This window comes from Streptomyces sp. NPDC001832 (assembly GCF_040297265.1).
Classification (GTDB): domain Bacteria; phylum Actinomycetota; class Actinomycetes; order Streptomycetales; family Streptomycetaceae; genus Streptomyces.
The window spans coordinates 55511-105207 of sequence record NZ_JBEOYU010000021.1 but is presented as its reverse complement, the minus strand read 5'-3'; the positions used below and the strand labels follow the sequence as shown (position 1 = coordinate 105207).

Annotated in this window: 45 protein-coding genes and 1 pseudogene (1 of these 46 cut by a window edge); 21 read left to right on the top strand and 25 right to left on the bottom strand. The window is 70.5% G+C overall.

Annotation, left to right across the window (positions count from 1 at the left end):
• Positions 1-200 precede the first annotated feature (200 nt).
• Together ABT115_RS18525 and ABT115_RS18520 are read right to left on the bottom strand one after the other, a co-directional pair.
• Complete coding sequence (locus tag ABT115_RS18525; protein WP_351790616.1) at positions 201-695, bottom strand: nitroreductase family deazaflavin-dependent oxidoreductase; 495 nt, start codon at positions 693-695, stop codon at positions 201-203.
• Positions 695-1933: an acyl-CoA dehydrogenase family protein gene (locus ABT115_RS18520; protein ID WP_351790613.1), complete on the bottom strand. Its 1239-nt coding sequence runs from the start codon at positions 1931-1933 to the stop codon at positions 695-697. Before ABT115_RS18520 ends, ABT115_RS18525 begins: the two co-directional genes overlap by 1 nt.
• A 163-nt stretch (positions 1934-2096) precedes the next feature.
• Between ABT115_RS18520 and ABT115_RS18515 the strand changes: the two genes are divergently transcribed.
• The 5 genes from ABT115_RS18515 to ABT115_RS18495 all read left to right on the top strand — a co-directional run bounded on the left by ABT115_RS18515 (position 2097) and on the right by ABT115_RS18495 (position 6245).
• Positions 2097-3266 carry a thiolase C-terminal domain-containing protein gene (locus ABT115_RS18515; RefSeq protein WP_351790610.1) on the top strand — a complete coding sequence of 390 codons (1170 nt, stop codon included), beginning with the start codon at positions 2097-2099 and terminating at the stop codon, positions 3264-3266.
• 55 nt (positions 3267-3321) lie between these two features.
• The gene (locus ABT115_RS18510; RefSeq protein WP_351790607.1) at positions 3322-3987 is read left to right on the top strand and encodes a pyridoxine/pyridoxamine 5'-phosphate oxidase; all 666 of its coding nucleotides are present in this window, start codon (positions 3322-3324) and stop codon (positions 3985-3987) included.
• 109 nt (positions 3988-4096) lie between these two features.
• The gene (htpX, locus tag ABT115_RS18505) at positions 4097-5008 is read left to right on the top strand and encodes a zinc metalloprotease HtpX (RefSeq protein ID WP_351790604.1); all 912 of its coding nucleotides are present in this window, start codon (positions 4097-4099) and stop codon (positions 5006-5008) included.
• 9 nt (positions 5009-5017) lie between these two features.
• Entirely contained in the window at positions 5018-5602 is a 585-nt protein-coding gene (gene pspAB, locus ABT115_RS18500) for a PspA-associated protein PspAB (RefSeq protein WP_351790601.1), read from the top strand.
• A 58-nt stretch (positions 5603-5660) separates the two neighbouring features.
• Complete coding sequence (locus ABT115_RS18495; RefSeq protein ID WP_351790598.1) at positions 5661-6245, top strand: DUF1707 SHOCT-like domain-containing protein; 585 nt, start codon at positions 5661-5663, stop codon at positions 6243-6245.
• A gap of 71 nt (positions 6246-6316) precedes the next feature.
• Here the strand turns inward: ABT115_RS18495 and ABT115_RS18490 are convergent, their stop codons facing one another.
• Both ABT115_RS18490 and ABT115_RS18485 read right to left on the bottom strand, forming a co-directional pair.
• Positions 6317-6736 carry a Zn-ribbon domain-containing OB-fold protein gene (locus tag ABT115_RS18490; protein ID WP_351790595.1) on the bottom strand — a complete coding sequence of 140 codons (420 nt, stop codon included), beginning with the start codon at positions 6734-6736 and terminating at the stop codon, positions 6317-6319.
• Positions 6733-7185 carry a DoxX family membrane protein gene (locus ABT115_RS18485; RefSeq protein ID WP_351790593.1) on the bottom strand — a complete coding sequence of 151 codons (453 nt, stop codon included), beginning with the start codon at positions 7183-7185 and terminating at the stop codon, positions 6733-6735. The genes ABT115_RS18490 and ABT115_RS18485 overlap by 4 nt, the downstream gene beginning before the upstream one ends.
• A gap of 179 nt (positions 7186-7364) precedes the next feature.
• Between ABT115_RS18485 and ABT115_RS18480 the strand changes: the two genes are divergently transcribed.
• The 3 genes from ABT115_RS18480 to ABT115_RS18470 all read left to right on the top strand — a co-directional run bounded on the left by ABT115_RS18480 (position 7365) and on the right by ABT115_RS18470 (position 12125).
• Positions 7365-8552 (top strand): flavin-containing monooxygenase, encoded by a 1188-nt coding sequence (locus ABT115_RS18480; protein WP_351790590.1) that lies wholly within the window; start codon positions 7365-7367, stop codon positions 8550-8552.
• Positions 8553-8980: 428 nt separating this feature from the next.
• A complete protein-coding gene (locus tag ABT115_RS18475) occupies positions 8981-11209 on the top strand; it encodes an acetate--CoA ligase family protein (protein ID WP_351790587.1) in 2229 nt (742 codons plus the stop codon).
• Positions 11210-11276: 67 nt separating this feature from the next.
• Positions 11277-12125, top strand: a complete 849-nt coding sequence (locus ABT115_RS18470; RefSeq protein WP_351790584.1) for an enoyl-CoA hydratase/isomerase family protein — start codon at positions 11277-11279, stop codon at positions 12123-12125.
• Between the two features lie 112 nt (positions 12126-12237).
• On the opposite strand, the gene ABT115_RS18465 is transcribed toward ABT115_RS18470, so the two are convergent.
• Both ABT115_RS18465 and ABT115_RS18455 read right to left on the bottom strand, forming a co-directional pair.
• Positions 12238-13110 (bottom strand): hypothetical protein, encoded by an 873-nt coding sequence (locus ABT115_RS18465; protein ID WP_351790581.1) that lies wholly within the window; start codon positions 13108-13110, stop codon positions 12238-12240.
• A 685-nt stretch (positions 13111-13795) separates the two neighbouring features.
• Positions 13796-14248 (bottom strand): ATP-binding protein, encoded by a 453-nt coding sequence (locus ABT115_RS18455; protein WP_351790578.1) that lies wholly within the window; start codon positions 14246-14248, stop codon positions 13796-13798.
• 155 nt (positions 14249-14403) lie between these two features.
• On the opposite strand from ABT115_RS18455, the gene ABT115_RS18450 reads away from it, so the two are divergent.
• The 5 genes and pseudogenes from ABT115_RS18450 (at position 14404) to ABT115_RS18430 (ending at position 20204) form a co-directional block, all read left to right on the top strand.
• A complete protein-coding gene (locus tag ABT115_RS18450) occupies positions 14404-15276 on the top strand; it encodes a helix-turn-helix domain-containing protein (RefSeq protein ID WP_351790575.1) in 873 nt (290 codons plus the stop codon).
• Positions 15273-15476, top strand: a pseudogene (locus tag ABT115_RS18445) (DUF397 domain-containing protein); the annotation flags it as partial. The gene ABT115_RS18450 and the pseudogene ABT115_RS18445, both read left to right, overlap by 4 nt.
• Positions 15477-15839: 363 nt before the next feature.
• Positions 15840-16445, top strand: a complete 606-nt coding sequence (locus ABT115_RS18440) for a flavin reductase family protein (RefSeq protein ID WP_351790644.1) — start codon at positions 15840-15842, stop codon at positions 16443-16445.
• A 374-nt stretch (positions 16446-16819) separates the two neighbouring features.
• Positions 16820-18454 carry a ribosomal protection-like ABC-F family protein gene (gene abc-f, locus ABT115_RS18435; protein ID WP_351790572.1) on the top strand — a complete coding sequence of 545 codons (1635 nt, stop codon included), beginning with the start codon at positions 16820-16822 and terminating at the stop codon, positions 18452-18454.
• Positions 18455-18533: 79 nt separating this feature from the next.
• Positions 18534-20204, top strand: a complete 1671-nt coding sequence (locus tag ABT115_RS18430; RefSeq protein ID WP_351790569.1) for an ABC-F family ATP-binding cassette domain-containing protein — start codon at positions 18534-18536, stop codon at positions 20202-20204.
• Between the two features lie 103 nt (positions 20205-20307).
• Here ABT115_RS18430 and ABT115_RS18425 read toward each other — a convergent pair whose 3' ends face one another.
• From ABT115_RS18425 to ABT115_RS18415, 3 genes are all read right to left on the bottom strand, one after another.
• On the bottom strand, positions 20308-21357 hold the full coding sequence (locus ABT115_RS18425) for a Zn-dependent alcohol dehydrogenase (protein WP_351790566.1): 1050 nt from the start codon (positions 21355-21357) through the stop codon (positions 20308-20310).
• Positions 21354-22496, bottom strand: coding sequence for an acyl-CoA dehydrogenase family protein (locus ABT115_RS18420; RefSeq protein ID WP_351790642.1), 1143 nt, complete (start codon positions 22494-22496; stop codon positions 21354-21356). Before ABT115_RS18420 ends, ABT115_RS18425 begins: the two co-directional genes overlap by 4 nt.
• 297 nt (positions 22497-22793) lie before the next feature.
• Positions 22794-23708, bottom strand: coding sequence for an SDR family oxidoreductase (locus ABT115_RS18415; protein ID WP_351790563.1), 915 nt, complete (start codon positions 23706-23708; stop codon positions 22794-22796).
• Between the two features lie 83 nt (positions 23709-23791).
• On the opposite strand from ABT115_RS18415, the gene ABT115_RS18410 reads away from it, so the two are divergent.
• Positions 23792-24718 carry a cyclase family protein gene (locus tag ABT115_RS18410; RefSeq protein ID WP_351790560.1) on the top strand — a complete coding sequence of 309 codons (927 nt, stop codon included), beginning with the start codon at positions 23792-23794 and terminating at the stop codon, positions 24716-24718.
• A gap of 6 nt (positions 24719-24724) precedes the next feature.
• Here ABT115_RS18410 and ABT115_RS18405 read toward each other — a convergent pair whose 3' ends face one another.
• The 4 genes from ABT115_RS18405 to ABT115_RS18390 form a co-directional block, all read right to left on the bottom strand.
• Positions 24725-25315 carry an ATP-binding protein gene (locus ABT115_RS18405; protein ID WP_351790558.1) on the bottom strand — a complete coding sequence of 197 codons (591 nt, stop codon included), beginning with the start codon at positions 25313-25315 and terminating at the stop codon, positions 24725-24727.
• Between the two features lie 505 nt (positions 25316-25820).
• On the bottom strand, positions 25821-26804 hold the full coding sequence (locus ABT115_RS18400) for an acyl-CoA dehydrogenase family protein (RefSeq protein WP_351790555.1): 984 nt from the start codon (positions 26802-26804) through the stop codon (positions 25821-25823).
• Positions 26805-26811: 7 nt separating this feature from the next.
• A complete protein-coding gene (locus tag ABT115_RS18395; protein ID WP_351790552.1) occupies positions 26812-27966 on the bottom strand; it encodes an acyl-CoA dehydrogenase in 1155 nt (384 codons plus the stop codon).
• 7 nt (positions 27967-27973) lie between these two features.
• The gene (locus ABT115_RS18390) at positions 27974-29167 is read right to left on the bottom strand and encodes an amidohydrolase family protein (protein WP_351790549.1); all 1194 of its coding nucleotides are present in this window, start codon (positions 29165-29167) and stop codon (positions 27974-27976) included.
• 157 nt (positions 29168-29324) lie between these two features.
• Here ABT115_RS18390 and ABT115_RS18385 point away from each other — a divergent pair, with 157 nt between their 5' ends.
• Positions 29325-31064 carry a class I adenylate-forming enzyme family protein gene (locus ABT115_RS18385; protein ID WP_351790546.1) on the top strand — a complete coding sequence of 580 codons (1740 nt, stop codon included), beginning with the start codon at positions 29325-29327 and terminating at the stop codon, positions 31062-31064.
• Positions 31065-31127: 63 nt separating this feature from the next.
• Here the strand turns inward: ABT115_RS18385 and ABT115_RS18380 are convergent, their stop codons facing one another.
• Complete coding sequence (locus ABT115_RS18380; protein ID WP_351790639.1) at positions 31128-31496, bottom strand: STAS domain-containing protein; 369 nt, start codon at positions 31494-31496, stop codon at positions 31128-31130.
• Positions 31497-31832: 336 nt separating this feature from the next.
• Here ABT115_RS18380 and ABT115_RS18375 point away from each other — a divergent pair, with 336 nt between their 5' ends.
• On the top strand, positions 31833-32423 hold the full coding sequence (locus tag ABT115_RS18375) for an RNA polymerase sigma factor (RefSeq protein WP_351790543.1): 591 nt from the start codon (positions 31833-31835) through the stop codon (positions 32421-32423).
• Positions 32420-33787, top strand: a complete 1368-nt coding sequence (locus tag ABT115_RS18370; RefSeq protein ID WP_351790540.1) for a zf-HC2 domain-containing protein — start codon at positions 32420-32422, stop codon at positions 33785-33787. The genes ABT115_RS18375 and ABT115_RS18370 overlap by 4 nt, the downstream gene beginning before the upstream one ends.
• A 24-nt stretch (positions 33788-33811) precedes the next feature.
• Here the strand turns inward: ABT115_RS18370 and purU are convergent, their stop codons facing one another.
• Both purU and ABT115_RS18360 read right to left on the bottom strand, forming a co-directional pair.
• Positions 33812-34690: a formyltetrahydrofolate deformylase gene (gene purU, locus ABT115_RS18365; RefSeq protein WP_351790537.1), complete on the bottom strand. Its 879-nt coding sequence runs from the start codon at positions 34688-34690 to the stop codon at positions 33812-33814.
• Positions 34691-34718: 28 nt separating this feature from the next.
• Positions 34719-35165: an SCO4402 family protein gene (locus ABT115_RS18360; protein WP_351790637.1), complete on the bottom strand. Its 447-nt coding sequence runs from the start codon at positions 35163-35165 to the stop codon at positions 34719-34721.
• 173 nt (positions 35166-35338) lie between these two features.
• Between ABT115_RS18360 and ABT115_RS18355 the strand changes: the two genes are divergently transcribed.
• Positions 35339-36619 carry an ABC transporter substrate-binding protein gene (locus ABT115_RS18355; protein WP_351790534.1) on the top strand — a complete coding sequence of 427 codons (1281 nt, stop codon included), beginning with the start codon at positions 35339-35341 and terminating at the stop codon, positions 36617-36619.
• A gap of 58 nt (positions 36620-36677) precedes the next feature.
• Here the strand turns inward: ABT115_RS18355 and ABT115_RS18350 are convergent, their stop codons facing one another.
• Complete coding sequence (locus tag ABT115_RS18350) at positions 36678-38102, bottom strand: hypothetical protein (protein WP_351790531.1); 1425 nt, start codon at positions 38100-38102, stop codon at positions 36678-36680.
• A gap of 169 nt (positions 38103-38271) precedes the next feature.
• A complete protein-coding gene (locus tag ABT115_RS18345) occupies positions 38272-39654 on the bottom strand; it encodes an NsdA family TPR-like regulatory protein (RefSeq protein ID WP_351790528.1) in 1383 nt (460 codons plus the stop codon).
• A gap of 283 nt (positions 39655-39937) precedes the next feature.
• Between ABT115_RS18345 and ABT115_RS18340 the strand changes: the two genes are divergently transcribed.
• A complete protein-coding gene (locus ABT115_RS18340; RefSeq protein WP_351790525.1) occupies positions 39938-40633 on the top strand; it encodes a bifunctional DNA primase/polymerase in 696 nt (231 codons plus the stop codon).
• 18 nt (positions 40634-40651) lie between these two features.
• On the opposite strand, the gene ABT115_RS18335 is transcribed toward ABT115_RS18340, so the two are convergent.
• Entirely contained in the window at positions 40652-41545 is an 894-nt protein-coding gene (locus ABT115_RS18335) for an alpha/beta fold hydrolase (RefSeq protein WP_351790523.1), read from the bottom strand.
• A 604-nt stretch (positions 41546-42149) separates the two neighbouring features.
• Positions 42150-42842 (bottom strand): iron-dependent transcriptional repressor DtxR, encoded by a 693-nt coding sequence (locus ABT115_RS18330; RefSeq protein ID WP_351790520.1) that lies wholly within the window; start codon positions 42840-42842, stop codon positions 42150-42152.
• Between the two features lie 205 nt (positions 42843-43047).
• Here ABT115_RS18330 and ABT115_RS18325 point away from each other — a divergent pair, with 205 nt between their 5' ends.
• The gene (locus ABT115_RS18325) at positions 43048-43809 is read left to right on the top strand and encodes an SIS domain-containing protein (protein WP_351790517.1); all 762 of its coding nucleotides are present in this window, start codon (positions 43048-43050) and stop codon (positions 43807-43809) included.
• Between the two features lie 56 nt (positions 43810-43865).
• Here ABT115_RS18325 and pdxH read toward each other — a convergent pair whose 3' ends face one another.
• Entirely contained in the window at positions 43866-44492 is a 627-nt protein-coding gene (pdxH, locus tag ABT115_RS18320; protein WP_351790634.1) for a pyridoxamine 5'-phosphate oxidase, read from the bottom strand.
• Between the two features lie 221 nt (positions 44493-44713).
• On the opposite strand from pdxH, the gene ABT115_RS18315 reads away from it, so the two are divergent.
• Complete coding sequence (locus ABT115_RS18315) at positions 44714-45823, top strand: citrate synthase 2 (protein WP_351790631.1); 1110 nt, start codon at positions 44714-44716, stop codon at positions 45821-45823.
• A 40-nt stretch (positions 45824-45863) separates the two neighbouring features.
• On the opposite strand, the gene ABT115_RS18310 is transcribed toward ABT115_RS18315, so the two are convergent.
• The 4 genes from ABT115_RS18310 to ABT115_RS18295 all read right to left on the bottom strand — a co-directional run.
• Entirely contained in the window at positions 45864-46457 is a 594-nt protein-coding gene (locus ABT115_RS18310) for a TetR/AcrR family transcriptional regulator (RefSeq protein WP_502969117.1), read from the bottom strand.
• Complete coding sequence (locus ABT115_RS18305) at positions 46445-47182, bottom strand: enoyl-CoA hydratase family protein (RefSeq protein WP_351790511.1); 738 nt, start codon at positions 47180-47182, stop codon at positions 46445-46447. Before ABT115_RS18305 ends, ABT115_RS18310 begins: the two co-directional genes overlap by 13 nt.
• A gap of 133 nt (positions 47183-47315) precedes the next feature.
• Positions 47316-48476, bottom strand: a complete 1161-nt coding sequence (locus tag ABT115_RS18300; RefSeq protein ID WP_351790509.1) for an acyl-CoA dehydrogenase family protein — start codon at positions 48474-48476, stop codon at positions 47316-47318.
• Positions 48473-49697, bottom strand: the 3' portion of a protein-coding gene (locus tag ABT115_RS18295; RefSeq protein WP_351790628.1) for an acetyl/propionyl/methylcrotonyl-CoA carboxylase subunit alpha. 710 nt of this gene lie beyond the right edge of the window; only the last 1225 of its 1935 coding nucleotides appear in the window; its start codon lies beyond the right edge, outside the window; it ends in the stop codon at positions 48473-48475. Before ABT115_RS18295 ends, ABT115_RS18300 begins: the two co-directional genes overlap by 4 nt.

Genomic DNA, 49697 nt, shown 5'->3' with positions numbered 1-49697 from the left:
CCAAACCCTTTTTGTTGTTTTTTTTTGTGTTTTTTTGTTGTGCTATTTCCAGCCCCCTGGCCTCGACCCCCCGCGGCCCCCCCCGGCGGGGGGGCCCCCCCGTCGGTGCACCCGGTCGCTCCAGCGGCCGGTCCCGCCCACAGTTTTCGCGCAACCCCGAAACCCGCGGTCTCCGCGCACCGCTTCCGCGTCCGGCCTTGTCAGGTCGCGGCGTCACTCCGCCGTTCCAGCCTGAAGAGCCGGATCTCCCGCTCGACCCGCGCCTGGTACGTCGCGTAGGGCGGCCAGAACTTCAGCGCCGCCTGCCACACCGCATCCCGTTCCGCGCCCTGCAGCAGCGTGGCGCGCACCGGAATGTCCCGGCCCTTCCAGTTGACGACGGCCTTTCCGGGCCCTGCCAGCAGATTCGCGGTCCAGGCCGGGTGCCCCGTACGGCCGAAGTTGCTGCCGACCAGGATCCAGCTCCGCTCCGTCCCGCTCTCCGGCATACAGGCCAGCGGTGTGGTCCTGAGCTGCCCGCTCCTCGCGCCCGGCACCGTCAGGATCAGCCCCGGCAGCATCCGGGCGCTGAGCAGCACCTTGCCGCGCGTGAGCCGGTGCACCGTACGGTCCATGGCGGGGATGACATGCGGGGCGATCCTCGCGAACGCGCTGGTCGAGGACATCTTCTGGATCAGCCGGGCGCCAGTCGCCATCAAACCGCCACCTGCCCGGCCGGTCCCGGGGCGGCGAATGTCGAGGCCATGGAAGACCGCCCGCTCGACGGTGCGAACAGCCCGGCCTGCTGCGCGGCATGATCGCGGAGCCGGTGGACGGGGCCGAAGAGCAGTTCGTCGGCAGCGGCCCGCTTGAAGTACAGATGCGCCTCGTGTTCCCAGGTGAAGCCGATCCCGCCGTGCAACTGGACGGCCTCGGCCGTGGTGATGCGCAGCGCCTCCAGGGCCTGGGCGAGGGCGAGGCCCCCTGCCGCCGGGTCCCAGGCCGCGTAGTACGCGGCGGAGCGGGCCGCCTGCACCTGTACGTACAGATCCGCGAGGCGGTGCTTCACGGCCTGGAAGGAGCCGATCGCCCGGCCGAACTGTTCGCGTGCCTTGACGTATTCGACGGTCCGCTCCAGTGCGCTCGCCGCCGCCCCCACCGCCTGCGCGGCGAGCAGTGCACCAGCCACGCGTCCGGCCGGGGCGAGCGCGCCGGTGGCGTCCGCGGTGTCGTCCGCGCCGAGGAGTTCGGCCTCGGTGTCACGGAGTTCGATGCGGGCCAGCGGGCGGGTCTCGTCCAGCGAGGTCCGGCGGGTGCGGACGATGCCGGCCGCCGTGTCCGGGCGGACCAGGAAGAGGAGCGTGCGGCTGCGTGGGAAGCCGCCGGCGTGGGCGGCGACCAGGAGGAGTCCCGCGCTGTGCCCGTCGAGGACCTGCGTGGCCTCCCCGTACAGCCGCCAGCCCTCCGCGCCGCCGACCACTCTGGCCTGTATGCCGCCCGCCCGACCACCACCCGCCCAGGCGCCGCCGGTGGGGTCACCGGTAAGGCCGACTGCGGTGGCGAGCGAGCCGCCGGGGACAGCCAGGGTCGCGGTCAGTCCACCGTCGGCTATGCGCGGCAGCAGGGCGGTGCGCTGGGCCTCGGTGCCGAGGGCGGCGATCAGGGGCGCGGCGAGTGCGGCGGTGGCGATCAGGGGCGACGGCAGCAGGGCGCGGCCGGTCTCCTCACAGGCGACGGCGAGCTCGGTGAGGCCGCAGCCGACGCCTCCGTACTCCTCCGGGAGGGCGAGGCCGGGCAGCCCGAGGTCCTGGGCGAGCTGTCGCCACAGGGCCTCGTCGTACCCGTCGGCAGTCCGTACGGCACTCCTGACGTCGTCGGGTGCGCTGCGTTTGGCCAGCAGTTCGCGCAGGGTGCGGCGGATCTCGTCCTGTTCCGCGGTGAAGGCGGCATCCATCGTCGGGGCTCCTTCCCCTCAGGGACCTTCGGCCTCTGATCTGACGGTCCGTCATGCTAGGGGTGAATCCAGCAGATGCACAGAGCCGCGCACGAGTGGGGCCGGGAAGATCCCGTATCGCCGGGCGGTTCTCCAGGCGCGTATCTGATGTACCGTCAGATCCATGCCTTCTTCCCACCGCAAGGTCGCTGTCGTCGGCATATCCCTCGCCGACTGCGGACGCGTCGACGAAGCCACGCCGTACGCCCTGCACGCCCAGGCCGCCCGCCGGGCACTGGCCGATTCGGGGCTGGACCGGTCCGTGGTCGACGGATTCGCCTCCGCCGGACTGGGCACGCTCGCCCCGGTCGAGGTCGCCGAGTATCTGGGGCTGAAGCCCACCTGGGTGGACTCCACCGCGGTCGGCGGCTCGACCTGGGAGGTGATGGCGGCCCATGCGGCGAACGCCATCGCGGCGGGTCACGCCAATGCCGTGCTGCTGGTGTACGGGTCGACGGCCCGCGCGGACATCAAGGCGGGCCGCCGGACATCCAACCTCTCCTTCGGGGCGCGCGGCCCGCTCCAGTTCGAGGCGCCGTACGGACACTCGCTGATCGCCAAGTACGCGATGGCCGCCCGCCGCCATATGCACGAGTACGGGACAACCCTGGAGCAGCTCGCCGAAGTGGCGGTCCGGGCGCGGGCGAACGCGGCGGCCAACCCGGAAGCGATGTTCCGCGACCCGGTCACCGTGGACGACGTGCTGTCGGGACCGATGATCGCGGACCCGTTCACCAAGCTGCACTGCTGCATCCGCAGCGACGGCGGCTGCGCGGTGCTGCTGGCCGCCGAGGAATACGTACCGGACACGGCGAAGGATCCGGTGTGGATCCTCGGCACGGGTGAGCACGTCTCGCACTCCGCCATGTCCGAGTGGAACGACTTCACGGTCTCCCCCGCAGCGGTCTCCGGCCGCCTGGCGTTCGAACGGGCCGGGGTGCGGCCCGCGGACATCGATCTCGCCGAGATCTACGACGCGTTCACCTATATGACGCTGGTGACGCTGGAGGACCTGGGTTTCTGCGCGAAGGGCGAGGGGGGCCCGTTCCTGGAGAAGGGCCGGACAGGCCTGACGGGTGAGCTGCCGGTCAACACGGACGGCGGCGGCCTGTCCGCCTGCCACCCCGGGATGCGCGGACTGTTCCTGCTGGTGGAAGCGGTACGGCAGCTGCGTGGCGAGGCGGGCGAGCGCCAGGTGCGCAAGGCGGGCGGGCGGGTCCCGGAGCTGGCGGTGGCATCGGGGACGGGCGGCTGGTTCTGCTCGTCGGGGACGGTGGTGCTGGGGCGGGGGTGAGGGAACGGCGGTGTGCGCCGGGGGCGGCCCTCTGGACGTCCTGTCCAATAGGGCCATGAGTGACGCGCAGAAAACCTTCCGTGACCTCCTTCACGCCCAGCGCGTCTGGGACGTCGACCTGCCGACCTTCGACCCGGCCACCGCACCCCCCGCCCCGCTCCCCCTCTTCCACACCTGGTTCGCCGAGGCCGTGGCGGCTGGGCAGACCGAGCCGCACACGATGTCGCTGGCGACCGTGGACGCCGAGGGGCACCCCGATGTACGGACGCTGATGCTGCACGACGCGGACGAGCGCGGCTGGCACTTCGCCACGCACCGCACCAGCGCGAAGGGCCGCCAGCTCGCCGCCCACCCGCACGCCGCGCTCGGCTTCTACTGGCCGGTGCAGGGACGGCAGGTGCGGGTGCGGGGACCGGTCACCGAGACGAGCCGGGCGGAGAGCCTGGCCGATCTGCACGCCCGCTCGACCGGGGCGCTCGCCTCGGCGCTGACCGGGTCGCAGAGCAAGGTACTGGACTCGCAGGAGGAGCTGGCCCGGACCGCCGACGCCGCCTGGGAACGGGCGTCGGCGGAGCCGGACGCGGAGGTCGCGAGCTGGACGCGGTACGTGGTCGAGCCACAGGAGGTCGAGTACTTCCAGGGCGACGCGCGGCGCCGTCACGTACGGCTGCGCTACCGGCGGGACGGCACGGACTGGACGCGGGAACTGCTCTGGCCATAGGGCAGCGCCCGCGGGCCACCGGCCCTGGAGACGGGGCACTCACGTTCGGTTTATTCAGATTCAACCGTAAAGGGGCACTATGGGAGACAGGTGAGGACTGGAGGCATCGATGAGCCGGACACGTTCCCGTTACGCCCCCGACCGCGGGCTGACCACACGCATGGTGACCACCATGTTCCTGATCGGTCTGCTGTACGTGGTGCTGGTCGGTGTGCTGCTCGCGGTACTGCGCGGCGCCTGGCCGATCATTCTGATCTTCACCGGCGTACTCTTCATCGCCCAGTTCTGGTTCAGCGACCGCATCGCGGCCTTCAGCATGGGCGCGCGGGAGGTCACCCCCGAACAGGCACCGGAACTGCACGGCACCGTAGACCGGATCTGCGCCCTGGCCAACATGCCCAAGCCCCGGGTGGCGATCGCCCAGAGCGATGTGCCGAACGCCTTCGCCACCGGCCGCAGCGAGAAGACCGCCCTCGTCTGCGCCACCACCGGACTGCTGCGCAGACTGGAACCAGGGGAACTGGAGGGCGTACTCGCGCACGAGATGTCGCACGTCGCGCACCGCGATGTCGCCGTCATGACGATCGCCTCCTTCCTGGGCGTGCTCGCCGGCATCGTCACCCGTGTCGCCCTGTGGGGCGGCCTCTCCCGCAACAACCGGAGCAATGACCCCATCGGCATCGCGGTCATGCTGATCCCGCTGATCAGTGCAGTCGTGTACGCCCTGAGCTTCCTGCTCACCCGGCTGCTCTCGCGCTACCGCGAGCTCTCCGCCGACCGCACCGCCGCCCTGCTCACCGGCCGCCCTTCGGCGCTCGCCTCCGCCCTCACGAAGGTGAGCGGCCAGATGGCCCGCATCCCGACCGAGGACCTACGGAAGGCGGAGCCGTACAACGCCTTCTACTTCGTTCCCGCGTTCTCCTCCGAGCAGAGCCTGAGCCGGCTGCTCTCCTCCCACCCGACCCTCGAACAGCGCCTGGACCAGCTGGCCCGTATCTCCGCCGACCTCGCCCGCCCGTAAGGAACGTTCATGGGTCTCCTCGACGCCATCCTGGGCCGCAGCAAACCGGTCCGTCCCGACCTCGACCAGCTCTTCGCCGTGCCCTCCGCCGCCCTCACTCTCCAGGCCGGCGCCGGGTTCACGCCCACCGGCCTCGGCTCTGTCTGCTTCGCAGGCGTCGAGGGCGGCACCTTCGCCCGCATCCAGCAGGACGTACGCGAACTGCTCGACGCCGATACCGCCCGGGGCGGCATTCCGGTGGAGTTCAGCCAGGACACGTACGGCTACACCTGGCTGCTCGCCCGCCAGTCCCCCGACGACGTTGCCACCCTGGTCAACGACCTGCACGCGGTCAACACCCTGCTCCAGGACGGCGGCTTCGGGCCGCAGCTGCTCTGCTCCCTGATCGGCTTCCGGGACGCGCGGGACCGTCCGCTGGCCCTGGTCTACCTTTACAAGCGCGGCACGTTCTATCCGTTCGCGCCGTTGCCGGGTGGCGCCGAGAGGCGTGACAACCAGCTGGAGTTGCAGGTCCGCGCAGCACTCGGGGACGACCTGCGGATGGAGAAGGATCTGGCCCGGTGGTTCCCGGTGTGGGGGGCGCCGGGGCTGTGACGCGGGGAGGGCCGATGACAGGGGGCCCGGCGTCGCACCCGCCCGTATCATCGCCTCCATGACTGAGCCCTCCCGTTCCGCCGACCGTATGCGCGCTTCGGATGCCGATCGCGAGGCGGTGGTCGAGCAGTTGCGGGAGGCGGCGGCCGAGGGCCGCATCGATATGGACGAGCTGGACACCCGGCTCGGGCTCGCACTGTCCGCCAAGACCTACGCCGAACTGGCGCCCCTCACCGAGGATCTGGTCCCCATCGAGGTGGCGACGGGCGAGCCGCTGGTCCTCAAGGGCGGCATGCACGGCGTGACGCGCTCGGGCGTCTGGAAGGTGCCCCCGGTGCTACGCGCCCAGGGCGGCATCGGCGGCGTCCGGATCGACTTCACCCGCACCGAGTGCCGGCTGCGCGATATCGAACTGGAAGTGCGCGGAGAAATGGGCGGGGTGAAGATCGTGATCCCGAAGGGCTGGATCGTACACACCGACAACCTGGACCACGGCCTCGGCGGCCTGAAGGACAGGACCACGGACGAGAGGGCGCCCGGCGCCCCGCTCCTCCGGCTGACGGGCTCCTGTGGCATGGGCGGTGTGGTCGTCCGCCACCCGAACTTCCGCGAACGCCGCAAGCTGCGCAGAATCGAGCCCTGAGCCGCGCTGAGCTGCACTGCGCCGCGCTGAGCCGCGCTGAGGCACATGCACATGCACTCCATGCGTGGACCTCAACAGTCTCCGGGATGAAAGACCGGAACGGCCTCTTCCCCCTCTTCCCGCCGGAAGGCCACCCGCAGCGCCATGCCGATGGCGAGGCCGGATTCCTCACATCCCACGATCTCCGTCATCATCCGCGGCCCCTCGGCCAGGTCGACGACGGCAGCGGTGTACGGGACGCGGGCGCCGAACGGCGGCAGGTCGTTGCGGTGGACGACGGACCAGGTATAGAGCGTTGCGTGTCCGCTCGCCTGCTCCCAGGTGACGTCCTCGCTCCAGCAGTACGGGCAGAACTCGCGGGGGTAGTGGTGTGCGCGCCCACAGGCGCGGCAGCGGCGCAGCAGCAACTGCCCCTGGGCGGCGGCGTCCCAGTAGGGGCGGGTGAAGGCGTCGGGCTCGGGAAGGTCGAAACGTACGGCGGCCGCGGTCACAAGAAGAGTCCGATCGCTTCGTCGAGGGACCAGGTCTGCCAGGACATCGCGAACAGCGCGACGAGCGAGATGAGCGCCATCATCGCGTTCTGCCCCTGCTCGGCCCAGTCGTGGATCATCAGCACGAGGTAGAGGAGGTTGAGGAGGAGTCCTGCGGCCAGCGCGACGGGGGTGAGGAATCCGGCGATCAGGCCGAGCCCCAGGGCGAGTTCGGCGTACACGACGACGTAGGCCATGACCTTGGGGCGCGGGGCGACGATCCGCTGGAATCCGGTGCGCACGGCCGTCCACCGGTGTTTGCCCGCCACGTCCGCGGCCCAGGCGATGCCCGTACCGCGCTCGAACCAGCCCTTCTTGTCCTTGTGCCGCCAGCTCTCCAGCCACCACAGGCCGAGGCCTATGCGGAGGACGGCGAGCCACTCGGCGCCGCCGAGCCAGATCGTCTGCATGGGGCCTCCCGCTCACTGGAACCGCATCTGACGGTATGTCAGTTCACCTGATGGCGAAGGCTGCCGCAAGAGGTATGCGCGAGAGAGGCACTCACGAGGCGCGCGCCCGTGATCAATTCGCAATCGATTCCCGCCTTGACCGAGACCCATCAAGTGAGTGCGCGATTACGCTCCGGAACATGCCCGACAGCGTGCTGACCGCCGGTAGTTCCGCCCCGGCCCCGACCGGCCTCACCGAGGGCCGGCCGGTGTACGTGATCGGCGGCGGCCCCGGCGGTCTCGCCGCCGCCGCGGCCTTGCGCGAACAGGGGATACGGGCGGTCGTGCTGGAAAAGTCCGGGAACGTGGGGGCCTCCTGGCGCCGCCACTACGACCGGCTGCACCTCCACACGACCCGGCGCTGGTCCGCGCTGCCGGGGCTCGCGATGCCGCGCCGGTTCGGGCGCTGGGTGGCCCGGGATGATGTGGTGCGCTATCTGGAGAAGTACGTCGAACACCATGAGCTGGAAGTGGTGACGGGCATCGAGGTGTCCCGGATCGACCGGGCCCCGGACAAAACCGGCTGGCAGCTGACCGCGACCGGCGGCCGGATACTGACCGGCCGGGCCGTCGTGGTCGCCACCGGCTACAACCACACCCCGCGCATCCCCGACTGGTCCGGGCACGACACCTTCACCGGCATCCTCGTGCACGCCTCCGACTACCGTAATCCGGCCCCGTACGCGGGCAGAGACGTCCTCGTCGTCGGCATCGGCAACACGGGCGCGGAGATCGCCGTCGACCTGGTGGAGGGCGGTGCATCCCGGGTACGGATCGCCGTGCGCACCGTGCCGCACATCGTGCGCCGCTCGACGGCCGGCTGGCCCGCCCAGGCGAACGGCATCCTGGCACGCAGGCTGCCGATCCGGCTGGTCGACCGGGCCGGGGGCCTGGTGACCCGGATAGCCGTGCCCGACCTAGCCAGCCAGGGGCTCCCCCGCCCGGACACCGGCCTGTACTCACGGGCCAAGGAGGGCGCCATTCCGGTGCAGGACGTAGGGCTGATCGACGCCGTGAAGCGCGGCCGGGTGGTGCCGGTGGCGGCCGTCGAGTCGTTCGACGAGGACGCGGTGGTGCTGGCCGACGGGGACCGGATCACCCCGGACGCGGTGATCGCGGCGACCGGCTACCACCGGGCCCTGGAGCGGCTGGTCGGCCACCTCGGCGTACTGGACGCACGGGGCCGGCCGGTGGCGCACGGCGGCCGTACGCCCAAGCAGGCGCCCGGCCTGTACTTCACCGGGTTCACCAACCCGATCAGCGGCATGTTCCGCGAAATGGCCCTGGACGCACGGAAGATCGCCAAGCGGATCTCGCACGTCGGCTGACCGGCCGGGGCTCCACGCGCGGGGCGCGCCCGGAGAATCCGGCCGCACCCCGCCCCGCCCCGTGAGCGTCTGTTACGCCTCGGGCATGGCGTTCACCACGAGGCTCGCCGTGTTGTTCCCGGGCTTCGGGTCGAACGGGAAGGCCGTGCCCCCGGGGCCGCCGTTCAGCACGACGCGGCCGGTGGCGTCGGGTGGTTTCCCCCAGGGGTGAGCCGACGAAGGCGAACGGCGGCCGGACCTCCGGCCTACTGGTTGGACATTCAAGATCACCCCGAGGCTGTACGGCGATGGTGTCCGGCCGGTCCGCCGAGCCTTTGCCTGCACACCCATTCCTGACGGGCCGTCAGTTCAGTAACCTGACAGTATGTCAGCTTCGGGCTGGCCGAGCACGATCACCCGACGGACTTCGAGCAGGAGTGGGCGGAACGATGCTTGGATCGACTCACGGCACCCTCACCACCGACTTCCGCGCCAGGGTGGTGGCCTGCGGCGAAGAGCCGTATGCCATCGTCCACAGCATGGCCGCCGCCGCCACGGAGGGCGATCTCGACGTCAGCGGCCGCCCGCTGCACGCGCCCGTGCCGGATCTGGACCGGTTCTTCCGGCCCGAGTCCGTGGCCGTCATCGGCGCGTCCGACACCGAGGGGCGGCCCAATACCGGGATCACCCGACAGCTGATCGACTGGGCCGAGCGGGTCGGGGCGCGGCTGCACCCCGTACATCCCAGCCGGGAGTCCGTATTCGGGCGGGCCTGTTCTCCTTCCGTCGCGGACCTGCCCGAGCAGGTCGATCTCGCGGTGCTGCTGGTCGGCGACCCGCTCCCGGTGATCGAGGAACTCTCCCAGGCCAAGGTGAAGTTCGCCGTCGCCTTCGCCTCCGGGTTTGCCGAGACCGGCGAGGAGGGCGCCGCCGCCCAGGCGCGGCTGGCCGCGGCGGTGGAGCGCTCCGGGCTGCGGCTGCTCGGACCGAACACCAACCTCAACGCCTTCGAGAAGTTCCGGGACGACCTGGACGGGCCGGCCATCGCGCTGATCACTCAGTCCGGTCACCAGGGCCGCCCCGTCTACACCCTTCAGGAGCTGGGCGTACGGCTCTCGCACTGGGCCCCCACGGGCAACGAGGCGGATCTGGAGACCGCCGACTTCATCTCGTACTTCTCGCAGCGCCCCGAGGTCGGCGCCATCGCCTGTTACGTGGAGGGGCTCAAGGACGGGCGCTCCTTTCTGCTGGCCGCGGACCGGGCAGCGCGGGCCGGCGTCCCGGTAGTGGCGGTCAAGGTCGGGCGTACGGAGACGGGGGCCAAAATGGCCGCGTCACACACCGGCAAGCTGACCGGAGCCGACCAGGTGGTGGACGCGGCGATGCGGCAGTTCGGCGTGATCCGGGTGGACGGTCTCGACGAACTCCAGGACACCGCGGCCCTGCTGGCACGAGCACGAAGGCCGCAGGCCGTCGGGGTCGTCGTCTATTCGATCTCGGGCGGCACGGGCGCGCACTTCTCGGACCTGGCGACCGACGCCGGGCTGCTGCTCCCCACCCTGTCCGAGGAGAAACAGCGCGAGCTGCACGAGTGGATTCCCGGCTATCTGAACGTGGCGAACCCGGTCGACAACGGCGGCCACCCGGTCGGCGACTGGCGTGGCCGGAAGATCATCGACGCGATCCTCGCAGACCCCGCCGTCGGGGTACTGATTTGTCCGATCACCGGCCCCTTCCCCCCGATGAGCGACAGGCTCGCGCAGGACCTGGTGGACGCGGCGGAGACCACGGACAAGCTGGTGTGCGTGGTGTGGGGCTCGCCCGTGGGCACGGAGGACGCATACCGCACGACGCTGCTCGGCTCGTCCCGCGTCGCCACCTTCCGCACCTTCGGCAACTGCATCACCGCCGTGAAGGCCTATCTGGACCACCACCGGTTCGCCGCGGCCTACCGCTCCCCCTTCGACCAGGCGCCGCGCACGCCTTCGCCCTCGTTCCGCAAAGCGCAGGCACTGATGCGCCCGGGCCACCAACTGAGCGAACACGCGGCGAAACAGCTGCTGCGGGCCTACGGAATCCGCGTCCCGCGCGAGCAGTTGGTGACCAGCGCCGCGGCGTCCGTCCGGGCGGCTGGACAGGTCGGCTACCCGGTCGTCATGAAGGCGTCGGGTGCCCGCCTCGCCCACAAGACCGAGCTGGGCCTGGTCAAGGTGGGGCTCACCTCCGCGAGCCAAGTGCGGGACGCGTATCGCGAACTGACCGACATCGCGCGCTACGAAGGCATCGAGCTGGACGGCATCCTGGTCTGCCAGATGATCGAGCGGGGCGTCGAAATGATGGTCGGTGTCACACACGACGCGCTGTTCGGGCCGACGGTGACGGTCGGGCTCGGCGGCGTACTGGTCGAGGTGCTGCACGATGCGGCGGTACGCGTACCGCCGTTCGGCGAAGACCAGGCACGGTCGATGCTCGGCGAACTGCGCGGCCGGGCCCTGCTGGAAGGCGTACGCGGAGGTCCGCCGGTGGATGTGGACGCGCTCGTCGAAGTCGTCCTGCGGGTGCAGCGAATGGCGCTGGAACTGGGCGACGACCTCGCCGAGCTGGACATCAACCCGCTGATGGTCCTGAAGCGGGGACAGGGCGCGGTGGCACTGGACGCGCTGGCCGTCTGCCGCTGACCGGCGACCGATCCGCTGGTCCCGCCGCCCGCCTCGACCGCCACGCCACCTACCCAGGAGCTGCCTCATGCCGTCCTCCCCCGAAGACACGAACGAGTCCACCGGGTCCGCCGCGTCGGCCGACCCGCTCGATTCATTGATACTCCACGCCACTGACAACGGCGTCTCGTGGATCACACTCAACCGCCCCGAGGCAATGAACGCCGTCACCTGGGACCAGCGGGAACGCGTCATCGCGCTCCTCGCCGAGGCCTCCGCCGACCCGGCGGTCCGGGCCGTCGTCCTCACCGCCACCGGTCGCGGCTTCTGCGCGGGCGCCGACCTGCGCGGCGCCCCGTCGACGAGCGACCGGGTGCCGGGCGATGTGGCCCGTACGATCCGGCTCGGCGCTCAGCGCCTGATCGCCGCAGTCCTGGACTGCGAGAAACCGGTCATCGCGGCCGTCAATGGCACGGCGGCCGGCATCGGCGCCCACCTCGCGTTCGCCTGCGACCTCGTGCTGGCCGCCGAGTCGGCGAAGTTCATCGAGGTCTTCGCGCGCCGCGGCCTCGTACCGGACGGCGGCGGCGCGTATCTGCTGCCGCGCCTGATCGGCCCTCAGCGCGCCAAGGAGCTGATGTTCTTCGGCGACTCGCTCCCGGCGGTGGCGGCGGAACGTCTGGGGCTGGTCAACCGCGTGGTCCCGGACGAGGAGCTGGAAGCGGCGGCCCGCGCGTGGGCCCAGCGGCTGGCCGACGGCCCGACCCGTGCGATCGCCCTCACCAAGCAGTTGGTGAACGCATCGCTGGACTCCGACCGGGCGGCTGCCTTCACGGCCGAGGCGATGGCGCAGGAGATCAACATGACGACGCAGGACGCCAACGAGGGCGTGGCGAGCTTCGTTGAGCGGCGCACGCCGAAATACCGGGGGCTGTGAGGGCTCCGGAGGTGCTCACGTCATCTCCACCGCTACGGAGAAGGTCCTCCAGTCTGTGCGGCCAGGACTCACCGGTCGGCGGGCTACTGGCAAGGTTCCGGCCGCTGCTTGCCTACTTCCCGGCGAAAATGTCCTCGACTGACGTGGCCGCGGGCGCGCGCAGCAGCCAACGGCTCAGGGTGTCAACGTCAGCGCACCCCGTGATGCGTTCGCGGGCCTCATCGGACACCTCGATGTCGGCCTGGGCCAGGAGGAGCAGGATGCCCCGCGCGATACCCTCCGCGCGGCCCTCGTCCCGGAGCTCTTCCGAGAGGGAAGACTTGTAGAAAGAAAGGTCCACGGCCACCAGGTTCCTCCACTGTTCTGCGGCCGGGCGGTTGCCCAGGCCCTGTGCGATGAGTTCGACGATCGGGTCGGCGATGGTTTCCGGTACGTCACGCAGAGTGGTCGACAGCGTTTTCAGTATGGCACCGATGTCCGGACCGCCAGCATGTGTGATTGCCGCCAGCGTGGCCAGTGCCAGGTCCTTCCGGGCCTCGGCCACATCCGTGATCACCGGCATGTTGTGCGGGCCCGCGACGAGAGCTTGCAGGGTGAGCACGGGCGATTGCGGGTGGCCCACGGTGAACGGGCGTGCGGCCCATTCGGCGGTGGCCCAATCCTGGCAGACGACCAGCAGCATGGGCTGCAGCTTGTACTTCGCCTGGAGGTAGGACAGGTAGTACATCCAGCTGGCGGGTTTCTCCGGATCCTTCTTGCCCTGGGCCTCGATCGCCAGGAGGTAGGACTGGTCGTCCTCCATGTCGATGCGTAACAAGGTGTCGACACGGCGTTCGAGAGGCCGGTTCTCCGTGAGATCGGTGGGCATGACGGTCGCTGAGGCAGGTGGGCCGATCGCGACCCCCAACACCTCGGAGACGCGGGAGAACAATCCCGGGTACTCCTGGAAAATGCGATGCATCGCCTCGTGGGACGAGCTGACCATGTGAATTTCCTAGAGTTGTTGAGCTGTCGGAGGGAATTGGTCGGTTCGGCAGTCGGGGCATTCCGCTGGCTCTGCCGCGCGGAATGCCCGGTCGTAGCCCTCGCAGTTCTGCAGCGGGATCGGCCGGGGTCCGGAACGGGGGCGGTGGCGGAAGCCGGGTGGCCAGTCGGTGGGCAAGGAGACCGGCAGGGCGACCCACTCCTTCGGGCGGGAGGTCGCTGGTCAGGGCGGTGCGTGGCGAGTCCGGTGATCACGGTGAGGGAGAGCTCGCAGTGCTGGGTGAGGTGGTTGCCCACGACCGTGAATCGGCTGGTGTGCCGGGAGTTGTCGTGCACAACAGCGGACGACGGCGTGGCGTCCCCGCGTACACGGGACAATGCGCGCGAGGACGCGCTAGTCTGCTGGGTATCCATCGGGAAGCTCCGAACTTCCTCGGTGGTCAGGCCCTCGATCGGGATTGCGAGTCCCGGCCGGGGGCCGACGCATGTCTGGGGCTGTTTGCAGCGGCGAGCATATGCCAGCCAACCAGCCCGAAATCCATCGAGTTGGCCAATCTCACCCATGTGGGTGACGGCAGGCAAGGTGGGGTTGGGAAGGGTCATTTCCCAAATCCTTCAAGGCTTTTGATGTCGTGCGGAGCCCGTCGCGGACCACCGGATCACGCAAATCCGCGACCCGGCGGCGGTCACGGTACGAGGTCGAGCTCGGCCCAGACCGTCTTGCGGGGTACGGGACCGGGGCTGACGCCCCAACGGTCGGCGAGCGCCTCGACGATCAGCAGACCGCGCCCTGACTCGCAGTCGTCACCCGGGACGGCCATGCCGCCCGGACCGGGCGGAAGGTGCTCGCCACGTGCGTCGCTCACTTCGATCCGCAGGACCGCGCCGACACCGGTACCGCCGCCGTGGACCGCGAGATCCAGTCGGAAGTCCCTGCCTCGCACGCGGCCGTGGACCAGGGCGTTGGCGGCCAGTTCGGCAACGATCTGCGCGGCCGACTCCGAGGGCAGCCCCCACTCGCCCAGGTGCGCGGTGGTGAGCAGCCGGGCAAGCCTGGCTCCCCATCGCGTGGAGGACAGCAGAACGGTGAACTGCCGGATCAGAGCGGAACGTTCGGTTCGGGTGATTTCTTGGCTCACGTCACTCAGCGTGGCCAGGGTGCGCCTACGCTGACAGTGACCAGACGGTTGCGTACGGTGACTGTCCGGCGCTTGTCCGGAGCTGTCCGGGCTGTCCGGAGGGGGCGCACGAGTAGGGGGCGCCGAGATGTGACGGCACGTCGGAGGTGGCGCGAATGCAGATGGACACAGACGGTACGGAGCGGCCCGAGGCGGACGAGCCCGGCTGGGAGGTCGACCCCGATGACGAGTCGGGCGCAGCGGTTGTCGCCACTGTGGGGCGGCAGCTGAGGCTGCGCCGGGAGGCGGCCGACATGCGGGCCGCCGAGTTCGGTCTGGCGATCGGGTACGGGGAGGACCAGGTCTACAAGGTGGAGGCGGGGAAGCGGATTCCGCGCCCGGAATATCTGGACAGGGCGGACGAGGTTCTGGGAGCCGGTGGGCTGATCGCCACGATGAAGAAGGACGTGGCGGAGGTCCGATACCCGAAGAAGATTCGGGATCTGGCGCGGATGGAGGCGCGGGCGGTCGAGTTGTTGTCGTACGGCGACCACAACCTGCACGGTCTCCTGCAGACGGAAGAGCATGCCCGGGCACTGCTGAGGACGAGGCGTCCTGCACTGTCGGATGATGAAGTGGAGCGTGGTGTGGCAGGCCGCATGGCCAGGCATTCCATCTTCGACCGCTCACCGGCCCCCGAACTGAGCTTTGTCCAGGAAGAGGCGACGCTCAGCCGCCCCATTGGAGGCAAGATGGTGCTGCGGAGGCAGCTGGAACACCTGCTGGAGTTGGGGAAGTTGCGCAACGTCGAAATTCAGGTGATGCCGACCGCCCATTGGGACCACCCTGGGACAGGCGGCCGGATCCAGATGCTGAAGTTCGAGGACGGCGCGGCGGTCGGGCGCTCCGACGACGAGTTCGGCGGTCGTCCCGTCTCCAGTCCGAGACAGCTACGGATCCTTGAACTCCGCTATGGCATCATCCGGGCGGAGGCTCTCAGCGCACGGGAGTCGCTGGCCTTCATCGAGCGAGCGCTGGGAGAAACATGATTCGCAAGCCCTCTACCGAGGACGACTCCGAGCTGGCGTGGTTCAAGAGCACCTACAGCGACAGCAGCAACCCCAACGACTGCGTCGAGGTCGCAACCGCTCCCGGCTCGATCCACGTCCGTGACTCGAAGAAAGTACAGGGTCCCCAGTTCGCCGTATCGCCCACGGCCTGGACCGACTTCGTGACGTACGCCGCCGGGAGCCGACCCCGCACTCGCCCCGGCCCCGGCTCAGTGCCGGGCTGGTCACCGGCTGAGCGTGTACCAGTCCGGTGAGTCCGGGTCGCCGTACTCCCGGTTGAGTTCGGGCCGGTCCTGCGTGCCACTGATCCGCCAGCTGTCAAAGTCGCCGCCGAAGGATCAGCCCTCGATGTCGAGCCGCACGCGCTGCTGCCACGTGGTGGTATCACCGGGCTCGTAGGACCACGTCCCCCACCCTGTGCAGCGAAACTTCCCGACCTCCAGCGCCGCGCCGCAACCCCTTCGCGCCCGGAACTCCCGCCCTCACCCTTCCTATCTGACGCGCCGTCAGTTTCAATGAAAGGCGTGATGGGACACGCAGGCATGGCCGCCACCGCCGTCCGGTACCTCAGGTCCGTAGACGCCTCCACCACCGCAGAGCCGGCACCGGTCGATCCGCTGCCGCGCCCGGATCTGCGGGCCGTCGCTGTCGACGAGCGACCGCCCGTCGAAGCGTCCGAATTCCGCCGCGTGCTGGGGCACTTCGCCAGCGGCGTCACCATCGTCACCGCACACGACCCGGACGAAGCGGAAGGACCGGCGGGCTTCGCCTGCCAGTCGTTCGCCTCGCTCTCCCTGGACCCGCCGCTGGTCACGTTCATGGTCGCCCGTACGTCGACGACCTGGCCTCGCATCGCCCGCGCCGGGGCCTTCTGCGTCAACATCCTGGGCGCGGACCAGGGTGCTCTGTGCCGTAGCTTCGCGGTGAGCGGGGGCGACAAGTTCGCGGGGGTGTCGTACGAGGCGGCTCCGGCGACCGGGTCGCCGCTGCTGGACTCCGTACCGGCCTGGGTCGACTGCCGCATCCAGGCCGTCCACACCGGGGGCGACCATCTGATCGTCGTCGGCCGGGTGGAGGCACTGGGGGCGGCGGGCGGGACCGGTCCACTGCTGTTCCACCGAGGGAGGTTCGGACGGTTCAGCGAGTGAACGGCGGCCGCCCGGCGCTCCCGCCCGTCTCGCATCGCACCAGTCGATGGTGCGCAGCCCAGGTGATCTCCGGGTGAACCAGCCAACCAGCCCAGTTGTTCATAAGACCGGTTGTTCATGAGGCCGGTTGTTCATAAGGCCGACCGGAAGATCCCGCACCCCTTCTGTTACTCTGGTAAAGACGTTGATCGTTTGTTGAGGAGCCCAGACATGGTGGTGGACGACGACATCTCCGGGTGATACCCGGACCCGACAGGCCACCGGCCCGGCGCGTGGAAGCGCCGCCGACGTGGCCTCGCTGTCGTCCCCTCTTTCCCCCTGTCTGCTGCCGGGGCAGAAGTGTCTTCCATGCCCCCTCCCACGAGGTCACCTCCATGTCCGACGCCTCCATCGTCTGCTCGAACCTGTCCTTCACCTGGCCCGACGACACTCCCGTCTTCCAGGACCTGTCCTTCACCGTCGGCTCCGGCCGCACCGGCCTCGTCGCACCCAACGGCACCGGCAAGAGCACGCTGCTCAAGCTCATCGCCGGTGAACTGCGGCCCGGCACCGGGTCGGTCTCCGCGGCCGGCACCCTCGGCTACCTCCCGCAGAGCCTTCCCCTGACCGGCGACCTCACGGTCGCCGAGGTGCTGGGCGTCGCTGCCATCATCCAGGCCATCGACGCCGTGGAGTCCGGGGACGTCGACGAGAAGCACTTCACCACTATCGGCGACGACTGGGACATCGAGGAGCGCACCCGTGCCCAACTCGACCGCCTCGGCCTGGCCGACCTCACCCTGGATCGCAGCCTGAGTACCCTCAGTGGCGGCCAGGTCATCTCCCTCGGTTTTGCTGCCCAGTTGCTGAAGCGGCCCGACGTGCTGCTGCTGGACGAGCCCACCAACAACCTCGACCTCGACGCCCGGCACAAGCTCTACGACGTGCTGGAGGAATTCAACGGCTGCCTGCTCCTGGTCAGCCACGACCGCGCCCTGCTCGACCGCATGGAACGCATCGCCGAACTCGACCGCGGCGAACTGCGCTTCTACGGCGGCAACTTCACCGAGTACGAGGAGGCGGTGCGGGCCGAGCAGGACGTCGCCGAGAAGAACGTCCGCAACGCCGAGCAAGAGCTCAAGCGGGAGAAGCGGGAGATGCAGCAGGCCCGCGAGCGCGCCGAACGCCGGCAGAGCAACGCCGCCCGCAACCTGAAGAACGCCGGGCTGCCCCGCATCTTCGCCGGCAACATGAAGCGAGGCGCGCAGGAGTCCGCGGGCCGGGCGGGCCAGGTGCACGCCGGCCGGGTCAGCGAGGCGAAGGCCCGGCTGGACGAGGCCGGACGTGCGCTGCGCGAGGAGCAGCGCATCACGCTGGACCTGCCGGACACCAACGTGCCCGCCGGACGCAACCTGTTCCTCGGCGAGCAGCTCCGCGTCCGCCTCGGCGACAAGGACGTGTTCGCCGGCCAGGGCGTCGACCTGACCATCCGGGGGCCGGAACGCATCGCGCTGACCGGTCCCAACGGTGCCGGCAAGAGCACGCTGCTGCGTCTGCTGGGCGGCGACCTGACACCCCGGAGCGGCGAGATCAAGCGGGCCGACGGCCGCATCGCCTACCTCTCGCAGCGCCTCGACCTGCTGGACCTGGACCATACGGTCGCCGAGAACTTCGCCGACTATGCCCCACAGCGGCCGGAGGCCGAGCGGATGAACCTGCTCGCCCGCTTCCTCTTCCGGGGGCCTCGCGCACATCTGCCCGTCGGGGTGCTCTCCGGAGGCGAGCGGCTGCGCGCCACCCTGGCCTGTGTCCTGTGCGCGGAACCGGCTCCGCACCTGCTGCTCCTGGACGAGCCGACGAACAACCTCGACCTGGTCAGCGCAGCCCAGTTGGAGAGCGCCCTGAACTCCTACCAGGGGGCCTTCGTGATCGTCAGCCACGACGAGCCCTTCCTGCGCGAGATCGGCGTGAACCGGTGGCTGCGGCTGGCCGACGGCGAGCTCAAGGAGACGGGGTCCCCTGAGGTGTGAGCCGTCGGCGTGTCGACCTGGCCCGTGTCCGAGGCATGCCGCCCCGCGGACCGAGCACCGATCACGTTGGACGGACCCCATGCCTCAGCCCGCTCTGCTCGCCCACGACCTCGTCCACACCCTCGGCAACCGGCGGGTGCTCGACGGTGTCTCCCTGACCGCCTCGCCCGGGCACCGCATCGGGCTGATCGGGGAGAACGGCGTCGGCAAGTCGACCCTGCTGCGCCTGCTGGCCGGGACGGACGAACCCGACGCCGGCAGCGTCGCGCGCCCGCCCGACCTGGGCTTTCTTCAGCAGGAGATGCCGTACGACGCCGACGCGACGATCGCCGACGTACTCGATGACGCCCTGCGCGAAGCCAGGGAGGACCTCGCCGAGCTGGAACGGCTCACCGAACAGCTCGCGCGGACCGCGCAGGACGCGCCCGAGTACGCCGGCCTGCTCGACGCGTACGGCGGCCGGCTCGAACAGGCCCAGGAACGGGAGGCCTGGGACGCCGACCGGCGTGCCGCGCTCGTGCTCGACGGCCTCGGCCTCGGCGCCTTCGCGCACGACCGGACGCTCGGGTCGCTGTCCGGCGGGCAGCGCGGCCGACTCGCGCTGGCCGCGCTGCTGGTCCGGCGGCCCTCCGCGCTGCTGCTGGACGAACCGACCAACCATCTCGACGACGGTGCCGCCGCCTTCGTCGAGGACCAGGTGCGCACCCTGCCCGGGGTCGTCGTGGTGGCCAGCCACGATCGGGCCTTTCTGGACGCCGTGTGCACGGACCTGATCGACCTCGACCCCGCGATGGACGGCCCGGTCCGCTACGGCGGCAACTACAGCGCCTACCTGGCCGAGAAACGTGCCGAGCGGGACCGCTGGGAGCGACGCTGGGCCGAGGAACAGGAGGAACTGGCCGCGCTACGGGTCTCCGCCGGAGTCACCGCGCATCGCGTCGCACCGGACCGGGGACCGCGCGACAACGAGAAGATGGGCTACGGCCACCGCGCCGGCCGGGTGCAGAGCCAGATCTCCCGGCGAGTGCGCAACGCCACCCGCCGCCTGGAGGAGCTGGAGCGCTCCCAGGTCGGCGAGCCGCCGAAACCGCTCCGGTTCGAGAGCACGACGCTCGCCGCACCGGCGGCGGAGGGTGACGGTCCGCTGGTGTCCCTGGATGACGTACGGGTGCCGGGCCGGCTCGCGCCGGTGAGTGCGGAGGTGTCGGCGACGGACCGTCTGCTGGTCACCGGTGGGAACGGGGCCGGGAAGTCGACTCTGCTGGCCGTGCTCGCCGGGCGGCTCGCACCCGAGGGCGAGGTGCGGCGGCGGCGCGGACTGACCGTGGAACTGCTTGCCCAGGACACCGTTTTCGACCGGCCGGACCGATCCGTCCGGGACACCTATGAGCTGACACTGGGCGCCGAGCGGGCCGAGGCGGTGCCGCTGGGCTCGCTCGGTCTGATGCACGAGGCGGACCTGGACAAGCCGGTCGGCCGGCTCTCGGTCGGACAGCGCCGACGGCTCGCGTTGGCGCTGCTGGTGGCGCGCCCGCCACAGTTGCTGCTGCTCGACGAACCCACCAACCACCTGTCGCCGCGCCTGTGCGACGAGCTGGAGGCGGCGCTGGGCACCGGCCCCGGCGCGATCGTGCTGGCCAGCCACGACCGCTGGCTTCGGGAACGCTGGCAGGGACGGGAGATCCAGCTCGGCTCCGACCGCGAACGCTCGGCCGGGGCCCCGGAGTCCTGGGGCGTGTTTCGAAAGTAGCGTCGTCCGCCAGGCGGCCGCCGCCTTCCGGCCCGAACGGGCTCGTATGCGGGTACGATCACATGTCGGTCAGCATGCCCTCCTCCTAGTGCCGCGACCGGCACTAGAACACCAGCACCCCCCGCGCCACCCGGCCGTGGTGGGCGTCGTCCGCCGCCTTGGCGAAGTCCTCCACCGGGTAGGTCTCGGTGACGAGTTCGTCCAGGAGCAGCCGGCCCTCCCGGTACAGGTCCGCGTAGAGCGCGATGTCCCGTTGCGGGCGCGAGGAGCCGTACCGGCAGCCCAGGATCGACTTGTCCAGGAACAGTGACGAGACGAGGAACGAGGCCTCTGCCGTCGCCGCCGGGACGCCCAGCAGGACCGCCTGGCCGTGCCGGTCCAGCAGGTCGATCGCGGTACGGATCAGCTCCGTACGGCCCACGCACTCGAAGACGTGGTCGGCGCCGCTCGGCAGGATCTCCCGTACACCCTCGGCCGCCGCCGTGAAGTGCGTCGCGCCGAACTGCCGTGCCACCGCCTCTTTCGCCGGGTTGGCGTCGACGGCGACGATCGTCAGCGCGCCCGCGATCCGGGCACCCTGGATCACATTGAGCCCGATGCCGCCCGTGCCGATCACCACGACCGTGTCGCCCCGGTCGACCTTCGCCCGGTTGAGTACGGCTCCGACTCCGGTCAGCACCCCGCAGCCGATCAGGGCCGCCGAGGTGAGCGGCAGGTCCGTGGGGATCTTCACCGCCTGCACGGCCTTGACCAGGGTGTGTGCGGCGAAGGCCGAGTTGGACGCGAACTGGTACAGCGGCTTGCCGCGCCGCGAGAACGGCTGACCCGGCATCCCGATCGCCTTGCGGCACATCGTCGGCCGGCCCCGGTCGCACTGGGCGCACGCCCCGCAGTTGGCCAGTGTGGACAGCGACACGTGGTCGCCCGGCGCCACATGGGTGACGCCCGCGCCGACCGCCTCCACCACGCCCGCGCCCTCGTGCCCGAGCACCACCGGCGTCGGAAACGGAATCGTGCCGTCGATCACCGACAGGTCGCTGTGGCACAGTCCGGCCGCTGCCACCGCCACCAGCACCTCGCCGGGGCCCGGATCACGTATCTCCAGATCGTCGACGACCTCGGTCCGCTTGCCGTCGAAGACGACGCCTCTCATCTCGGCTCCCTCGGTAGGCCGAGCACCCGCTCGGCGATGATGTTCCGCTGGATCTCGTCCGAGCCGCCGTAGATGGTGTCGGACCGGGTGAACAGGAACAGGCGCTGTGCCTCGTCGAGTTCGTACGGTGTCTGCGCCGACCAGTCGCCCGGGCCGACGGCACCCGCCACGCCTTTGATCTCCACGGCCAGTTCGCCCAGGCGCTTGTGCCAGCCGCCCCAGAGCAGTTTCGCGACGCTGGGTGCTCCGGGGTCGCCCCTGGAGCCCAGGGTGCGCAGGGCGTTCCAGCGCATGGTCTTCAGCTCCGCCCACTGCCTCACGAGGCGTTCGCGCAGTACCGGGTCGGTGACGGCGCCGCCGTCGACGGCGGCCCGGACCACCCTGTCGAGTTCGGCGGCGAAACCTATCTGCTGGACGAGCGTGGAGACGCCGCGTTCCAGGGCCAGCAGTCCCATGGCGACCGCCCAGCCGTTGCCCTCGCCGCCGACGCACTCCGCTGCGTGCGCCCCGTCGAAGAAGACCTCGTTGAATTCGCTGGTCCCCGACATCTGACGGATCGGCCGCACCTCGATCCTGCCCGGCTGGTCCATCGGCACCAGCAGGAACGACAGGCCGTGGTGACGGCTGGAGCCGGGCTCCGTACGGGCCAGGACGAAGCACCAGTCGGCTTCCCTCGCGAGCGACGTCCAGATCTTCTGCCCGGTCACGCGGTGGCCGCCGCTTCCCTTGTCGGGTACGGCGGCCGTCCGCACCCCGGCGAGGTCCGATCCGGCACCCGGCTCGCTGTATCCCTGGCACCACAGCTCGTCGCCGCGGGCTACGGGGGGCAGGAAGCGCTGCTTCTGCGCCGGTGTGCCGTAGGCGATCAGGGTCGGGGCGAGGAGGTTCTCGCCGATATGGCCGACCCGGGCGGGGGCTTCGACGCGGGCGTACTCCTCGGCCCAGACGACCTGCTGGGCGAGGCTTGCGTGCCGGTTGCCGTGGCCGGCGCCTCGGTTGTCCCAGCCGAGGCCGATCCAGCCGCCACGGCCGAGTTCGCGCTCCCATTCGCGGCGGATGGCGACGCCCTCGTGCTCGCTGCCGGGGCCACCGGTGCCGGCGGCCGCCGCGTACTCGCCGACTAGTGCCGCGGCAGGCAACGTTTGCCCGTCAAGGAGCGGCGTCCGGTGCGTGCTCTCGGCGTGCCGGCCGGAAGCCCTCGTACTGGACGTACGTGGGCTTTCGTCCGGTGCGGCGAGAGTGCGTGCCGGACGTCGCGACGGGGCGGACGTTGCCTGCCGCGGCACTAGGTGCGCTTCCAGCCAGGCACGGGCTTCCTCGCGGAACGCGGCGTCGTCCGGGCCGAAGGTGAAGTCCACGTTGCCTCCTGTTGCAGGATCGGTCCCGTCCGGCGACCCCGGACCGGGGTCCTGGGCAGCGCCCCCGGGGCGCCCTCATCACGCGTTCGGCCGCGCCTTTGCCGCAGCCGCCGCGGCCATCTCCTCCAGTTGCGCCAGCATCGGCATCGGGTCCGTGCCCACCGTTCCCGGCAGGAAGTCCGCGATCCGTTCCGGGGTCCAGGCCCCCTCCGCGTACCCCGCCCGCAGCTCCCTCGGCTGGGCCCAGACCGCGATCTTCGGGCCGGCGATCGTGTACACCTGGCCGGTGATCTTCTCCTTGCGGGCCCGTTCGCTGAGCAGGTAGACGACGAGCGCCGCCACATCCTCCGGCTCGCCGATCTCTTTCAGCTCCATCGGCACATTGGCGGACATCCGGGTGCGGGCGACCGGGGCGACGGCGTTCGCCGTGACGCCGTACTTGTGCAGGCCGAGCGCCGCGCTCCGTACCAGCGAGATGATTCCGCCCTTGGCGGCGCTGTAGTTGGCCTGGGCGACGCTGCCCTGATGGTTGCCGCTGGTGAAGCCGATCAGCGTGCCGCCACCCTCCTGCTTCCGCATCACCGCCGAAGCGGCCCGGAAGACGGTGAAGGTGCCTTTCAGGTGCGTGGCGACGACGGGGTCCCACTCGTCCTCGGACATGTTGAACAGCATCCGTTCCCGCAGGATCCCGGCCACGCACACGACCCCGTCGATCCGCCCGTACTGCGCCAGCGCCGTGTCCACGATCCGCTGCCCGCCCGCCATCGTGGAAATGTCGTCGGCGACCGCGACGGCCTCGCCGCCCGCCGCCTCGATCTCCTTGACGACGGACTGCGCTATCTCGCTGCTCGGCTCGCCGCCCTCGATGGAGACGCCGTAGTCGTTGACGACGACTTTCGCCCCCTCGGCCGCCGCCGCGAGCGCGACCGCTCTCCCGATGCCGCGCCCGGCACCCGTCACGGCCACCACTTTGCCTGCCAAGAAGTTCCCCATGCCCGGCCCCTTCCCGCGGTTTCTGACGGACCGTTAGATTTTATGGGTCATCAGGTCCACGAGCACAAGCCCCGGGAGGCCCCGTGTCACTGCCGGCCGAGTTCCACGACATCGCCGAGCGGGTCAGCAACTGGGGCCGCTGGGGCGCCGACGACGAGATCGGCACACTCAACCTGATCACCGACGCGGTCGTACGCGAGGCGGTCGCCGCCGTCCGCACCGGGCTGCGTATCCCTCTCGCGCTCCCCCTCCAGCAGGACGGCGTCCAGAGCGGGCTGATCCCGGGACGAATCAATCCGCTGCACACCATGGTCCAGATCAACCAGGAGCTCTTCGGCCCAGGCACCGTCGCCACCAGCGACGACACGGCCGTCCTGAGCCTGCAGACGGCCACCCACTGGGACGCCCTCACGCACGCCTCGCACTCGGGGAAGATCTACAACGGCCGCCCGGCCGCCACGATCACCGCGCACGGCGGCGCGCAGTTCAGCGGGATCGACAAAGCGCCGCACATCGTCTCGCGCGGGGTGCTACTCGATGTGGCACGCGCACACGGCACGGACAGACTGCCCGGCGACCACGCCGTCACCCCCGAGGACCTGGACGCGGCCGAGGAGTTGGCGGGGGTACGGGTCCGGGCCGGCGACATCGTGCTCGTACGGACGGGGCAGGTGCAGGTCTATCTGGCGGGCGACAAGCATGCGTACGCCTATCCGTCGCCCGGTCTCTCGATCCGGACGCCCGAATGGTTCCGTGCGCGCGATGTCGCGGCGGTCGCCAATGACACCCTGACCTTCGAGATCTTCCCGCCCGAGATCGAGAATCTGTGGCTGGGGGTGCATGCGCTGGACCTGGTCGAGATGGGCATGCTGCAGGGCCAGAACTGGAACCTGGAAAAGTTGTCCACAGCCTGTGCGGAAGAGAGTCGGTACAGCTTCCTGCTCTCCGCGATGCCGGAGCCGTTCGTCGGCGCGACCGGCACCCCGGTCGCGCCGGTCGCCGTCCTTTGACGGAGCTCAGGCGGGCGCCGGACCGCAACCCAGACTGGCCGATTCAACCTTTATGCGCGATTCATAACGGCTCGTAACGGCTCGTGGCGGCTCGTACTCCTCGCGACCCGCATCCGCCGCACCCGGTCCACCCGGTGCGCCATGAACACCCTGCACGCCGTGCACGCCCGGGTGCACCGGCACCTGCCGGATCAGCGGGACGCCTCGGTCGACCTCGCACCAGATGTGCTTCCCGGCACCCTCCGGCTGCCAGCCCCAGCGGTCCGCGAGGCCGTCGACGAGCTCCAGGCCCCGGCCGCCGGTGTCCTCGCCCGCCGCGTGACGCTGCTGCGGCGGACGAGAGCTGGCGTCGGCCACCTCGACCCTTACGGTCCCGGCCGCACCCGTCGATCCGAACAGCATGCGCAGCACGGCCGGGCACCCGGTGTGGACCACCGCATTGGTGACCAGCTCCGAGATCAGCAGGATGAGCGTCTCGGCCAGCGGCTCGTCGTCCCTTATCCCGGACCCGACCAGTCTCGATCGCGCCCATCTACGGGCCCTCCCGACCTCCGCGGGATCCGGCCCGACCTCCAGCTGAACCTGAAGCACCTGCACCGCTCACACCATCCGAACCGGCGGACACATCGCCTCGCGCCTCCTCAGGGTCACGGAACGTGATTCCCTTATGAAGCAGCATGGTTGACGTACAGTCACCGCAACAAGCGCTTCGGGCATATTCCAGCGCGAAGGAGTACGCGTGGTGCATACTGTGCGACGCGCGCTGCGGGAAGTCGAACAGAGGCGCATCGAGGCTGCGGGAATCGTCTCCCCGGCAGACCCGGCGCTTCTGCGTGGAATGCGAGCAGGGCACCTCTTCCGGACCGGAGTCGCCGCACGGGCAACCTCCGGATCATCCGGCTCCAGAACCTCTCGCACCCAACGGAGCGTACCCGAGCCCGGCGCCGACTCCGCCCCGTGACGAATTACGCAAAGGGAACAAGCCGGCATCGGGGTTTGCCGACTGCATTGCGTAATTCCGCAGCAGCCCGCCTGCCGCATCCGCGCGTCCCGCGGCCACCCACCGTCGCGCGTTGTAAGCCTCCACGAAACCCTTGCGCAATCAGCACAGGTCGGCCGCAAGCGCCTCCTCGGACGCCGCCGCCGTCAGCCACTGCCCGCAGCGCAGCCAGGCCCGCTTGAGGTGCAGATGAACGTCTGCCTCCCAGGTGAAACCCATTCCGCCGTACACCTGGAGGCAGTCGCGCGCATTGCGGACCGCCGCGTCGTCGGCGAGCAGTTTGGCGCCCGCGATCTCGACCCGGTCCGCGGTAACGGCCGCCGCGTAAACGGCGCTGCGGGCCAGCTCGGCACGGACCAGCATCCCGGCGCACAGATGCTTGACCGCCTGGAAGGACCCGATCGGCGAACCGAACTGTTCACGTTCACCGGCGTGTTGGACGGCCATCTCGGTCGTACGCGCGGCGCTTCCGAGCTGTTCGGCGGCGGCGAGCAGGGCGCCCTCGTCGCGCAGTCGCGCCCCGCCGGACAGGAGCTCGCCGGGCCCGACAGGGCCCGTGACCCGCCACAGGGGTGTGAACGGGTCGAGCGACCGTACGGGTCCGACGGCCTCCCGTACGACATCCCGCAGCGCCCCACCGGTCACGGCCCTCGCCTCCCCCTGCTCCGGACCCGGCCCCGGGGCCCGCACCTCTCCCGGCCCGAGTACGAGCAGGCCGTCCGCCTCCCCCAGGTGCGCCACCGGCTGCCCCGCGTCCAGCACGGTCACCACCGTCTCGCCCTCCGCCGCCCCCTTCACCGCACCGGCGGTGAGGTGGGTGGCGATCAGCGGTCCGGGGAGCAGCGACCGCCCCGCCTCCTCGAACAGGAGGACCGCTTCGGGCAGGCCGAGTCCGACGCCGCCCTCCGTCTCCGGCAGCCGCAGCGCGAAGAACCCGGCCTCGCCGAGCTCCCGCCACAGGGCCCGGTCGATGCCCCTGCCGCTGTCGAGAGCCGCCCGCATCCGGTCCCTGCCGAAGCGCCCGGCGAGGAGTTCCCGTACCCCCGCCCGCAGGGCCCGCTGGTCGTCCGAGAGCTGGAAGTCCATGGCTGCGTCAGCGCCCCTTCGGCAGGCCGAGAATCCGCTCGGCGACGATGTTCCGCTGGATCTGCGAGGTGCCCGCGGCGATGGTGTACGAGAGCGAGGAGAGGCGGTCCAGGGCCCATTCCCGGTCCAGGTCGGCCGCGTCCGCGCCGAGCACCTCGGCGGCTGCCTCGTACAGCTCCTGGCGGGCCTGCGAGTAGCGCAGCTTGAAGACCGAGCCGCCTGTGCCGGGCACGCCACCGCTGCCCTGTGCCTCGCTGACGTTCCACTGGGTGAGCCGCCACAGCGCCCGGAATTCGGCGTTCAGCCTGCCCAGCCTGCGACGCAGGACCGGGTCGTCCCAGCGGCCGTTCGTCCGCGCCTCGGCGGCCAGGGCGTCCAGGGTGCGGCGGCAGGCGACGACCTCGCCGACGAACGCCGTGCCGCGCTCGAAGGAAAGGGTGACCATGGTGACCCGCCAGCCGTCGTTCTCCGCGCCGACGCGGTGCGAGACCGGCACCCGCACCTCGTCGAGGAACATCTCGGCGAACTCGGTGGACCCGGCGAGGGTGCGCAGCGGGCGGACGGTGACGCCGGGTGTGTCCATCTCCATCGCGAGCCAGCTGATCCCGCGGTGCTTGGGCGCCGCCGGGTCCGTACGCACCAGCAGCTCGCACCAGTCGGCGACCTCCGCGTGCGAGGTCCAGATCTTCTGCCCGCTCACCACGTAGTGGTCGCCGTCGCGCACCGCCCTGGTCCGCAGCGAGGCGAGGTCCGAGCCGGCGTCGGGCTCGCTGAACCCCTGGCACCAGATCTCGTCGCCGCGCAGCACCGGCGGCAGCCAGCGCGCCCGCTGTCCGGCCGTGCCCTCGGCCGCGATCGTCGGCCCGGCGTGCAGCAGCCCGACGAAGTTCGCGCCGACGTACGGGGCTCCGGCCTTCTCCGTCTCCTCCAGGAAGATCAGATGCTGGGTCGGGGTGGCGCCCTGCCCGCCCGCGTCGACGGGCCAGTGCAGGCCCGCGTAGCCGGCGTCGTACAGCATCCGCTGCCAGGCGGTGTCGTACGCGCGGCGCCCCGGCCAGTCGTCGGGGCCGGGCTTCGCGGGCAGGGTGGGCAGCACGGCGGCCAGCCACTCGCGCAGCCGTGCCCGGAACTCCTCCTCGGCCTCCGTGTACGCGAGATCCACCGCGCGCCTACTTGTCCAGGTCCAGATCGAGCATCCGGATCGCGTTTCCGCGCATCAGTTTGTAGACGGTCTCGTCGTCCAGTCCCTTGACGTGGTCGAGGGCGACCTCCTTGGTGTGCGGGAAGGTCGAGTCGACGTGCGGGTAGTCGGTCTCGAAGGTGGCGTTGTCCCGCCCGACGACATCGAGCGACGCGACGCCGTGCTTGTCGCGGAAGAAGCAGCAGAACATCTGCCGGTAGTAGTACGTGGACGGCGGCTCGGGAATCAGATCGCGTACCCCGCCCCAGGCCCGGTGCTCCTCCCAGACGTCGTCGGCGCGCTCCAGGGCATACGGGATCCAGCCCATCTGGCCCTCGCTGTAGGCGAGCTTCAGCCGGGGGAACCTCACCAGCACCCCGCTGAACAGGAAGTCCATCATCGAGGCCATGGCGTTGTTGAAGGAGAGACTGGCCTGTACGGCGGGCGGGGCGTCGGGCGAGGCGGCGGGCATCTGCGAACTGGACCCGATGTGCATGTTGACGACCGTGCCGGTCTCCTGGCAGACCGCGAAGAACGGGTCCCAGTAGCCGGTGTGGATCGACGGCAGGCCGAGATACGTGGGGATCTCGGAGAAGGTCACCGCCCGCACCCCGCGCGCCGCGTTCCGCTCGATCTCCGCGACCGCCAGGTCGATGTCCCAGAGCGGGATGATGCAGAGCGGGATGAGCCGGCCGCCGCTGTCGCCGCACCACTCCTCCACCATCCAGTCGTTGTAGGCGCGCACGCAGGCGAGGGCGACCTCCTTGTCGTGGGCCTCGGCGAAGGTCTGGCCGCAGAAGCGCGGGAAGGTGGGGAAGCAGAGGCTCGCCTCGACGTGGTTGAGGTCCATGTCCTTGAGGCGCTCGGCCGGGTCCCAGCAGCCCGGCCGCATCTCGGCCCGGGTGATCCCCTCCAGCGTCATGTCGTCGCGGTCGAAGCCGACGGCGGCGATGTTCCGCTTGTACGGGAACTTCAGGTCCTCGTAGATCCACCAGTCGGTCGGCGGCCCGTCCGGGTCCATCGTGATGACGTATTTGCCCCCCGTGTACGCCAGCTCGCCGATGCCCGCGGTGAGCGGCTGCGGGCCGCGCTCGCGGTACTTGGCGGGCAGCCAGGTGGAGAAGAGGTGCGGCGGCTCGATCACATGGTCGTCGACGCTGACGATCCGAGGCAGTTCCGTCATGGTGTCCCCTCCGGCGCACACTGCACGCATCTGATGGTCCGTCAGGTTCAGTTTCGGCACTCAGGCTAGCTCCGCACCCCTGGACCGACAAGGCGCGGCGCCCTACGCTCTCGACACGATCTGACTACCCGTCAGTTAAGAGGGAGTGGGGGACGCAGTGAACGAGACCGCACACGCCCTGGGCGCATCGGGCACCTTCTGGGAACTCATCGAGCGCCGGGCCGCGCTGACCCCGGACCTCCCCGTCCTGATCCAGGACGACCGCACCCTCACCTTCGGCGAGCTGCGCAACCGCTGCGAGCGGGTCGCGGCCGGGCTGTGGGGCATGGGCGTGCGCCCCGGCAGCGTCGTCGCCTGGCAGCTGCCGACCCGTCTCGAAACGGCGCTGCTCTCCTTCGCCCTCACCCGTATCGGGGCCGTGCAGACGCCCGTCATCCCGTTCTACCGGGACCGCGAAGTGGGTTTCGCGCTGCGCGAGTCGAAGGCCGGTTTCTTCGCCGTGCCCGGCGTCTGGCGCGGCTTCGACCACACGGCGATGGCGCACCGGCTGGCCGCGGAGGCGAAGCACCCGCGGCTAGTGCCGCGACAGGCAACGTTTGCCCCGTCGCGACGCCCGGCACGCACTCTCGCCGCACCGGACGAAAGCCCAAGTACGTCCAGTACGAGGGCTTCCGGCCGGCACGCCGAGAGCACGCACCGGACGCCGCTCCTTGACGGGCAAACGTTGCCTGCCGCGGCACGGGTCTTCGAGGCGTACGAGTCGCTGCCGGACGGCGACCCGTCCGTGCTGCCTCCCCCGCCCGCCGACGGGACGGCGGTGCGCTGGATCTACTGGACCTCGGGCACCACCTCCGACCCGAAGGGGGTCCTCCACACCGACCGCAGCCTGATCGCGGGCGGCTCCTGCCTGGCCCACGCGCTGCACCTGTCGGCCGACGACATCGGCTCGATGGCGTTCCCCTTCGCCCATATCGCCGGGCCCGACTACACGGTGATGCTGCTGCTGTACGGCTTCCCGGCGGTCCTCTTCGAGCACTTCGCGATGCCGGACGCGCTGGAGGGCTACCGGCGCCATGGGGTGACGGTCGCGGGCGGCTCCACGGCGTTCTACTCGATGTTCCTGACCGAGCAGCGCAAGACCCCGGAGCGGAAGCTGATCCCCACCCTGCGGCTGCTGGCGGGCGGCGGGGCGCCGAAACCGCCGGAGGTCTACCACGCGGTGGTACGGGAGATGGGCGTCCAGCTCACCCACGGGTACGGCATGACCGAGGTCCCCATGATCACGATGGGTGCCCCCGACGACACGGCGGAGCACCTCGCCGGGACGGAGGGGCGCCCGCCCGAGGGCATGGAGATACGAATCACCGACGAGGGCGGCAAGCCGCTGCCGTACGGCACGGACGGCGAGGTGCGACTGCGCGGGGAGGCCGTCTGCAAGGGCTATCTGAACCCGGAGGCGTCGGCCGCGGCCTTCGACGCGGACGGGTTCCTGATCACCGGCGATGTCGGCCATGTCGAGGCGAGCGGTCATCTGGTGCTCACCGGGCGGCTGAAGGACATCATCATCCGCAAGGGCGAGAACATCTCCGCCAAGGAGATAGAGGATCTGCTGCACCGGCACCCGGATGTCGGGGACGTGGCGGTGATCGGGCTTCCGGATCCGGAGCGCGGCGAACGCGTCTGCGCGGTCGTGGAACAGCCTGCGGGCGCCGCACCCCTGACACTGCCGCACATCACCGGCTACCTGCGGGCGGAGGGCCTCGCCGTGCACAAGCTTCCGGAACAGCTGGAGGTGGTGGCGGCGTTGCCGCGCAACGAGACGCTGCGGAAGGTGCTCAAGTACCGGCTGCGGGAGCGGTTCTCCGCCCCCGTACCGCCCGGTGTCCGAGGCCTCTGAGGCAGCCGGGGGCGATCTCTGCGAAGCGCGCCACCGGTGTTACAACCTGGTCGTGACCCGCCTTCACGCCGGGAGCGGCCGGGCCTCGTCGTCGACGGCCGCGTACCGGTCGGGGTAGACGTCGAAGAGACGGCGTACGCCGAGGGCGGCGAGTATCCGGTTGACGTGGGATCCCTCTCCCGCACCGGGGGGCGGCAGGACCAGCCGCAGCCGCCCCCCGCAGGAGCGCATCAGACGGCGGGCCGCGATCAGTACACCGACGCCGCTGGAATCGCAGAACAGGACCTCGGAGAGGTCCAGCACCACATCGTGGCGGCCGACGGCGACCGCGTCATGGACGGACTGGCGCACGGTGGGCGACGTCACGAGATCCAGTTCGCCCCGTATGCGCAGCACGGTCCAGTCGCCCTGCACGGTTTCGGCCACTTCCAGTGGCCTCCGGGAGCGTTCCTGGGTGAGCCAGGGGGCGTGGGTGATCGCGGCCGGTGGGTGGTGTCCAGGAGGACAAGGACTCCTCACGCGACTGGGCCTCTCGTTGCGGTGGATTCCGATGTTCCGGAAGTTTCCGTTCCCTTTCGCGGCTGCCCCCGTCCCAGCCCTGTGAAACACCGAACCGCCCGGCATGGCACAACCGGGACCGTCGTCGTCGGATGGCGCATTCCGTCTGATCCCGGGCCTCATCAGGGGCGTACTTGCCGCAAAGGGCGTGCATCGGTGGTGTCGCCGACTACATTCGATGTGACGAGGGGAACAGGGCTGGGGGGCCGTATGCCGAAGAACGCACCACCCCGCTGGGACCGCAAGATGCAGCAACGGCTGGCGCGCGGCGAGGCGGCTGCTCTCGGCGAGCTCTATGACCGGTTCGCCTCGCTCGTGCACAGCCAGGCGCACCGGATGCTCGACGACGAGACCGCTGCCGATCTGGTGACCTGCGAAGTCTTCGGCTACGTGTGGGAGAACCCGGACGCGTACGACCCGAAGCAGGGCTCGATGCGGTCCTGGGTGGCCCGGCTCACGCACGGCCAGTCCGTGCGGCGGCTGCGCGAGGAGCACGCCCTCTTGGGCGGTACGGACGAGGAGACCGGGGCCGCAGCCCGGTCCGATCTGGAGGAGCGGGTCCGCCGGGCCACGGCCGCGGCCCGCGCCGACTACATCGCGGCGTCCATGCCCGCGCCGCTGCGGGCCGCGCTGAAGCTCGCGTACATCCAGCGCCGGGACTACCGGCAGACGGCAGCCGACCTCGGGGTCACCGAGGACGAGGCCCGCCGTCGGCTGCGGCTCGGGCTGCAACTGCTCTCCACCGCGCACACCCGCTCGCCGGAGGCGTCGTCGCCGCCCGGATACGGACGGCCGCTGTGACCGGTGACGACGAGGCGAACGGGCACGAGGGCGACAGACGCGACGACGGACGCGACGACGAGGTGCGGGGCACGCGGCGGATTCCGGGACCGCGGGCCGCCACGGACGACTTCGACCCAGGTGCCGTCCCCCTGCCGCCGCCCGTGCCCGAGGAGCTGCGGCCGGCCCCGCAGCCGACGGCACCGGAACCAGAATCTGCCGTGGCACCAACGGACCCGTCGCACCCACCGGCCGCACCGGCGCTGGTGCTGCCCCATCGCGTCCTCAAGGCCCTCCTCGGTGCCTGGGCCCTGGCCGCCTGCTCGGCGGAGGAGACCGAGGCCGTCGAGGCGCACCTGACCGTGTGCGCCGCGTGTGCGGACGAGGCCCTGCGGCTGCGCGACGCGGTCGGCCTGCTGCAGACCGACCGCAGCCTGGATCTCGATCCGACGCTGCGTTCCCGGGTGATCGACTCCTGCCTCAGCCGCCGCCCGGCCGACATCCCGGTGCCTGACTGGGCCGCCCCCTACGACGCGGAGACCGCGCGACTCGACGCGCTGCTGCGTGACATCGGCGGCTCGGAGTGGCACGCCCCGGTGCGGCTGAAGTGGTTCGAGGGCGAGCAGGAGGTCAATCGCAAGACGACGGTCGCGGGCGTCATCGGTCACCTCATGACCGTCGACGCTGTGGTCGGCACCGCTCTCGGCATCGACGTGCCGCTCGGCGACGGCGCCATGGGCCAGGGCGCCGACTGGCCGCTCTCGCCCGGCGCGCGCACGGAGAAGTACTGGTCAGGAGCCCGGCGGCCACTCACCCGTGCGATCCGCGAGCCGTGGCGGGAGCAGAGCCACGCCCTCATCCGTACGGTCTCCTTCGCCGGTCGCAATGTCGCCGACCTCTCCGTCTCGTACGGGGACTTCGCCCTTCCGATGCACGACTCGTTGCTGGACCGGTCCTTCGAATGCTGGGTGCACGGCGGCGACATCGCGCATGCGGTGGACTATCCGTACGAGGCGCCGGCGGCCGCCTATCTCAACCGGATGATCGACCTGTCGGCCCGGCTCCTCCCGGCGGCTCTTGCCGAGCGCCGCAGGTCGGGGCTGGCCGGACCCGCCCGCCATCTGGTGACGGCCGGTTCACCGGGCCGTTCGCTGCATCTGGAGGTCGAGGGCTCGGGCGGCGGCGACTGGTACATCCCGCTGGACTCCCCGGCCGCGGTCGGCTCGCCCGCGCACACGGTGGCGCAGGTCGCGCTGGACAGCGTCGAGTTCTGCCAGTTGGTGGCCGGGCACGTGCCGCCGGCGGAGGCGGCAGCCGGCCAGCAGGGCGACCGCGAGGCGATCCGAGACGTGCTGTCCGCCGCGGCGTCGCTGAGCCGGCTCTAGGACGTGTTTCGAAAGTCCCGGGCCCTACGAGAAGATCACCGTGCGGCGGCCGTTGAGCAGAATGCGGCGCTCCGCATGCCACTTCACCGCCCGCGCCAGCGCCTGGCACTCCACATCGCGGCCGATGGCGACCAGCTGGTCCGGTGTGACGCCGTGCCCCACCCGCTCGACCTCCTGCTCGATGATCGGCCCCTCGTCGAGGTCGGCCGTCACATAGTGCGCCGTCGCACCGATCAGCTTCACACCGCGGGCGTGCGCCTGGTGGTACGGCTTCGCGCCCTTGAAGCTCGGCAGGAAGGAGTGGTGGATGTTGATGATCCGGCCGCTGAGCTGCTTGCACAGATCGTCGGAGAGGACCTGCATGTAGCGGGCGAGGACGACCAGCTCGACGTTCTCCTCGCGGACCAGGTCCAGCAGCTCCGCCTCCGCGGCGGCCTTGTTCTCCTTGGCCACCGGAATGTGCCGGAACGGAACGTCGTACGAGGCGACGAGCTCGGCGAAGTCAGTGTGGTTGGAGACGACGGCGGCGATCTCGATCGGCAGCGCCCCGATCCGGGAGCGGAACAGCAGGTCGTTGAGGCAGTGCCCGAACTTGCTGACCATCAGCACGACCCGCATCCGCTCCGCTGAGCGGTGGATCTGCCAGTCCATCTCGAAGGAGTCGCCGACCGCGGCAAAGCTGGCCCGCAGCTTCTCCACGGTCACCGGGCTGTCCGCCGAGAAGTGGACACGCATGAAGAACAGACCCGTGTCGTGGTCGCCGAACTGCTGGCTGTCCTCGATATTGCAGCCGGTCATGAAGAGATAGCTCGACACGGCGTGCACGATGCCCTTTTTGTCCGGGCAGGAGAGTGTGAGGACGTACTGTCCCGGGGTGGTCTCAGCAGGCTGCGGCGCGGTCATCCCCGTAGCGTGCCACACCGGACCGGTATCACGCCGAACCGGTCATGATGCGGAGCACATCCAGGGAGCGCGGCGGGGTGTCCGGGTCGTCGCCGTCATTGGTGGCGAGCAGCACATGGGCCTCACGGGCGGCCCGTACGGCCTCCGGCCAGCCGTGATGCTCCAGATACGCGGACACCGGGGCGTCCGCGCCGACCTGGTGCATGATGCGCAGCACCCGGAGCACGGCGACGTCGACGAGGGCGGACTCGCCGGAGTCACGGAAGATCGTCCCGACGTATTTCTCGGCGGACCAGTTGTCCAGCCAGGTGTCCTCGACCAGCCGGTACACGGCGTCGGTGACGTCGCCGTACCCTTCCCGGCCGGGCAGCCAGCACTCGTGGTGGAAGACGGGGTCGGAGAGCATGTGCAGCGCCGAGCGCACGTTGCTGCGCCAGCGCCACCAAGGCATGTCGTTCAGCGGCATGCCGCCCATGGTGGAGGAGCGACGGCCGCGGCGGGAAGTGTTCTCCGAACCTTGCTGCACGGTTGTCGATCGTACGTTCCCTTCCCGGCTCCCCGCACAGGCCCCCGCAATTCACCCGGATGTCACCGAGCGTTGCACGAAGCACACAGTTGTGTTACCCCACGGGCGGAAATGTCCAGCCCATGACCGGACGGCAACGCCTCACCTCCCCCCGCCCCTACAAGCTCCTCACGAGCACGGCGGTGGTCGGGGCATTGCTGGTCACCGGCTGCGGTGCGCTCCCTGGGGCCTCGGGGGACTCCAGGGAGCCGCTCACCGTCGTCACGTGGGCTCCGGAGAGCGCCACGGGACCGGACACGGTGAACATGGCGGGCATGACCGCCATGGCGAGCGCATACGCCCGCTGGGCCAACAGCAACGGCGGGCTCGACGGACACAAGCTGCGCGTCGTCACCTGCGACGAGGCGGACACCTCGGCCGGCGCGGCGAAGTGCGCCCGGCTGGCCGTCGATGAGGAGGCGGTGGCGGTCGTCGGCTCGTACAGCCGGCACGGGTCGGCGTTCATGGCGCCGCTGCAGACCGCCGGAATCCCCTACATCGGCGGATACGGGGCCTCCGAGGTGGAGTTCACCAGCTACAACTCCTACCCCGTCAACGGCGGCCAGGCGGCGCTGCTCGCGGGCAACGCCCAGCAGCTCGCGCGCAGTTGCGAGCGGGTTTCCGTGGTACGGCCCGACACCCTGGGCGGCGACAGCCAGGCCTGGCTCCTCAAAACCGGTCTCACCGAGGCCCGTCGGCCCGAGCCCGCCGACATCCGGGCGCCGGAGTCGGCCACTTCGTACGACGAGGCCGCCGGGCAGGCGCTCCAGGCGGCGGGGACGAGCGGCGGCTGTGTGACGGCCGTACTCGGGGACCGTACGGAGACCTTCTTCGACTCCTTCCGCCGACTCGAACCGTCGTACGGGGACGTACAGATCTCGTCCGTCCTCGGCAGTGTCGGGCAGCCGCTGATCGACAGCACCGGCGGCCGGAACAGCCCGTTCGAGGGGGCGTACATGACCGGCTGGTACCCGGACTCGGGCGACGCCCGCTGGGACGGGATGCGGGAGGTGATCCGTGAGCACGCCTTCGGCGACAACCGGATCGACCCGGACGACACGGGCGTGCAGACCACGTGGATCGCGTACACCGTGCTGAACGAACTCGTGAAGTCGATCGACGCCCCGGAGATCACCGCCGGGAAACTCACCTCCGCCCTCAACCACGGCACCCCCGTCGACACCGGCGGCCTCACGCCGGTGCTGCGCTGGCACTACGAGGACGCGCTCGGCTCGTCCGCGTATCCGCGCATCGTGAACACCGAGGTGACGTTTCAGGTAGTGCGTGACGGGCGGCTCGTCGCAGACAAGAAGGGGTTCGTCGACGTCAAGAAGACGCTGTCGGATGCGAGCGCGAAGGGGTGAGGTACCGGGGGCTCCGCCCCGGTACCTCCGCTTTTCAATCCCCGGAGGGGCTTGATTTTCAGAGCTCGGTCGCCGCGCGCTGGGTCAGCCCGTACTTCGACGCGATCGAGTTCCACAGCCCCGACGCCTCCTGCTTCGCCTTGCTCGCCTCGCCGCTCTGCACGGTGGCCTGCTGCGTCTCGGAGGTCGTACGGGCCTTGCCGTGCTTGCAGAACTTCTTGCCGCTCTTGACCTGGCCCGCCCACGCGGCGTAGTGCTCGTCGGCGGCGGCGGACGCCTGCCAGGCCTTGGTGAGGGAGGCGCTCAGCTGGGCATGGTTCGGCAGCTTGTCGATGGTCAGCCGCTCGAGCCGGGTCACCAGATCACGGCGCTGCTGGGCGGCGCCCTTCAGATCGGTCGCGGCCTGGTCCAGATCCGTGCAGGTCTTGATGTTCTCGACGGCCCCGACGACCGCGGCACGGCTGTCGTTGCTGTCCGCCAGCAACTCATCCAGCGCCTCGGCCTGCAGCTTCACCGGGTCGGCCGGGGCCTGCGTGGAGGGCTGGGCGGCGGGTGAACTGGCGGCGGCCACCGGCTGCTTGTCGTCCGTGCCCTTGTCGCCGCCACTGCTCATCAACGCACCCGCGCCGAGGCCGACGACGGCGCAGCCGGCGACGACCGCAGCGATGAGCGTGACGTGCGCCCGCTTCTTGCGCTGCCCGGTCCCCCCCTGCGGCCCCTCGCCCACGGGCTGGTACTGGGGCTGCGGGGGCTGATGGGCGCCTTGGCGCTGCTGCGTGGGATCGAACCGGGGCATCTGCTGCGTGGCGCCTGCGGGGCCCTCGCTGCGGAACAGGTTGTCGAACTCGGCGGGCGGCTGCCGTTCGTCGGGGGTCCCGGGCCTGATGCCGTACGGGGCGCCGGCGGGGACCGGCGGAATGAACTGGGTCGGCTCGGCGTCGCCGCCGTACGCAGGCGCCTGGGGCTGCTGGTACACCTGCGGCTGCGGCGCTCCGTGGTCGAGGAACTGGGTGGCCTCCGCGGGGCTCTCGGGCGGCAGCGCGCCCGGCGCGGGCCCGGCAGACACCGGCGCGATGTACTGCGTCGCATCCGTGTCCCCGCCCATGCCCATGCCGGGCACGGCCTCGGGCGGCAACGGCTGCGCGTACGACTGCTGGGGCTGCTGGGGCTGTACGGGAGGCAGCGGCTGCGCCTGCGGCTGTCCGTACGCCTGTGCCGGCTGCCCCTGACCGTACTGCCCTTGCCCGTACTGTCCCTGCTCGTACGCCCCCTGAGCATGTGCCTGGGGCTGCGACGAGGCGTCCTGGTGCGCCGCCTGCGGCCCCCAGGGCTGCCCCCACGGCTGGCCGCCCGCCGGGGCGCCCTGATCCGCGGGCCCCCCTGGTATCCAGGGCTCGCCGCCACCCGCGGGCAGCACGATACCTTCGTGCGCGGGCCGTTCAGCAGGGGGCTGCTGCGCGTCGCCCTGTCCGCTCTGCGTCACCGGGACTCCTACGTGTATACCTACGGAATCGTCGGCTCACGCTACCCGGTGGCTGCCGCCCTTCGCCAAGCACGTGACAGCACTCACCCCCTGGACGTGCGCTGCATCACCCGGCGCCGGCAAGACGCAGCCCAGGGGTGCTCGGACCATTCCGCCGGCCGGGCCCAGGTCACGCCGCCTGGAGCTCCAGCCGCGCCCCGAACTCCCGTACCGCCGGCTCGTCCCCGTACGGCATCAGGCGCTGCTGCAGATCGTCCAGATACTCCGCTCCCCGGCTGGAGTGCACCGACCCCAGCAGTTCCATCGCCCGCGTGCCCGTGTGGCAGGCCTGCTCCACCTCACGCAGCTGGACCTGCGCCGTGGCGAGGAGCACCAGGCCGATGCCACGGCGGCGGGTCCGGGACTCCGGGTGGCCGTCCAGGGACTCCCTCGCCCGGCGTGCGGCCGCCTCCGCCTGGCCGAGGTCACGGTGACAGTGCGCCAGCTCATCGGCGAGATAGGCATGGTCGAAGTGGGCGATCCAGTCGGGATCGTCCCCGGTGTCCGGTTCGGCGTGCTCCATGGCCGTCAGCGCCCTGCCCGTCACCACCTGGCAGCTCCGGGCGTCGCCGAGCAGAGCATGTCCGCGCGCCTCCGCCGCGTAGAACATCGCCTCCGCCCTCGGGGTGACCCGCCCACGCGCGCCCTCCTGAGCGGCCCGCGCCAGTTGGGCGATTTCCCGCGGATTGCCGAGCTGCGCGGCGAGGTGGCTCATCGACGCAGCCAGTACGTAACCCCCGTACGCCCGGTCGCCCGCCGCCTGCGTCAGACGCAGCGCCTGGATGTAGTAGCGCTGGGCTAGACCCGGCTGGCCCGTGTCGACCGCCATGTACCCGGCGAGTTCGGTGAGCCGCGCGACCGCCGCGAACAGCTGCCGCCCGACCGATTCGCGGTACGACCCCGAAAGCAGCCCGGAGACCACGCTGTTCAGGTAATGCGCCAGGACCGGCCGCACATGTCCGCTGCCGAACCGGTGATCGAGGTCGACGAGTGCGGCCGTCATCGCCCGTACCGCCTCCACGTCCGGCATTCCGACGCGGGTTCCGGCGGCCCGGGCCACCTGCGGGTCGGCGCCGGTGATCAGCCAGTCACGGCTGGGTTCGACCAGCGCCGACGTCGCGATCGTCGAACCGGACAGGAACTCGCGTCGGCCGACATCGCTGCGCCACAGCTCACAGACCTGCTCGATCGCCCCGATCACGGTCGGTGCGAACTGCAGGCCTACGCCGGACGCCAGATTCTTGCCGTTGGCCATGCCGATCTCGTCGATCGTGACCGAACGGCCGAGCTTGCGGCCGAGCGCCTCGGCGATGATTCCCGCCGCCCTGCCGCGAGGTTGCTGTCCACGCAGCCAACGGGCCACGGAGGTCTTGTCGTAACGCAGATCGAGCCCGCGCTCCGCGCCGACCATGTTGACCCGGCGGGCGAGGCCGGCGTTGGAGCTTCCGGCTTCCTGAATGAGCGCCTGGAGCCGTTCGTTCGGCTGGCGGGCTACGAGAGGCCTGGCTGCCATGTTTCCCCCTGAGGCCGCAGTGATCGATGAGCGGATCACTGCCCGGCAAATCCACGGAAAATGCACACATTCATTGTGTTCGTCGCGTTCCGACGCATTCCTTGTCATTCATGTCGGCATATGACAGAGGCCGACCGTTCCGGAGTTGCCCGTATACGACTACCCGCCCGATCGGGCGCCGCCCACACGCGCTCCCACGCATGCATCCATGCGCCCCGCATGCCGGATCGATGAGACGTGACCACGGCCGTGACCCCGGGTGGAGGCGGTAGTTGTGCTGTGCGTGGAAGAGCCCATCGAGGTCGAAGAACCCATCGGAGTCACAGAAACCGCGAAGATCCCCCGGCCACGGAGCGAGCAACTGCACGATGCCGCAGTGTGGTACGCGGAGGAGCGGCACTGGGACGTGTGCCCCGGCACCTGGCTGGAGGCGGCGGAGGGGGCCGAGCAGTGCTCGTGCGGTGACGTCGACTGCCACTCCCCCGGCGCCCACCCCGCCGGACCCGACTGGGCGGGCCAGGCGACCGGCAGCGGTGCCGCGGCCCGCCGGATGTGGTCCGAGCACCCCGGGGCGTCGATCCTGTTGCCCACCGGCCGCGCCTTCGACGCGATCGACGTACCGGAGTCCGCCGGCTTCCTCGCCCTCGCCCGGACGGAGCGGATGGACGTGCCGCTCGGGCCCGTCACCCGCACCCCCGACCGGCGGATGTTCTTCTTCGTCCTGCCGGGTACGGCGCCCAAAGTGGACGATCTGGTACGGAAGCTGGGCTGGCGGGCCACCGCGATCGATCTCGTCGGCCGCGGCGACGGTCACTACGTGACGGGGCCACCGACCCGGGTCGGCAGGCGCGGGCCCGTGCAATGGGCCCGCCGCCCCACGTCCGCCAACCGGTGGCTGCCGGACGCGGAGGAGCTCATCATCCCGCTCGCCTACGCCTGCGCGCGGGAAGCGGCCGACGCACGGGCGCGCCGGCTGTAGTTGCAAAAAAGTCCTTCGTTACGGGGAGACGGGCTCGCGGTCGCCCTGGGGGTCGTCGGCAAACTGCTCCAGGAAGGGTTCGACCGCCGCGCGCCAGCCCTCCGGCTGGTCGTAGTGGACGAGATGGCTGGCGTCGGCCACTTCCGCGTACTGCCCGCGCGGCAGTACGCGGACCATCTCCTGGGCCTCCGCCCGGCCCAGCTCGCCGTCGAGGCCGCGGAGCACCAGGGCCGGGCACCGGACCTGTGCCAGCTCCTCCCAGTGCGCGTCGAACACCCAGGTCGCGCGGGACTGGAGCATCTGGCGGCGGGAGAAGACGGGGCGCCAGCCGTCGGCCCGCTCGGCCATCACCTCGGCGAAGAATTCGCCGCGGGCGGGGTTGGGCCGCTCCACCCTGAGGTCCTCCTCGCCGAACCACTTCCGGACGTCGGCGAGCGTCGCGAACGGAACCGGCCAGGACTTGAACCAGTCCTCCCACTCCCGCTGCGAGGCCGCGCCGAGCGCGGAGGCCCGCATGTCGCAGATGACCAGTGCCCGGACGAGGTCGGGGCGCTTCGCGGCGAGCTGCCAGGCGGTGAGCGCTCCCATCGAATGCCCGACGAGGGTGACGGGGGCGAGGCCGAGCTGTTCGATCGCCGCCTCGGCGTCGGCGACGTACGCCTCACGGGTGTACGACCCTTCGGCCGGCTTCTCGCTGCGGCCGTGCCCTCGCTGGTCGAGGCCGACAGCGCGGTGCCGCTCGGCGAGCCAGCGGGCGGTCGAGGCCCAGTGCGAAGCCCGGCCCATCAAACCGTGAAGCAACAAGACCCCGGGGGCGCGCTCGCCCTCCGTGCGCCCTTTGGGTGGGTCGGCGAACTCCCAGGCCGCGAGGCGTACGCCGTCGGTCCCGGTCACATCGATGCGCCGCACCATTGTTCTGGCACCCCCTTCTGGTACTCGATCACCGCTCGATCACCGTGTGGTCGCGTCACGCAGACTATCGAACGTTTATTCGAAAACCGGGTTCCGGCATTCAACACCCCTCGTTCGAGTGACCGGGTCCAAGGATTGGCGGCGGCCACGGAGGGGAGATTTTCTCCGGGAGGCGGGCCACTCGGGGATGAGGGCCCGTGGGGACCGACCTTGAGAGCTCGGGGCTCCGGGTCGGGACAGGGGGAGGACAGGCCCCGGCGCCGAAAGGCGCCGGGGCCCTCTGCCGTTCGAGGAGCGGCCGTTCGAGAAGCGCCCGTAGCCGGAACGCTTTCGCGGGCGGCCGGGACCGCGACAGCAACCTTCCGGCGTGCATGCCAGACATACCGGTACGACGGGCGCATGCGCCTGCTTCCTCCCCGACCGCGCGACCAGGTGGCGGACACTCTCAGGTACGACTCCGCCACAGCCTGGCACGCGATCCGCTCCGGCGCTGCGATTCCGGGCGGAAAAACGGAAAGCGGACTTACACTTCAGCGCCCTGCCAGCACTCGGCCGACGAAACCCGCCAGCGGCGCCCGTCGATGGCGCCCATCAGCGGCGCCCGTCAGCGCTTGGCCACGAACACATGCGAGGCGATCTCGGCACCCAGCTCCGCCGCCTCGCCACTGCTGCCGACCAGCACCCCGCCGGGCGACTGGGTCACGCTGACCACGGAGCCGGGCTGAACACCCGCCCGCCGCAGCGTGTACATAAGCTGGGCATCCGTCTGGATCGGCTCACCGATCCGGCGCACGACCACAGTCTTGCCGTCGGCGCCCGGGTCGAGATCCGACAGGCTCACCATGCCCGCGTCGAGGAACGGGTCGGCCTCGGCCTTCTCGCCCAGCTCCTCCAGGCCCGGGATCGGATTCCCGTACGGGGACTCCGTCGGGTGGCGCAGCAGCTCCAGCACCCGCCGTTCCACGGCCTCGCTCATCACATGCTCCCAGCGGCATGCCTCTGCGTGGACCTGCTCCCACTCCAGGCCGATCACGTCGACGAGCAGGCACTCGGCGAGCCGGTGCTTGCGCATGACGCGGGTCGCGAGGCGGCGCCCCTCGCCGGTCAGCTCCAGGTGGCGGTCGCCCGCGACCTGCACCAGGCCGTCGCGCTCCATGCGCGCCACCGTCTGGCTGACCGTCGGACCGCTCTGGTCCAGTCGTTCGGCAATCCGGGCGCGCATGGGGACCACACCCTCCTCTTCGAGTTCGAGGATGGTGCGGAGATACATCTCCGTAGTGTCGATCAGTCCGGACATTCGTGCCCCTCGATGCTGTGACATGAAAACCTGGTGCGCTGCCCCTGACCCAATTCTGACGCATACCACCGACAACCGTGCCGTGCCGACCGAACACTGTGCAGCGGAGCGGCGTGGGCGGTGTTGACAGGCCACTGGTCCAGACCTCAACGTGATCCGCGGCACGGACACCCCACAATCCTCCCCGCCGGAAAGGGTCACCTCGATGAGCGAGCGCAAGCTGGCAGGTCAGTTCTTCGACGCAGCGATCGGCCTGCTGGAGCGCGTACGCGACGAGGAGTCCGGCAGCATCGCGGCCGCCGGTGCCGCGATCGCCGACACCGTCGCCGCGGGCGGCAGGCTCTTCGCCTTCGGCGCCGGGCACTCCTCGCTCGCCGCGCAGGACGTCGTCTACCGGGCAGGCGGACTCGCCCTGATGAACCTGCTGGCCGTGCCGGGGACGGTCGGCGTCGACGTCATGCCCGCGACCCTCGGCTCGGCACTGGAGCGGGTCGACGGGCTGGCGGGCGCGGTGCTCGATTCCAGCCCGGCCAGGGCGGGCGACGTCCTCGTGATCATCTCGCTCTCGGGGCGCAACGCGCTTCCGGTGGAGATGGCAATGAATGCGCGGGCGCTCGGCCTGAAGGTCATCGGCGTCACTTCGGTGGCGTACGCGGAAGGTACCCGGTCCCGGCACAGCTCGGGCGGCTTCCTGCGGGACCACTGCGACATCGTGCTCGACAGCAAGATCTCCATTGGTGACGCGGAGCTGACCGCAGACGGCATCGAGGCACCGTTCGCACCCGCATCGACGGTCGTCACCAGCGCGGTGATGCAGGCGATGATGGCCGCCGCGGCGGAGCAGCTCGTGGAGCGGGGAGTCGAGCCGCCGATGCTGCGGTCGGGGAACGTCGACGGCGGTCACGAGTGGAACGGGCGCGTCATGACGGAGTACCGGGACCGGATCTTCTACCGCCACGCGGGGTGACCCGGGCCGTCCGGTGAACGGTTCCGTCCTTTTACGGGCACAGGCGCTCGACGCTTTTACGGGCACAGACGCTCGACGCGCCAGCCTTCGCCCTCACGTACGTACCTCAACCGGTCGTGCAGCCGGTTCTCGTGGCCCTGCCAGAACTCGATCGTGTCCGGTACGACGCGGAAGCCGCCCCAGTTCGGGGGCGCGGGAATGTGTTCGCCCTCCGGGTAGCGGGCCGCGAGTTCCTCGTAGCGTTCGAGCAGCTCGTCGCGGGAGCCGATCACCGTCGACTGGGCGCTCGCCCAGGCGCCCAACTGGGAGCCGTGGGGGCGGGTGCGGAAGTAGGCAACCGTCTCGTCGCGGCCGACGCGGGCCGCTGTGCCGGTGACGATGACCTGGCGGGCCATGGGGTGCCAGGGGAAGAGCAGCGAGACGTACGGGTTGGCGGTCAGTTCGCGGCCCTTGCGGGATTCGTAGTTGGTGAAGAAGACGAAACCGCGGTTGTCGTACTTCTTCAGCAGCACCGTGCGTGAGGACGGCCGGCCCTCGGGGGTGGCGGTGGAGACCACCATGGCGTTGGGCTCATGGAGCAGCCCGCCCACGGCGACCTGCCGGAACCAGTGGGCGAACTGCTGCATCGGGTCGGCGGCCAGTGTGTCCTCGGTGAAACCCTCGGAGCGGTACTGCTCGCGCATCGCGGCCGGATCGGTGATGGAATCAGAAGGGGAGTCTGCGGTGGGCACGGGGCCATCCTGCCGCAGCGCCCGAGTCTGCCCGGCAAGGAGGGGCATCGATCCGTCACCGGTGAATCGCGAAGCTGTGCCGGATGTCACGCTTCCCCGCGTCGTGGGAACCCGCCAATATCGTGGGGCAGGCCACTGTGGCCTCCGTACAGCCGTCGACCGAGGGAGCCGCCATGTCCGACTTCGTTCCGGGACTAGAGGGAGTCGTCGCGTTCGAGACGGAGATCGCCGAACCGGACAAGGCAGGCGGCGCGCTGCGATACCGCGGTGTCGACATCGAGGATCTCGTCGGCCATGTGTCGTTCGGAAATGTCTGGGGTCTGCTGGTCGACGGGGCGTTCAGTCCCGGTCTGCCGCCGGCCGAGCCATTCCCGATCCCGGTGCACTCCGGTGACATCCGGGTCGACGTGCAGTCCGCGCTGGCGATGCTCGCTCCCGTCTGGGGTCTGAAACCGCTGCTCGACATCGATGAGCGGACGGCGCGCAACGATCTGGCGCGGGCCGCCGTGATGGCGTTGTCGTACGTCGCCCAGTCGGCGCGCGGGCAGGGGCTGCCGATGGTTCCGCAGAGTGAGATCGACAAGGCACAGTCCGTGGTCGAGCGGTTCATGATCCGCTGGCGCGGGGAGCCGGACCCCAAGCACGTCAAGGCCGTCGACGCGTACTGGACATCGGCCGCCGAGCACGGCATGAACGCCTCCACGTTCACCGCCCGCGTCATCGCGTCGACCGGTGCCGATGTGGCAGCAGCGCTGTCGGGGGCGGTGGGCGCGATGTCGGGGCCGCTGCACGGTGGTGCGCCGTCCCGGGTCCTCGGCATGATCGAGGAGATCGAGCGGACCGGGGATGCCACCGCGTATGTGAAGAAGGCCCTGGACAAGGGTGAGCGGCTGATGGGCTTCGGGCACCGGGTCTACCGGGCGGAGGACCCGCGGGCGCGCGTTCTGCGTCGTACGGCCGAGGAGTTGGGTGCGCCGCGCTTCGAGGTGGCGCGGGCGCTGGAGAGGGCCGCGCTGGAGGAGCTGCACGCGCGCCGCCCGGACCGGGTGCTGGCGACGAACGTGGAGTTCTGGGCGGCGATCATGCTGGACTTCGCGGAGGTTCCGGCGCACATGTTCACGTCGATGTTCACGTGTGCGCGCACGGCGGGCTGGTCGGCGCACATTCTTGAGCAGAAGCGGACGGGGCGGCTGGTACGTCCTTCGGCGAGGTACGTCGGTCCGGGGCCGCGTGATCCCCGGGAGATCGAGGGGTTTGCGCAGATCACAGATCTGGGGAACTGACGGTCCCGGAGCGCACGGCCGGGCACGCCGGTCCGCGCTCTCAGCCCAACGCCTCGTCCACGAGCGCCGCCCACTGCGCCACGACCCTCCGACGCCGGGCGGTGTCGTCGGTGAGTACGTTGGCCAGGCCCAGGCCGCGGGCCATGTCGAGGAGTCCCTGGACGGTTTCGCGTACGCCGGGCTTCGTCTCGTCGGCGGTGAGAAGTTCGACGGCGATGCGGTGGGTCTCGCGGCCGACCCGGGCTTCGAGTTCGGTGACGCGGGGGCGGAGTTGTTCCTCGTTGGACGCGGCGACCCAGAGCTGGAGTGCGGCGCGGAAGAGCGGGCCGGTGTAGAGGTCGACGAGGGCGGCGACGACGGCCGTGCGGCCCTGGACTGGCAGGGCGCGCAAGGCGGCGGAGCGTTCTTCGGCGACGTATTCGACGGCTGCGGTGAACAGGTCCTCGCGGGTCGGGAAGTGGTGCTGGGCGGCGCCGCGCGAGACGCCTGCGCGTTCGGCGACGACGGAGACGGTGGAGCCCGCCCAGCCGTGTTCGGCGAGGCAGGCGACCGCGGCTTCGAGGAGTCGCTGGCGGGTGGCGCGGCTGCGGTCCTGCTTGGGGGTCCGGTCGGTGGAGGGCATTACAACACCCATGTGGGGTCCCGTCGTTCGAGGAAGGCCGTCATTCCTTCCCGTGCCTCGGCGGAGGCGAAGAGTGCTGCCGAGCGGGCGATGAGGTCTTCGGCGTACTGGTCGAAACTCCTCAGCACAGTAGCTGTGACCAGCTCCTTCGATGCTGCCAGCCCCTGCGGTGAGGCCTTGCGCAGTCCGTCCAGTACGGGCACGAGGGCCTTGTCCACGTCCTCGGCGGCGATGGTGATCAGGGAAATGCGGGCGGCCTCGGTGGCGTCGAAGCGTTCGCCGGTGAGGTAGTAGCGGGCGGCGGCGCGCGGGTCGGTGCGGGGCAGTAGTGGCATGGAGATGACGGCGGGGGCGAGGCCGAGCCGGGATTCGGTGAGGGCGAACGAGGCGCCGGGGCCGGCGACGGAGATGTCGCAGGCGCTGAGCAGTCCGAGGCCGCCCGCCCGGACGTGTCCCGTGACCCGGGCGATGACGGGCTTGGGCAGTGCGACGATCTGCCGCATCAGAGCGACGAAGGCTGCCGGGTCGGGCGGCTCGGTCAGGTCCGCGCCCGCGCAGAACGTGTTGCCGGTGTGGGTGAGGACGACGGCTCGTACGGTGTCGTCGGCCGCGCACGCGTCCAGGGCGGTGGAGAGCTCGCCGACCAACTGCGCGGAGAGTGCGTTGCGGTTGGCCGGCGAGTCGAGGGTGAGGGCGGTGATGCCCCGGTCGTGGGTGGGTTCGGCGAGCGGCGTCATGCGGTTCGGCTCCTTGTCCCGGGCGGGCCGCTGTCGTGGGCAGCGCCGCGCACAGTTCGTCGTCGGTATCGCGCGGGCAGACATCCGGCCGCCCGGTACAGGGCATCACGTCGGCCTGGTACAGGGCATCGCGTCAGTACGACTTGGGCAGCCCCAGGGACTGGTGGGACACGTAGTTCAGGATCATTTCCCGGCTGACGGGTGCGATCCGGGCGACGCGGGCCGCCGCGATCAGGGATGCGAGGCCGTATTCGCGGGTGAGGCCGTTGCCGCCGAGGGTGTGCACGGCCTGGTCGACGGCTTTGACGCAGGCTTCGCCGGCCGCGTACTTCGCCATGTTGGCGGCCTCACCGGCACCGATGTCGTCGCCGTCGTCGTACAGCCGGGCGGCCTTCTGCATCATCAGCCGGGCCAGTTCCAGTTCGATGTGGGCCTGGGCGAGGGGGTGGGCGATGGCCTGGTGGGAGCCGATGGGTTCCTTCCACACCTGGCGGGTCTTCGCGTACTCGACGGCGCGGGCGAGTGCGTAGCGGCCCATGCCGATGCCGAATGCGGCGGTCATGATGCGTTCGGGGTTGAGCCCGGCGAAGAGCTGGAGCAGTCCGGCGTCCTCTTCGCCGACGAGGGCGTCGGCGGGCAGCCGTACGTCGTCGAGGACCAGCTCGAACTGCTTCTCCGGTGCCTGGAGTTCCATGTCGATCTGCGAGCGCCGGAAGCCGGGTGTGTCGCGCGGGACGATGAAGAGACAGGGCTTGAGCCTGCCCGTCCTGGCGTCCTCGGTGCGGCCGACGACGAGGGTGGCGTCGGCGATGTCGACGCCGGAGACGAAGACCTTGCGCCCGGTGAGCAGCCAGTTCTCGCCGTCGCGGCGGGCGGTGGTGGTGATGCGGTGGGAGTTGGATCCGGCATCGGGTTCGGTGATGCCGAAGGCCATGGTGAGGGAGCCGTCGGCGAGGCCCGGGAGCCATTGCTGCTTCTGGGTGTCGGTGCCGAAGCGGGCGATGACGGTGCCACAGATCGCCGGGGAGACGACCATCATCAGCAGCGGACTGCCCGCCGCACCCAATTCCTCCAGGACGATGGAGAGTTCGGCCATGCCACTGCCACCGCCGCCGTACTCCTCCGGGAGGTTCACCCCGAGGTAGCCGAGCTTGGCCGCTTCGGTCCACAGTTCGCGCGGGTGGGCTCCGTCGCGTACGACGGACGTCATGTAGTCACGCCCGTACCGCTTTCCGAGTGCGGCGACGGCGGCGCGCAGGGCTTGCTGCTCTTCAGTTTCGAGGACGGTACTCATGGGGTCGGTTCCTCCTGTACGACGGCGAGCAGGGCGCCGACCTCCACCTGGAGGCCGGGGGTCGCGTGCAGTGCGGTGAGGGTGCCGGAGGCGGGGGCGAGGATGCGGTGTTCCATCTTCATCGCCTCCAGCCAGATCAGTGGCTGCCCGGCTTCGACCGTCACCCCGGCCCCGAGCCCGTCCGCGACGCGGACGACGGTGCCGGGCATGGGGGCGAGCAGGGAGCCGGGTGCGGTCCGGTCGGTGGGGTCGGTGAAGCGGGGCAGGGCGGTGAAGGTGTACGAGCCGGTGGCGGTGTCCACGTACACCTTGTCCCGGTGGACGGCGATGGCGAAGTGGCGGGTGACGGAGCCGACTTCGAGGGTGACGTGGTCGGGGCGGGCGGCGATGACCCGTTCTCCGGTTTCGGGGACGGGGCCGGTGCGTGTGGTGCGGTAGGCGGCCTGGTGTTCGGCGCCGCCCGGTTCGGCGCGGTAGCGCTTGACCTGGGGCCCGGAGGTGATGTTGCGCCAGGCGCCGAAGCGGGCGGGGCCGGGGCCGTGGTGCCGGGTGGCGGCGTCGGCGAGGGCGGCGGCCAGGGCGGCGGTGCGGTGGTCCGCCTCGTCCGGGGCGTGGGTGAGGGCGTCCAGGTGGCGGTCGTAGAAGCCGGTGTCGAGGCGGGCGGCGCGGAAGTCGGGGTGACGCAGGGACCGTACGAGCAGGTCGCGGTTGGTGACCGGGCCGTGGATGCGGGCGCGTTCCAGGGCACGGGCGAGGAGGCGTACGGCTTCGCCCCGGGTGGGGGCGTGGGCGATGACCTTGGCGAGCATCGGGTCGTAGTGCACGCCGATGGTATCGCCGCCGGTGTATCCGGTGTCGAGGCGCAGTCCTGGTTCGTCCGGCACATCCAGGGTGAGCAGTGTTCCGGTCTGCGGTTGCCAGTCGCGGGCTGGGTCCTCGGCGTACAGGCGGGCCTCGACGGCGTGGCCGTGCGGCTCGGGGGGTGCGGTCGTGGGCAGCGGTTCGCCTTCCGCGATGCGCAGTTGCAGGGCGACGAGGTCCAGCCCGAAGACGGCTTCGGTGACGGGGTGTTCGACCTGGAGGCGGGTGTTCATCTCCAGGAAGTACGGCCGTCCGTCGGCTGCGAGGAGGAACTCGACGGTGCCCGCGCCCCGGTAGCCGACGGCGCGGGCGGCGGCGGTCGCCGCGTCGTGCAGCCGGGTACGCAGCGCGTCGTCGAGG

What these genes read in the sequence shown, in the direction of transcription:
- ABT115_RS18360 (WP_351790637.1), bottom strand. Translation starts at nt 35,165, where the DNA reads ATGGGCGGCATGCCGCTGAACGACATGCCTTGGTGGCGCTGGCGCAGC.
- ABT115_RS18415 (WP_351790563.1), bottom strand. Translation starts at nt 23,708, where the DNA reads ATGGGGAACTTCTTGGCAGGCAAAGTGGTGGCCGTGACGGGTGCCGGG.
- ABT115_RS18300 (WP_351790509.1), bottom strand. Translation starts at nt 48,476, where the DNA reads ATGAGTACCGTCCTCGAAACTGAAGAGCAGCAAGCCCTGCGCGCCGCC.
- ABT115_RS18515 (WP_351790610.1), top strand. Translation starts at nt 2,097, where the DNA reads ATGCCTTCTTCCCACCGCAAGGTCGCTGTCGTCGGCATATCCCTCGCC.
- ABT115_RS18480 (WP_351790590.1), top strand. Translation starts at nt 7,365, where the DNA reads ATGCCCGACAGCGTGCTGACCGCCGGTAGTTCCGCCCCGGCCCCGACC.
- ABT115_RS18330 (WP_351790520.1), bottom strand. Translation starts at nt 42,842, where the DNA reads ATGTCCGGACTGATCGACACTACGGAGATGTATCTCCGCACCATCCTC.
- htpX (WP_351790604.1), top strand. Translation starts at nt 4,097, where the DNA reads ATGAGCCGGACACGTTCCCGTTACGCCCCCGACCGCGGGCTGACCACA.
- ABT115_RS18450 (WP_351790575.1), top strand. Translation starts at nt 14,404, where the DNA reads ATGCAGATGGACACAGACGGTACGGAGCGGCCCGAGGCGGACGAGCCC.
- ABT115_RS18310 (WP_502969117.1), bottom strand. Translation starts at nt 46,457, where the DNA reads ATGGGTGTTGTAATGCCCTCCACCGACCGGACCCCCAAGCAGGACCGC.
- ABT115_RS18335 (WP_351790523.1), bottom strand. Translation starts at nt 41,545, where the DNA reads ATGGTGCGGCGCATCGATGTGACCGGGACCGACGGCGTACGCCTCGCG.
- pspAB (WP_351790601.1), top strand. Translation starts at nt 5,018, where the DNA reads ATGGGTCTCCTCGACGCCATCCTGGGCCGCAGCAAACCGGTCCGTCCC.
- ABT115_RS18375 (WP_351790543.1), top strand. Translation starts at nt 31,833, where the DNA reads ATGCCGAAGAACGCACCACCCCGCTGGGACCGCAAGATGCAGCAACGG.
- ABT115_RS18305 (WP_351790511.1), bottom strand. Translation starts at nt 47,182, where the DNA reads ATGACGCCGCTCGCCGAACCCACCCACGACCGGGGCATCACCGCCCTC.
- ABT115_RS18495 (WP_351790598.1), top strand. Translation starts at nt 5,661, where the DNA reads ATGACTGAGCCCTCCCGTTCCGCCGACCGTATGCGCGCTTCGGATGCC.
- ABT115_RS18400 (WP_351790555.1), bottom strand. Translation starts at nt 26,804, where the DNA reads ATGGACTTCCAGCTCTCGGACGACCAGCGGGCCCTGCGGGCGGGGGTA.
- ABT115_RS18345 (WP_351790528.1), bottom strand. Translation starts at nt 39,654, where the DNA reads ATGGCAGCCAGGCCTCTCGTAGCCCGCCAGCCGAACGAACGGCTCCAG.
- ABT115_RS18315 (WP_351790631.1), top strand. Translation starts at nt 44,714, where the DNA reads ATGTCCGACTTCGTTCCGGGACTAGAGGGAGTCGTCGCGTTCGAGACG.
- purU (WP_351790537.1), bottom strand. Translation starts at nt 34,690, where the DNA reads ATGACCGCGCCGCAGCCTGCTGAGACCACCCCGGGACAGTACGTCCTC.
- ABT115_RS18475 (WP_351790587.1), top strand. Translation starts at nt 8,981, where the DNA reads ATGCTTGGATCGACTCACGGCACCCTCACCACCGACTTCCGCGCCAGG.
- ABT115_RS18425 (WP_351790566.1), bottom strand. Translation starts at nt 21,357, where the DNA reads ATGAGAGGCGTCGTCTTCGACGGCAAGCGGACCGAGGTCGTCGACGAT.
- ABT115_RS18440 (WP_351790644.1), top strand. Translation starts at nt 15,840, where the DNA reads ATGGCCGCCACCGCCGTCCGGTACCTCAGGTCCGTAGACGCCTCCACC.
- ABT115_RS18390 (WP_351790549.1), bottom strand. Translation starts at nt 29,167, where the DNA reads ATGACGGAACTGCCTCGGATCGTCAGCGTCGACGACCATGTGATCGAG.
- pdxH (WP_351790634.1), bottom strand. Translation starts at nt 44,492, where the DNA reads ATGCGCGAGCAGTACCGCTCCGAGGGTTTCACCGAGGACACACTGGCC.
- ABT115_RS18355 (WP_351790534.1), top strand. Translation starts at nt 35,339, where the DNA reads ATGACCGGACGGCAACGCCTCACCTCCCCCCGCCCCTACAAGCTCCTC.
- abc-f (WP_351790572.1), top strand. Translation starts at nt 16,820, where the DNA reads ATGTCCGACGCCTCCATCGTCTGCTCGAACCTGTCCTTCACCTGGCCC.
- ABT115_RS18510 (WP_351790607.1), top strand. Translation starts at nt 3,322, where the DNA reads ATGAGTGACGCGCAGAAAACCTTCCGTGACCTCCTTCACGCCCAGCGC.
- ABT115_RS18430 (WP_351790569.1), top strand. Translation starts at nt 18,534, where the DNA reads ATGCCTCAGCCCGCTCTGCTCGCCCACGACCTCGTCCACACCCTCGGC.
- ABT115_RS18470 (WP_351790584.1), top strand. Translation starts at nt 11,277, where the DNA reads ATGCCGTCCTCCCCCGAAGACACGAACGAGTCCACCGGGTCCGCCGCG.
- ABT115_RS18465 (WP_351790581.1), bottom strand. Translation starts at nt 13,110, where the DNA reads ATGGTCAGCTCGTCCCACGAGGCGATGCATCGCATTTTCCAGGAGTAC.
- ABT115_RS18325 (WP_351790517.1), top strand. Translation starts at nt 43,048, where the DNA reads ATGAGCGAGCGCAAGCTGGCAGGTCAGTTCTTCGACGCAGCGATCGGC.
- ABT115_RS18520 (WP_351790613.1), bottom strand. Translation starts at nt 1,933, where the DNA reads ATGGATGCCGCCTTCACCGCGGAACAGGACGAGATCCGCCGCACCCTG.
- ABT115_RS18485 (WP_351790593.1), bottom strand. Translation starts at nt 7,185, where the DNA reads ATGCAGACGATCTGGCTCGGCGGCGCCGAGTGGCTCGCCGTCCTCCGC.
- ABT115_RS18525 (WP_351790616.1), bottom strand. Translation starts at nt 695, where the DNA reads ATGGCGACTGGCGCCCGGCTGATCCAGAAGATGTCCTCGACCAGCGCG.